Annotated in this window: 60 protein-coding genes and 1 tRNA gene (2 of these 61 running past the window's edge); 10 read left to right on the top strand and 51 right to left on the bottom strand. The window is 62.6% G+C overall.

The window, feature by feature from the left end; translation table 11 throughout:
* Nucleotides 1-212 carry the 5' portion of a glutathione S-transferase gene (locus BM136_RS01340; RefSeq protein ID WP_092969625.1) on the bottom strand. Its footprint begins 442 nt before the window's first position, so only the first 212 of its 654 coding nucleotides appear in the window; it begins with the start codon at nt 210-212; its stop codon lies off the left edge, out of view.
* Nucleotides 213-258: 46 nt separating this feature from the next.
* On the opposite strand from BM136_RS01340, the gene BM136_RS01335 reads away from it, so the two are divergent.
* The 4 genes from BM136_RS01335 to BM136_RS01320 are packed head-to-tail and all read left to right on the top strand — an operon-like array spanning nt 259 to nt 4,510.
* Nucleotides 259-1,830, top strand: coding sequence for a 3-hydroxyacyl-CoA dehydrogenase (locus BM136_RS01335; protein WP_175537052.1), 1,572 nt, complete (start codon nt 259-261; stop codon nt 1,828-1,830).
* Between the two features lie 26 nt (nt 1,831-1,856).
* Nucleotides 1,857-2,636, top strand: a complete 780-nt coding sequence (locus BM136_RS01330; RefSeq protein ID WP_092969621.1) for an oxepin-CoA hydrolase, alternative type — start codon at nt 1,857-1,859, stop codon at nt 2,634-2,636.
* Between the two features lie 12 nt (nt 2,637-2,648).
* Entirely contained in the window at nt 2,649-3,383 is a 735-nt protein-coding gene (locus BM136_RS01325; RefSeq protein ID WP_092969619.1) for a histidine phosphatase family protein, read from the top strand.
* 38 nt (nt 3,384-3,421) lie between these two features.
* A complete protein-coding gene (locus tag BM136_RS01320; RefSeq protein WP_092969617.1) occupies nt 3,422-4,510 on the top strand; it encodes a phosphotransferase in 1,089 nt (362 codons plus the stop codon).
* Nucleotides 4,511-4,520: 10 nt separating this feature from the next.
* Here the strand turns inward: BM136_RS01320 and BM136_RS01315 are convergent, their stop codons facing one another.
* On the bottom strand, nt 4,521-4,925 hold the full coding sequence (locus BM136_RS01315) for a VOC family protein (protein WP_092969615.1): 405 nt from the start codon (nt 4,923-4,925) through the stop codon (nt 4,521-4,523).
* The gene (locus tag BM136_RS01310) at nt 4,922-5,635 is read right to left on the bottom strand and encodes an SDR family oxidoreductase (RefSeq protein WP_092969613.1); all 714 of its coding nucleotides are present in this window, start codon (nt 5,633-5,635) and stop codon (nt 4,922-4,924) included. Before BM136_RS01310 ends, BM136_RS01315 begins: the two co-directional genes overlap by 4 nt.
* Nucleotides 5,636-5,762: 127 nt before the next feature.
* Here BM136_RS01310 and BM136_RS01305 point away from each other — a divergent pair, with 127 nt between their 5' ends.
* Nucleotides 5,763-6,749, top strand: coding sequence for a LysR family transcriptional regulator (locus tag BM136_RS01305; protein ID WP_092969610.1), 987 nt, complete (start codon nt 5,763-5,765; stop codon nt 6,747-6,749).
* A gap of 52 nt (nt 6,750-6,801) precedes the next feature.
* Here the strand turns inward: BM136_RS01305 and BM136_RS01300 are convergent, their stop codons facing one another.
* Complete coding sequence (locus BM136_RS01300; protein WP_092969608.1) at nt 6,802-7,746, bottom strand: LysR family transcriptional regulator; 945 nt, start codon at nt 7,744-7,746, stop codon at nt 6,802-6,804.
* Between the two features lie 93 nt (nt 7,747-7,839).
* Here BM136_RS01300 and BM136_RS01295 point away from each other — a divergent pair, with 93 nt between their 5' ends.
* The 4 genes from BM136_RS01295 to BM136_RS01280 all read left to right on the top strand — a co-directional run bounded on the left by BM136_RS01295 (nt 7,840) and on the right by BM136_RS01280 (nt 11,263).
* On the top strand, nt 7,840-8,277 hold the full coding sequence (locus tag BM136_RS01295; protein ID WP_092969606.1) for a PaaI family thioesterase: 438 nt from the start codon (nt 7,840-7,842) through the stop codon (nt 8,275-8,277).
* A gap of 76 nt (nt 8,278-8,353) precedes the next feature.
* Entirely contained in the window at nt 8,354-9,613 is a 1,260-nt protein-coding gene (locus BM136_RS01290; protein ID WP_092969604.1) for an acyl-CoA dehydrogenase family protein, read from the top strand.
* Nucleotides 9,614-9,782: 169 nt separating this feature from the next.
* A complete protein-coding gene (locus BM136_RS01285) occupies nt 9,783-10,475 on the top strand; it encodes a glutathione S-transferase N-terminal domain-containing protein (RefSeq protein ID WP_092969602.1) in 693 nt (230 codons plus the stop codon).
* Nucleotides 10,476-10,603: 128 nt separating this feature from the next.
* Complete coding sequence (locus BM136_RS01280) at nt 10,604-11,263, top strand: methyltransferase family protein (protein WP_092969600.1); 660 nt, start codon at nt 10,604-10,606, stop codon at nt 11,261-11,263.
* A 109-nt stretch (nt 11,264-11,372) separates the two neighbouring features.
* Here BM136_RS01280 and BM136_RS01275 read toward each other — a convergent pair whose 3' ends face one another.
* The 43 genes from BM136_RS01275 to BM136_RS01055 form a co-directional block, all read right to left on the bottom strand.
* The gene (locus BM136_RS01275; protein WP_045206211.1) at nt 11,373-11,675 is read right to left on the bottom strand and encodes a hypothetical protein; all 303 of its coding nucleotides are present in this window, start codon (nt 11,673-11,675) and stop codon (nt 11,373-11,375) included.
* Nucleotides 11,676-11,740: 65 nt separating this feature from the next.
* Entirely contained in the window at nt 11,741-12,367 is a 627-nt protein-coding gene (gene ureG, locus BM136_RS01270) for an urease accessory protein UreG (protein WP_009241038.1), read from the bottom strand.
* A gap of 11 nt (nt 12,368-12,378) precedes the next feature.
* A complete protein-coding gene (locus tag BM136_RS01265; RefSeq protein WP_092970687.1) occupies nt 12,379-13,068 on the bottom strand; it encodes an urease accessory protein UreF in 690 nt (229 codons plus the stop codon).
* Nucleotides 13,061-13,717, bottom strand: a complete 657-nt coding sequence (ureE, locus tag BM136_RS01260) for an urease accessory protein UreE (RefSeq protein ID WP_092969598.1) — start codon at nt 13,715-13,717, stop codon at nt 13,061-13,063. The genes BM136_RS01265 and ureE overlap by 8 nt, the downstream gene beginning before the upstream one ends.
* 764 nt (nt 13,718-14,481) lie before the next feature.
* Nucleotides 14,482-16,200, bottom strand: coding sequence for an urease subunit alpha (gene ureC / locus BM136_RS01245; protein ID WP_092969596.1), 1,719 nt, complete (start codon nt 16,198-16,200; stop codon nt 14,482-14,484).
* Nucleotides 16,201-16,213: 13 nt separating this feature from the next.
* The gene (locus tag BM136_RS01240) at nt 16,214-16,519 is read right to left on the bottom strand and encodes an urease subunit beta (protein WP_004630755.1); all 306 of its coding nucleotides are present in this window, start codon (nt 16,517-16,519) and stop codon (nt 16,214-16,216) included.
* 11 nt (nt 16,520-16,530) lie between these two features.
* Nucleotides 16,531-17,148 carry a HupE/UreJ family protein gene (locus BM136_RS01235; protein ID WP_092969594.1) on the bottom strand — a complete coding sequence of 206 codons (618 nt, stop codon included), beginning with the start codon at nt 17,146-17,148 and terminating at the stop codon, nt 16,531-16,533.
* 34 nt (nt 17,149-17,182) lie between these two features.
* Complete coding sequence (ureA, locus tag BM136_RS01230) at nt 17,183-17,485, bottom strand: urease subunit gamma (protein WP_045206205.1); 303 nt, start codon at nt 17,483-17,485, stop codon at nt 17,183-17,185.
* Nucleotides 17,486-17,575: 90 nt separating this feature from the next.
* Nucleotides 17,576-18,463 carry an urease accessory protein UreD gene (locus tag BM136_RS01225; protein WP_092969592.1) on the bottom strand — a complete coding sequence of 296 codons (888 nt, stop codon included), beginning with the start codon at nt 18,461-18,463 and terminating at the stop codon, nt 17,576-17,578.
* A gap of 102 nt (nt 18,464-18,565) precedes the next feature.
* The gene (gene urtE, locus BM136_RS01220) at nt 18,566-19,258 is read right to left on the bottom strand and encodes an urea ABC transporter ATP-binding subunit UrtE (protein WP_004630761.1); all 693 of its coding nucleotides are present in this window, start codon (nt 19,256-19,258) and stop codon (nt 18,566-18,568) included.
* 1 nt (nt 19,259) lies between these two features.
* Entirely contained in the window at nt 19,260-20,111 is an 852-nt protein-coding gene (gene urtD, locus BM136_RS01215; RefSeq protein ID WP_009241045.1) for an urea ABC transporter ATP-binding protein UrtD, read from the bottom strand.
* Nucleotides 20,108-21,277, bottom strand: a complete 1,170-nt coding sequence (urtC, locus tag BM136_RS01210) for an urea ABC transporter permease subunit UrtC (RefSeq protein ID WP_062738381.1) — start codon at nt 21,275-21,277, stop codon at nt 20,108-20,110. Before urtC ends, urtD begins: the two co-directional genes overlap by 4 nt.
* A 1-nt stretch (nt 21,278) precedes the next feature.
* The gene (urtB, locus tag BM136_RS01205; protein ID WP_175537051.1) at nt 21,279-22,910 is read right to left on the bottom strand and encodes an urea ABC transporter permease subunit UrtB; all 1,632 of its coding nucleotides are present in this window, start codon (nt 22,908-22,910) and stop codon (nt 21,279-21,281) included.
* 99 nt (nt 22,911-23,009) lie between these two features.
* Complete coding sequence (urtA, locus tag BM136_RS01200; RefSeq protein WP_092969590.1) at nt 23,010-24,266, bottom strand: urea ABC transporter substrate-binding protein; 1,257 nt, start codon at nt 24,264-24,266, stop codon at nt 23,010-23,012.
* 265 nt (nt 24,267-24,531) lie between these two features.
* Nucleotides 24,532-25,011, bottom strand: a complete 480-nt coding sequence (locus BM136_RS01195; RefSeq protein ID WP_092969588.1) for a MaoC family dehydratase — start codon at nt 25,009-25,011, stop codon at nt 24,532-24,534.
* Between the two features lie 37 nt (nt 25,012-25,048).
* Nucleotides 25,049-25,534 (bottom strand): MaoC family dehydratase, encoded by a 486-nt coding sequence (locus BM136_RS01190; RefSeq protein ID WP_027681044.1) that lies wholly within the window; start codon nt 25,532-25,534, stop codon nt 25,049-25,051.
* Nucleotides 25,535-25,590: 56 nt separating this feature from the next.
* The gene (locus BM136_RS01185; protein WP_092969586.1) at nt 25,591-26,721 is read right to left on the bottom strand and encodes an acyl-CoA dehydrogenase family protein; all 1,131 of its coding nucleotides are present in this window, start codon (nt 26,719-26,721) and stop codon (nt 25,591-25,593) included.
* A 35-nt stretch (nt 26,722-26,756) separates the two neighbouring features.
* Nucleotides 26,757-27,953 (bottom strand): acyl-CoA dehydrogenase family protein, encoded by a 1,197-nt coding sequence (locus BM136_RS01180; protein ID WP_092969584.1) that lies wholly within the window; start codon nt 27,951-27,953, stop codon nt 26,757-26,759.
* Between the two features lie 84 nt (nt 27,954-28,037).
* Nucleotides 28,038-28,499 carry a DUF1178 family protein gene (locus BM136_RS01175; protein WP_092969582.1) on the bottom strand — a complete coding sequence of 154 codons (462 nt, stop codon included), beginning with the start codon at nt 28,497-28,499 and terminating at the stop codon, nt 28,038-28,040.
* A gap of 137 nt (nt 28,500-28,636) precedes the next feature.
* Complete coding sequence (locus BM136_RS01170; protein WP_092969580.1) at nt 28,637-29,248, bottom strand: NUDIX domain-containing protein; 612 nt, start codon at nt 29,246-29,248, stop codon at nt 28,637-28,639.
* A gap of 44 nt (nt 29,249-29,292) precedes the next feature.
* Entirely contained in the window at nt 29,293-29,607 is a 315-nt protein-coding gene (locus BM136_RS01165) for a DUF2818 family protein (protein WP_092969578.1), read from the bottom strand.
* A gap of 10 nt (nt 29,608-29,617) precedes the next feature.
* On the bottom strand, nt 29,618-31,093 hold the full coding sequence (nuoN, locus tag BM136_RS01160) for an NADH-quinone oxidoreductase subunit NuoN (protein ID WP_092969576.1): 1,476 nt from the start codon (nt 31,091-31,093) through the stop codon (nt 29,618-29,620).
* Nucleotides 31,094-31,109: 16 nt separating this feature from the next.
* A complete protein-coding gene (locus BM136_RS01155) occupies nt 31,110-32,576 on the bottom strand; it encodes an NADH-quinone oxidoreductase subunit M (RefSeq protein ID WP_092969574.1) in 1,467 nt (488 codons plus the stop codon).
* Between the two features lie 12 nt (nt 32,577-32,588).
* Nucleotides 32,589-34,649, bottom strand: a complete 2,061-nt coding sequence (gene nuoL, locus BM136_RS01150) for an NADH-quinone oxidoreductase subunit L (protein WP_092969572.1) — start codon at nt 34,647-34,649, stop codon at nt 32,589-32,591.
* Nucleotides 34,650-34,678: 29 nt separating this feature from the next.
* Nucleotides 34,679-34,990 (bottom strand): NADH-quinone oxidoreductase subunit NuoK, encoded by a 312-nt coding sequence (gene nuoK / locus BM136_RS01145; RefSeq protein ID WP_004630788.1) that lies wholly within the window; start codon nt 34,988-34,990, stop codon nt 34,679-34,681.
* A gap of 17 nt (nt 34,991-35,007) precedes the next feature.
* Entirely contained in the window at nt 35,008-35,640 is a 633-nt protein-coding gene (locus BM136_RS01140) for an NADH-quinone oxidoreductase subunit J (RefSeq protein WP_092969570.1), read from the bottom strand.
* Nucleotides 35,641-35,786: 146 nt separating this feature from the next.
* Entirely contained in the window at nt 35,787-36,278 is a 492-nt protein-coding gene (gene nuoI, locus BM136_RS01135) for an NADH-quinone oxidoreductase subunit NuoI (protein WP_003261939.1), read from the bottom strand.
* A 20-nt stretch (nt 36,279-36,298) separates the two neighbouring features.
* Nucleotides 36,299-37,363, bottom strand: a complete 1,065-nt coding sequence (gene nuoH / locus BM136_RS01130) for an NADH-quinone oxidoreductase subunit NuoH (protein WP_009241059.1) — start codon at nt 37,361-37,363, stop codon at nt 36,299-36,301.
* Nucleotides 37,364-37,371: 8 nt separating this feature from the next.
* The gene (gene nuoG, locus BM136_RS01125; protein WP_092969568.1) at nt 37,372-39,723 is read right to left on the bottom strand and encodes an NADH-quinone oxidoreductase subunit NuoG; all 2,352 of its coding nucleotides are present in this window, start codon (nt 39,721-39,723) and stop codon (nt 37,372-37,374) included.
* A 12-nt stretch (nt 39,724-39,735) separates the two neighbouring features.
* Entirely contained in the window at nt 39,736-41,031 is a 1,296-nt protein-coding gene (gene nuoF / locus BM136_RS01120) for an NADH-quinone oxidoreductase subunit NuoF (RefSeq protein WP_092969566.1), read from the bottom strand.
* Nucleotides 41,032-41,535, bottom strand: coding sequence for an NADH-quinone oxidoreductase subunit NuoE (nuoE, locus tag BM136_RS01115; RefSeq protein ID WP_004630801.1), 504 nt, complete (start codon nt 41,533-41,535; stop codon nt 41,032-41,034). It lies immediately after the preceding gene.
* Between the two features lie 115 nt (nt 41,536-41,650).
* Nucleotides 41,651-42,904 (bottom strand): NADH-quinone oxidoreductase subunit D, encoded by a 1,254-nt coding sequence (locus BM136_RS01110; protein ID WP_009241062.1) that lies wholly within the window; start codon nt 42,902-42,904, stop codon nt 41,651-41,653.
* Between the two features lie 13 nt (nt 42,905-42,917).
* Nucleotides 42,918-43,520, bottom strand: coding sequence for an NADH-quinone oxidoreductase subunit C (locus BM136_RS01105; RefSeq protein WP_092969564.1), 603 nt, complete (start codon nt 43,518-43,520; stop codon nt 42,918-42,920).
* Between the two features lies 1 nt (nt 43,521).
* Complete coding sequence (locus BM136_RS01100; RefSeq protein WP_004630808.1) at nt 43,522-44,004, bottom strand: NuoB/complex I 20 kDa subunit family protein; 483 nt, start codon at nt 44,002-44,004, stop codon at nt 43,522-43,524.
* A gap of 6 nt (nt 44,005-44,010) precedes the next feature.
* Complete coding sequence (locus BM136_RS01095; RefSeq protein WP_004630810.1) at nt 44,011-44,370, bottom strand: NADH-quinone oxidoreductase subunit A; 360 nt, start codon at nt 44,368-44,370, stop codon at nt 44,011-44,013.
* A gap of 163 nt (nt 44,371-44,533) precedes the next feature.
* Nucleotides 44,534-44,618, bottom strand: a tRNA-Leu gene (locus tag BM136_RS01090).
* A 179-nt stretch (nt 44,619-44,797) separates the two neighbouring features.
* Nucleotides 44,798-45,160, bottom strand: coding sequence for a preprotein translocase subunit SecG (secG, locus tag BM136_RS01085; RefSeq protein ID WP_092969562.1), 363 nt, complete (start codon nt 45,158-45,160; stop codon nt 44,798-44,800).
* 62 nt (nt 45,161-45,222) lie between these two features.
* On the bottom strand, nt 45,223-45,969 hold the full coding sequence (tpiA, locus tag BM136_RS01080) for a triose-phosphate isomerase (RefSeq protein ID WP_092969560.1): 747 nt from the start codon (nt 45,967-45,969) through the stop codon (nt 45,223-45,225).
* Nucleotides 45,970-46,048: 79 nt separating this feature from the next.
* Entirely contained in the window at nt 46,049-47,053 is a 1,005-nt protein-coding gene (locus BM136_RS01075; RefSeq protein WP_092969558.1) for an NAD(P)H-quinone oxidoreductase, read from the bottom strand.
* Between the two features lie 39 nt (nt 47,054-47,092).
* Entirely contained in the window at nt 47,093-48,046 is a 954-nt protein-coding gene (locus BM136_RS01070) for an HAD family hydrolase (RefSeq protein ID WP_092969556.1), read from the bottom strand.
* Between the two features lie 100 nt (nt 48,047-48,146).
* A complete protein-coding gene (pnp, locus tag BM136_RS01065) occupies nt 48,147-50,315 on the bottom strand; it encodes a polyribonucleotide nucleotidyltransferase (RefSeq protein WP_092969555.1) in 2,169 nt (722 codons plus the stop codon).
* A gap of 329 nt (nt 50,316-50,644) precedes the next feature.
* Complete coding sequence (gene rpsO / locus BM136_RS01060) at nt 50,645-50,914, bottom strand: 30S ribosomal protein S15 (RefSeq protein ID WP_012436069.1); 270 nt, start codon at nt 50,912-50,914, stop codon at nt 50,645-50,647.
* Between the two features lie 160 nt (nt 50,915-51,074).
* The gene (locus tag BM136_RS01055) at nt 51,075-52,334 is read right to left on the bottom strand and encodes a branched-chain amino acid ABC transporter substrate-binding protein (RefSeq protein WP_092969553.1); all 1,260 of its coding nucleotides are present in this window, start codon (nt 52,332-52,334) and stop codon (nt 51,075-51,077) included.
* A 160-nt stretch (nt 52,335-52,494) separates the two neighbouring features.
* On the opposite strand from BM136_RS01055, the gene BM136_RS01050 reads away from it, so the two are divergent.
* A complete protein-coding gene (locus tag BM136_RS01050) occupies nt 52,495-52,962 on the top strand; it encodes a hypothetical protein (RefSeq protein WP_254775591.1) in 468 nt (155 codons plus the stop codon).
* Nucleotides 52,963-53,206: 244 nt separating this feature from the next.
* On the opposite strand, the gene BM136_RS01045 is transcribed toward BM136_RS01050, so the two are convergent.
* From BM136_RS01045 to ilvC, 4 genes are all read right to left on the bottom strand, one after another.
* Nucleotides 53,207-54,748, bottom strand: coding sequence for a 2-isopropylmalate synthase (locus BM136_RS01045; protein ID WP_092969551.1), 1,542 nt, complete (start codon nt 54,746-54,748; stop codon nt 53,207-53,209).
* Between the two features lie 317 nt (nt 54,749-55,065).
* A complete protein-coding gene (pssA, locus tag BM136_RS01040; protein ID WP_024975283.1) occupies nt 55,066-55,938 on the bottom strand; it encodes a CDP-diacylglycerol--serine O-phosphatidyltransferase in 873 nt (290 codons plus the stop codon).
* Between the two features lie 13 nt (nt 55,939-55,951).
* A complete protein-coding gene (locus BM136_RS01035) occupies nt 55,952-56,599 on the bottom strand; it encodes a phosphatidylserine decarboxylase (protein ID WP_092969549.1) in 648 nt (215 codons plus the stop codon).
* A 147-nt stretch (nt 56,600-56,746) separates the two neighbouring features.
* Nucleotides 56,747-56,786: the 3' portion of a ketol-acid reductoisomerase gene (gene ilvC, locus BM136_RS01030; protein WP_004630832.1), read on the bottom strand. 977 nt of this gene lie beyond the right edge of the window; only the last 40 of its 1,017 coding nucleotides appear in the window; its start codon lies off the right edge, out of view; its stop codon occupies nt 56,747-56,749.

Here is a 56,786-nt window from a genome sequence, read left to right as displayed (position 1 = left end):
TAGCCCGCTTCCAGATAGTCGACAATGACCTGCGATTCGCACATGCCGCGATCGCCATCTTTCAGATACGGCACCTTGTGCAGCGGCGAGATTTCGCCGTCGGTCTGGTCCGGCCAGCGCAGTGATTCCTCAAAAGGGATTCCCTTTTCCAGCAGGGCGAGCTTGACCTTGTTGTAGTAGTTGCTCGCAGAAAAGCCGTAAAGCGTCAGCATGAACCCGTCTCCTTGGTAATTTGGCCGTCCGTTATGGTCGGTGCGGATGCCAGAAATCGCACGCTCGTGCTATTTTAGCCAGACTTCTTTCGATCGCAGCGGATTTCATATGCAGACTATCGGGATTGTGGGCACCGGCGCCATGGGGCGCGGCATTGCGCAGATCGCGGCCCAGGCAGGTTTGCGCGTCAAGCTGTTCGACGCCAACCCGCAAGCCGTGGAAGCGGCGCGCACTGCACTGGCGGATACGCTCGCCAAGTTGGCTGCCAAGGGCAAGATGACGACGGAGGAAGCCGACGCCGCCGTCGCGCGGCTCGTTCCTGCAGGCGCGCTCACCGATCTGGCGGACTGCGATCTCGTGGTCGAGGCCATCGTCGAGAAGCTGGACGTCAAACGCGACCTCTTCCGTCAGCTCGAAAACATCGTCCGCGCGGATGCGATCCTGGCGTCGAATACATCGTCGCTGTCGATCACCGCAATTGCCGCGACATGCAAGCACCCCGAACGCGTCGCGGGTTTCCACTTCTTCAACCCGGTGCCGCTGATGAAGGTGGTCGAAGTCATCGACGGCCTGCGCAGCGCGCCTGCCACCGGCGACGCACTGGCCGCACTGGCCAAGCGCATGGGCCATACCGCCGTGCGCTGCATCGACATGCCGGGCTTCATCGTCAACCACGCCGGGCGCGGCATGAACACCGAGGGCCTGCGCGTGGCCCAGGAAAGTGTGGCGGCGTATGCGGACATCGACGCCATCATGCGCGAGCAGGCGGGCTTCCGCATGGGGCCGTTCGAGTTGATGGACCTGACAGGGCTGGATGTCTCGCATCCGGTAATGGAATCGGTCTACCGCCAGTTCTACGACGAGCCGCGCTACCGTCCGTCGCAGATCACGGCGGTGCGCTTTGCGGGCGGCATCCTGGGCCGCAAGACGGGCGAAGGTTTCTACCGCTATCCGGAAGGACAGAAGCAGATCCCCGCTGAGGCGCCAGCACCGTCTGCGCGCCCATCTTCGGTGTGGATCAGCCGCGCGCATGACGCCGGCCACGCCGCGGCGCAGCGCCTGTTGCTCGATCTGGGCATCACGCCCGAAGCCGGTTCCAAACCGTCCGCCGATGCACTGATCATCGTCACGCCGCGCGGGCTGGATGCCACGGCGTGCGTGGCCGCCGAGGGGCTCGACGCGCGCCGCACCGTGGCGCTCGACACGCTCTATCCGTTTGCCGCCACCAAGCGCCGCACGCTGATGACCACACCCGCCACCGATGCAGCCTACCGCGATGCCGCACACGGCTTGCTCGCGTCCGACGGCGTACCCGTCACGGTGATCCGGGATTCCGGTGGTTTTGTCGCGCAGCGCATCGTGGCATGCATCGTCAACATCGCGTGCGACATCGCTCAGCAGCGCATTGCCACGCCCACCGACATCGATCTGGCCGTCACGCTGGGGCTCGGTTATCCGCAAGGGCCATTGGCACTCGGCGATACGCTAGGCGCGAACGCCATTCTGGAAGTCCTGCAAAACCTCTACACGCTCTATGGCGACCCGCGCTATCGCCCGAGCCCGTGGCTGCTGCGCCGTGCCCGTCTGGGCATGTCGCTGCTCACGCTTGATGCCTGATCGCCGCTTACCCTGACGAGGCCGCCATGACCGCGCAATTGCTCTCCAAACGCATCGGCTCGACGCTGGTGCTGACGCTGTCCAACCCTGACGCGCGCAACGCGCTGGACCCCGTGATGTACACCGCGTCGATGGAAGCGCTGGACCGCGCCGTCACCGACAACGAGATCCGCGCCGTCATCTTCACGGGTGCCGGCAATGCCTTCTGCGCGGGCGGCAACCTGAACCGCCTGCTGGAAAACCGGAGCAAGCCGCGAAGCGTTCAGGAAGAAGGCATCGACGCGCTCAACCACTGGATCGAGACGATCCGCACGTTTCCCAAGCCGGTGATTGCCGCAGTGGAAGGCCCGGCAGCCGGCGCAGGTTTCTCGCTCTTGCTGGCGTGCGACTTTGCGATTGCCGCGTCGGATGCGAAGTTCGTGATGGCGTACGTGAACGTGGCGCTCACGCCGGACGGCGGCGGCTCCTGGCACATCGCGCGCTTCCTGCCGCGCCCGCTGGCGAGCGAAATCATCATGCTCGGCAAGCCCGTTGGCGCGGAGCGGTTGGCGCACTTCGGCCTCATCAACGAAGTGGTCAAACCCGGCGAGGCGCTGGACCAGGCGTTGGCGCTGGCGGAAAAACTCGCAGCGCAATCACCGCATGCGGTAGGCCGGATCAAGGGTCTGATCACCCACGCTGAAGACGCCTCGCTGCACGATCACCTCAAGGCCGAGCAGCTCAGCTTTGTCGAAGCGCTGCACCACGCCGACGGCAACGAAGGCATCTCCGCCTTCCTGCAAAAGCGCAAGCCCCAATACCGCTAATTTCCGGCTCGCATGGTTCCCTTCCCGACACCCCAGCGTCGCCGCATCTATCTGATGCGTCATGGCGCCGTGACGTACTTCGACGAAACCGGCCGCCCCGTTCCGTCGCCCGAAGCCGTACCGCTGAACGAACTCGGCCGCAGCCAAACCACCGCTGCAGGCAAAATCTTCGCCGCAGAAAACATCGTCTTCGACCGCGTGATCGTCAGCGGCCTACCGCGCACGGTGGAAACCGCGCAGCGTGTGCTGGCCGAGATGCCCGCGATGCAGGAACGCGGCATCGCGCTTGAACACTGGCCCGAGCTGCAGGAAATCCGCGGTGGCAAGCTGGCGGAGATTCCCGAGCATGAACTCGCGCAAGCGTTCATCGGCGCGTTTGAAGGCACGGTCTCGGAAGACCGGCGCTTCCTCAACGGTGAGAGCATCGGCGAATTTCTTGACCGGGTGATTCCGCCAATCGCCCAGTTGCGCGCGCAAACCGACTGGGACACCGTACTGCTGGTGCTGCATGGCGGCACCAACCGCGCGATCCTCTCGCACGCCATCACCGGCGGCGAGCGCGTGTTCTTCGGCAGCCTCGCGCAGACCGCCGGCTGCATCAACGTGCTCGATGTTGGCGAGGCCCCGACCGACTGGGTGCTGCGCATGAGCAATTTTTCGGCGCCTTCGCCAACGCATGTCGGCTCACGACTCACGACGATGGAAGTGCTGCTGCAGCAATACCTTCGCCATCGCCAACCGACCTGAACTTTCCTCGATACACAACAAGATTCGGAGACACACCCATGGCACAAACGGACCAGCAGGATTTCTCGGCGTTCGAGGGCACGCGCCCGGTAGCGGATCAGCAGAAGTTCGACATCGGCGCGCTAGAGGCGTGGATGCGCGAACACGTTGAAGGCTTTGCCGGCCCGCTCACGGTTGAGCAATTCAAGGGCGGCCAGTCGAACCCGACGTTCAAGCTGATCACGCCGTCGCGCACGTACGTGATGCGCGCGAAGCCCGGTCCGAAGGCGAAGCTGCTGCCGTCCGCGCACGCCATCGAACGCGAGTACCGGGTGATGGATGCACTGGCCAAGACCGACGTGCCCGTCGCGAAGATGTATGCACTCTGCGAAGACGAAGCCGTGATCGGTCGCGCCTTCTACATCATGGAATTCGTGCAGGGCCGCGTGTTGTGGGATCAGGCCCTGCCCGGCATGGCGCCGGCCGAGCGCACCGCCATCTATGACGAGATGAACCGCGTCATCTCAGCACTGCACACCGTCGACTACGCCGCCATCGGCCTGGCCGATTACGGCAAACCCGGCAACTATTTCGCGCGTCAGATCGAGCGCTGGAGCAAGCAGTACAAGCTGTCGGAAACCGAATCGATTCCGGCCATGGACAACCTGATCGAATGGTTGCCCAAGCACGTGCCGCAGGAAGCCGAGGAAATCACCAGCATCGTTCACGGCGACTACCGGCTCGACAACCTGATCTTCCATCCGACCGAGCCGCGCGTGCTGGCCATCCTCGACTGGGAGCTGTCAACGCTCGGCCATCCGCTGGCCGATTTCAGCTACCACTGCATGAGCTGGCACATCGAGCCGGGGCAGTTCCGCGGCGTGGCGGGTCTGGACTTCGCGGCACTGGGCATTCCCACCGAAGCCGAGTACATCCGCCAATACGAAGAACGCACCGGCCGCCGCATCACGGGCGACTGGAACTTCTACCTCGCCTACAACATGTTCCGCATTGCCGGCATCCTGCAGGGGATCATGAAGCGCGTGGTGGATGGCACGGCGTCTTCGGCACAGGCGCTGGAGGCAGGCAAACGCGCCCGCCCGATGGCCGAACTGGGCTGGAAGTACGCGCAGCAGGCCGGCGCCTGACGCCGCGGCTTTACTCGTACTCGCGCGCCGCTTCCAGCGGACCGGACATTGGCGCTTCCAGCTCCAGCACCACCCCGCCCGGCAACTGCACGAAGATCTGTGCGGCAGGCCGCGCGGGGTGTTTTCTGACCTGGTGCGGCACGCCACTCTCGCGCACGGCGGCCAGCACATCGGCCGCGTCCTTCCCGGTGCGGAACGCGATGTGCGAGAACACCAGTTCCGGCGTGTCGCCCTCCTGCGTCACGAGGTGTACCAGCGCATCGTCGTTCTGGTACAGCCACGTGCCGGGAAACGGAAACGCCGGGCGCGGCCCCGGTTTCCAGCCGAGCACATCGGCAAAGAATTTCAGGATGGGCGCATCTCCTGCCACGTGAAAGTTCACGTGGTCGAAGGTCCAATCACTGTCAGTCGTCATAGCAAACCACCTCCTTCAATGTCGATGATGGCGCCGGTCATGAAGCCGTTGGTCAAGGCCATCAGATAGCCTTGGGCAAGGTCTTCCGGCGTGCCGACACGGCCGACCGGCAAGCCGCTGCCGATGCGTGCGAGCATGGCCTGCCGATCGGCTGGCGCGCCCCACACTTCCGTATCCACCACGCCCGGGCTGATCACGTTGACGCGGCGCGGTGCGAGTTCCTTCGCCAGGTTCTTGGCGGCGGCTTCCACTGCAGCATTGATCGAGCCACGCAGCAAGCCGGTTGCCGTTGCCTTGCGCGAGAGCAGACCCGAGGTGAGCGTAATCGATGCGCGTTCCGCCAGATACGGCAACGCAGCCTGCACCGCCATCAGTGCGGCAAACAACTTGGTGCCGAAGGCCTGCTCAAGATCGGCACGCTGCAGCGAAGCAAACGGCGGCGGGCTCGTGCGCGAGCCGATGGTGATGACAAAGTGATCGATCTTGCCGCTGGGCGACAACTGGGCTGCCTGCGCCAGCGCGCCCGCCAGCGATGCCGTGTCGTTCGCATCAACGGCAATGCCATGCACACCGCCGGCCGCCTTGGCCGAGCGCCCCAGCACCGTCACGCGCGCCCCTTCGGCTGCCGCCGCGTGTGCCACCGCCTGCCCAATACCGGCCGTACCGCCCAATACCACCACTGACTGGTCCTGCAGAGTGTTCGAAGTCATGCCAATGCTCCTTTGCTTTGAGAAGAGGAAAGAAAAAAAACCGTCAATCGATTGGGGCCATTCTTTCATCAAACAAAAGCAAGATAATCTGGCTATGCTTTGATGATTCTCCAAATCTGCTTTGACAATGATCGCCCTCGACGACCTCCGCCTGCTGGTGCGCATTGCTGACGCCGGCAACCTCTCCGCCGCCGCGCGTCAGCTCGGCTGGCTGCCCGCCACCGCCAGCGCGGCGCTCAAGCGCGTGGAGACCGAACTCGGCGCCCGCCTGTTCGAGCGCACCACACGCAGCATGCGGCCGACTGAAGCCGGTCAGCGCTATCTAGGCTATGCAAGACAGGCGCTGGAGGCGCTGGACGAAGGTGCAGAAAGCCTGGGGCAGGATCGCACCGAGCTGTCTGGCCCCATCCGCATTGCAGCCACATCCGACCTAGGGCGACACATCCTGCGCCCATGGCTCGATGCCTTCTGCGATGAGCACCCCGGTGTGCGCATCACGCTGGTGCTCGGTGACCGGCTGGCCGATCTGATGCGCGAAGACCTCGACTTCGCGCTGCGCTACGGGCATCTGCAGGATTCGGCGCTCGTGCGGCGGCCGTTGGCGTCGCATCCACGCGTGATCGTGGGCGCGCCGTCGTATTTCAAACAGCATGGCCGGCCCGCACACCCGAGCGACCTTGCCGACCACCGCTGCCTGATCCTCCTGCGCAACGGCGAGCCCGTCACGCGCTGGCAACTCACGCACGCCAGCGGCCCCGCCCCGATCGACGTGCGCGGCGATTTCCAATGCGACGACGGCGCCGTGGTGCGCGACTGGGCGATCGCGGGGCGTGGCCTAGCGTTCAAATCATGGTTGGATGTCGCGCAAGACGTGAGCGCCGGCCGGTTGGAGGTGGCATTGCCGGCATGGAGCCATGCACCCACGCCGCTGCAGCTTGTCGCCCTTGCGCGCCGCCATCGACCAGCGCGGCTGACGGCCTGCGCGGACTTTCTTGCCGCACGCTTTGCGGAGTTCAGCGCGCGTTACCCGTTCCCGTCGGCAACGGCGGCACCGACATCGCCCAAGCCGGTCAAGACCGCCAAAGCCAAGTCGGCCGTCACGGTGAATACGTAGGCATTCTTATTGGATGTTGCGGCGGCGCTGATTGCGTCCGCTTCTGCGTTCGTCAACGCCCATCGGCGAATGCGGCCACCGCGTCATCCAGCGCCACCTCCGCCATCGCGGCGAACACGTGATCGCGCAACCAACGGCTGGCGGCGTCCTGGTCGCTGTTGGTGTGCCAGTACAGGTACAGCTCCAGCGGCTGCACGTTGAACGGCAGCGGCAGCATCACGTTGCCATACGGCTCATTGGCGATGCGCGCGTAGCGGATCGGCAATGTGGCGAGCAGATCCGTGCAGCTCACCACGCGGCAGGCGGCCGGGTAATGCTGGCAACGCAGCCGCACGCGCCGCTCATGGCCGAGCCGGCGCAGTTCCACATCTTCCAGCCCTGCCCCGCGACGCCGGGACGACACATGCACGTGTTCGCACGCCAGATAGCGCTCCAGCGTCAACGGCACATTTGCGATGGGGTGGCCCGGGCGCGCCAGCACCACCATCGGGTCGGTCAGCAGCGGCGCATGCCGAATGGCCGGAGATGCCGGCAGCAGAATGTCCGCAGCCGCATCAATGGTGCCCGCCAGCAATTCGGTTTCGAGCTGGCGGCGGTCTCCGCGCACGGTCGTCACGTCAATGCGCGGCGCCTCCTTGGCGATGGCCGCCATGAGCGGCGGCAGCAACGTCGCTTCCAGCGCATCGCGCATCGACAGCGTGAAGCGGCGCTCGCTCGTGGCGGGGTCGAAACGCGTGCCTTCGCGCAAAGTGCGCTCGAAGCCCTGCAGTGCGCTGCGTACTTCGGCGATGAGCGTGCGCGCCAGCGGCGTCGGCACCATGCCCTGCCCACGGCGCTCGAACAGCGGGTCGTCAAACAGCTCGCGCAATCGCCCCAGCGCGTGGCTTACGGCGGGCTGCGTCAGGTTGAGCGTGCGTGCGGCCGCCGTGATGCCGCCCTCCGTGTAGATCGCATCGAAGACGACAAACAGGTTCAGGTCGACCCGGGAAATATGCATGGTATTGATGGACCGTAATCTACTAAATTCATTTCTCTTATTGTAGGCGAAGGCTTATTCTGCGGACACCACTTGGGAGTTGCGCCACGCGCCATGACCACATCCCCCGATCTCGCCGTTCCCCCGGGCTTTGTTCTGCTGAACAAGCCGAGCCCTTTCCTGACGATGCTGGGGCCGGTGTATGCCAAGGGGATGGGCGCGTCGATGGTGATGGGTTTTCACATACAGCATCACCACCTGAACCGGCGCGGCATTCTGCATGGCGGCGTGGTGGCATCGCTGGCCGATGCAGCGCTCGGTTATTGCCTGGCCGAACCCGGCGAAGGCACCGGCGGCGCGCTGGCCATGTCGACCGCCAGCCTGACGGTGGATTTCATCGCCTCTGCCGGAGAAGGCGACTGGATCGAGATCACCCCGGAAGGATTGCGCACGGGCAGCAAGCTGGCCTTTGCGCAGGCGCTCTTCCATCGCGGCGACCGGTTGATTGCGCGCGCGAGTGCCGTATTTGCCGTGCTCGGCGGACGTATTTGACGGATGGCCGAGCCCGTCTGAACTGAGTTGCTGGTTGCCCGTTCGAGGCGCTTGTTCGATGTACTGAGGAGACACCATGAATTTCGATTACACGCCCAAGGTCAAGGAAATGCAGGCACGCCTGCTCGAGTTCTTTGATCAGCACATCTATCCGAACGAGCACCGCTTCCACGAAGAAGTCGAAGCCAACCGCCGTGCCGGCAACGCGTGGATTCCCACCAAGATCATCGAAGAACTCAAGCCGCTGGCACGCAAGGCCGGGCTCTGGAACCTGTTCCTGCCGCGTTCGCCGCGCGCCCCCGAAGGGCTGTCGAACCTCGAATACGCGCCGCTGTGCGAGATCATGGGCCGCGTGCCCTGGGCACCGGAAGTGTTCAACTGCTCCGCGCCCGACACCGGCAACATGGAAACGCTGGAGCGCTACGCCTCGGAAGAACTGAAAGACCGCTGGCTGGAGCCGCTGCTGCGCGGTGAGATCCGCTCGGCCTTCCTGATGACCGAGCCGGCCGTGGCCTCGTCGGACGCCACCAACATCGAATGCCGCATCGAGCGCCAGGGCGACGAATACGTCATCAACGGCCGCAAGTGGTGGTCGTCGGGCGCTGGCGACCCGCGCTGCGCCGTCTACATCGTCATGGGCAAGACCAACCCCGATGCCGGCCGCCACGAGCAGCAATCGATGATCGTGGTGCCGGCCAATGCGCCGGGCATCACCGTCATGCGTCCGCTGTCGGTGTTCGGTTACGACGATGCGCCGCACGGCCACATGGAAGTCGACCTGAAAGACGTACGCGTGCCGGTTGGCAACATCCTGCTGGGCGAAGGCCGCGGTTTCGAGATCGCACAAGGCCGCCTGGGCCCGGGCCGCATCCACCACTGCATGCGTAGCATCGGCGTGGCCGAACGCGCGCTGGAGCTGATGTGCAAGCGCCTGTCGTCGCGCATCGCATTCGGCAAGGCCATCGCACAGCACAGCGTCTGGCACGAACGCATTGCCGAAGCGCGCTGCATGATCGAGCAGGCCCGTCTGCTGACGCTCAAGGCCGCGTACATGATGGACACCGTCGGCAACAAGGTCGCCAAGGCCGAGATCGCGATGATCAAGGTCGTGGCTCCGAACATCGCCTGCCAGATCGTCGACTGGGCGATCCAGGCACACGGCGGCGGCGGCGTGTCGGGTGATTTCCCGCTGGCTTCGGCCTACGCACACCAGCGCACGCTGCGCCTGGCCGACGGCCCGGACGAAGTGCACCGCGCAGCCATCGCCAAGCTCGAACTGGCCAAGCATCTGCACCTGAAAGACGTTGCCGACATGCCGGTCACACGCGGCTCCTGACCTGCGGCACGGCTGTACCGTTCACTCCTTAACCCCGCCTTGAGCGGGGATTTTTTTCGCCTCGGCGCGGCGTCTGCGCACTTTTCGGTTCTGTGCTGGAATGGAACACTTTGCAGGCTGCTGGTGGCCTGCACCTCTCTTCCCGGCCAGAAGCCAAGGAGCCACCTCGATGATCGACGTCTATAGCTGGGCCACACCCAACGGCCACAAAGTGCACATCATGCTGGAAGAATGCGGGCTGCCTTACCGCGTTCACGGCATCAACATCGGCGCCGGCGACCAGTTCAAGCCCGACTTCCTCAAGATCAGCCCCAACAACAAGATCCCGGCGATCGTCGATCAGGACGGCCCGGACGACAAACCGATCTCGCTGTTCGAATCGGGCGCGATCCTGCTGTACCTCGCGGGCAAGACGGGCAAGTTCATGCCCGACGACGTGCGCGGCAAATACGAAGTGCTGCAATGGGTGATGTTCCAGATGGGCGGTGTCGGCCCGATGCTCGGCCAGGCGCACCACTTCCGCATCTATGCGCCCGAGAAGATCGAGTACGCGATCAACCGCTACACGAACGAAGCCAAGCGCCTGTACGGCGTGATCGACAAACGCCTGAGCGAATCGAAATTCCTCGGTGGCGCGGAATACTCCATCGCCGATATGGCGACGTGGCCCTGGCTGCGCAGCTGGAAGAACCAGGGGATCGAGCTGTCGGATTTCCCGAAGCTGCAGCGCTGGTTCGAAGCCATTGAAGAACGCCCCGCCGTGCAGCGCGCGGTGAAGGTGCTGGCCAACGAACGGCCGGCTGTGCAGGACGACAAGGCGAAGGAAATCCTCTTCGGCGCGACGCAGTACGAGCGGCGCTGATTCCGCTTCTTCGCATCGGAAAACAGGCCGTGTGATGCGGCCTTTTTCTTTTGGAAGTCGTCAATGCGGCGCGCTGGCGAGCGGCCTACACTGGCTTCACCTCACTCACGCGTTCGTGCACAAACGCTATGGCAGCCTCACTCAAAATGGGCCTCGCGGCTGCGGTGTCCATCGTGGTTTATCTCGGCCTTGCCGCGCTCGGTTGGGGTGGCGTGGGCGCGTTCCTCGCCCACCCTGCACGCGTCGCGCTGGTGGTCATCACGGTGTTGCTGGCCATCGCCGCCCTCCTTGCAGGCGGCAACCTCAGCCCCGGAGAACGCGAAGATCGATCCAACCGCTGGGTGCTGCCGGTGTTTGGCGTGATCGGCTTCGCCAGTGCATGGCTGCCGGCGTACACGGACCGGCTCAACCTCTGGTGCATCGATGGCGATGCCGTACGTTGGCTGGGCGTAGTGCTCTACGCCGCAGGTGGCGCGTTGCGTGTGTGGCCGGTGTACGTGCTGGGCAATCGATTCAGCGGATTGGTCGCGATCCAGCCCGGCCATACGCTCGTGACCGGCGGCATCTACCAATACGTGCGCAACCCGAGCTACCTGGGGTTGCTGATCGGCACGCTGGGCTGGGGGCTAGCCTTCCGGGCAGTAGCCGGTGTGGTGCTGACGCTCCTGCTGATCCCACCCCTGGTGGCGCGCATGCGTGCCGAAGAAGCCCTGCTGCAATCGCAGTTCGGCGCGGAGTACGACGCGTACCGCGCCCGGACGTGGCGCCTCATTCCCGGACTCTACTGACGCCGTCCACCACCAGGCTCGACATCGTTGCCGCGCGATTGCGTGCGCGCCCGGTTGGCCCGGTGGCGCAGGCGCTCTGACGCTACCTCACGGAAGACGCCTGATCGCATTACCGGGGCAATGCGAAGCACTGCACGTCCGGCGCGGTGTAGACCGTCGGATACGGCGACCGCGGCCCCGTCTGCAACCGCAGCGGCTGCGTCGCCAGCACTTCGGCCTCGTTACGCTCGCGCACTGTCAGCGGCTCCGGCGGCGGGCTCGGCAAGCGCACCGGTTGATTGACCGCACACCGCACGGGTTTCCCGTCCGCCAGCCGCACATCCATCGTGTAATACGGCCCGACGATGGTCGGCGCGCAGGCGGCTGCGCCCAAGACCACCGTCATCAGCACCGCAGCATGCAGCGTCTTCATCACTCACCTCCGCAACGCGCGCGTCAGTGTTTTTGACTCAGTGCAGTCTCTGCAAGTGCCCTGCATCAGGCAGCCGCCGTCAGCATCCCCTGCTTCTCAATAAAGCGGATCACTTCATCCAACCCGCCCTGCGCCCGCAGATTGCACATCACGAACGGCCGATCGCCGCGCATCTTGCGGGTGTCGCTTTCCATCACTTCCAGCGACGCCCCCACATACGGCGCCAGGTCCGTCTTGTTGATGATGAGCAGGTCCGACTTGGTGATGCCCGGGCCGCCCTTGCGCGGGATCTTCTCCCCACCCGCCACATCGATCACGTAGATCGTCAGGTCCGACAGCTCGGGGCTGAAGGTCGCCGCGAGGTTATCGCCGCCCGACTCGATGAAGACCACATCCGCATCTGGAAACTTGGACAGCATGCGATCCACCGCTTCGAGGTTGATCGACGCATCTTCGCGGATGGCCGTGTGCGGGCAGCCGCCCGTTTCGACGCCCATGATCCGTTCGGCCGGCAACGCGCCGGAGATGGTCAGCAGCCGCTGGTCTTCCTTCGTGTAGATGTCGTTGGTGATGGCCACTAGGTCATAGCGCTCTCGCATGGCCTTGCAGAGCATTTCGAGCAGCGTGGTCTTGCCGGAGCCCACCGGGCCGCCCACGCCAACGCGCAGGGCAGGAAGTTTCTTGGTTCGCATGTTGATCAGGTTCAGGATCGAAAGAGTCGTGAGTATTGTGTTTCATGCCGCGCAGACAACACGCCCAGCCCTGGCGAAAACGTAGACAGTTCAGGCGGATGACAGGCCGCATGCCGCGTAGCCTTTTCCACCGCACGCGCTACCGCTGTGTGCAGGCCAAAGAGAATCCGTTGCCCCGCAGCCTGCCCGAGCGGCACGGCCTTCACTGCCGCCGCCATCTGGTTTTCCACCCAGGCAAAGCAATACGCCGTCACGCCGTCGCGCGGGTCGACATTCAGTGCGGCAGCGGCGGCGGCAAAGGCCGTCGGAAACGTCACTGAAGCGCGCGCGGCCAAGGCACCGCGCAGTGCGTCATCGCCCCATTCCATCTGCTGGATGAGCCGATTGAGCGACCAGCCCATCTGCGACGTTTCGAGCCGCAGCTCGCGTGTCTCGCGGGTGGCGAGAAACCACGCATCGCGCTCGGCCACGGCATCGAAGCGGCCTGCCTGCCAATCAGCGAACTGCAACAGCCACAGCGGTGCCTCGCAGGCGGCCAGCACGTCGAGGCCCTCGGCAATCCACGCCGCAGCCGACGCTTCATCCGCCACGTGCCGGACGTCCACCGCCGCTTCCAGCCCCTGCGAATAGCTGAACGCGCCCACCGGCAGCGCGGGGGACGCGAGATGCAGCAAGGCGGTGAGCTGCGCCGCGTTAGTCATGGTGAGGGTGGTGATGGCCGCAACCGGGCCCGTGGACATGGCCGTCGTCGTGACCGTCGTCGTGACCATGCGCGTGGTCGTGGCTATGCGCGTGGGCATGGTCATGATCATGCGAGTGCCCGTGATCGTGCCCGTGATGCTCGTGGTACAGCGCCTGCGCGGCCGCGTAGTCCTCTTCGAACGTCGCATCGTGGCCGTGACGATGGCCGCCGCCATAGGCGCCTGCCTCGGGCTCGAACGGCGCCTCCACATGCGCGACGGTCACACCCAGGCGGACCAGCATGTCTTCGAGCACCGGATCGGCTTCGAGCTGCAGTGCATCTGCGCTGACCTGCACGGGCGTGTGGCGATTGCCGAGGTGATAGGCAGCGCGCATCAAGGCGAGGCGGTTGTCGCCCGTCACGCGCAGGACTTGCTCAGGTGCGGCCTGCACTTCGACCAGCGTGCCGTCTTCAGCAACCAGCACGTCACCGCCACGCATGACAGTGCCGCGCGGCAGTACGACGGCCACGTCACGGCCATCGTCGAGGGTGACGCGCAGGCGGCTGCGGCTGCGCTCCAGGAATGGCAGCACCAGCTTGGGCGCACGCTTGACCAGCACGGAGGCCAGGCCATGTGGCGCGGGGAGGTGTTTGTTGATGGAAAGCATCTTTAGGACCTAATTCGTCATCCAACTATGAAGCTCGGGGTTCTGGACTCCACGCGCTGAGTTCTGAACTGCAAGCACCGGGTTCGGAGCTTCAAGCGTGGAGTTCTGAACTGCAAACGTCGGGTTCTGAACTCCAAACGGCGAGTTCTGATCCCCAAGCGTGGGGTTTTGATCTCGGCGCGGCAGCGCATCGCTTATTTCACCCCCTGCCGGGGGCGACTCACTTTCTTTGTCTTGCCAAAGAAAGTAAGCAAAGAAAGGCGCGCCCGAGATGGCGACCCATCCCTTGAATTTTCGTAACCGGGCGGAGACGGGAAAAACTCGCTTCGCTCAGACAGTTTCCCGTCTTTTTTCCGCCCGCTTACGAAAATTCAAGGCGCCATCTAGGGCAGGGGTAAAGCACACAATCTTCTGCCAGTGCGCTACTCCGTTGTAAGGTCCGAACCCTCGCACGCACTCGCACTCAACGAGCCCCGGCACCCACCTAAGCTCGCCGCCGGTGTGGCCTTTGACTTACCTGCCCTAGATGGCGCCTTGAATTTCTGTAACCGGGCGGATCAAGGAAGGAGGCCTGTCTGAGCGCAGCGAGTTTGCCTCCTTCCCCGCCCGGTTACATAAATTCAAGGGGAAGTCGCCATCTCGGGCGCGCCTTTCTTTTGCCTACTTTTCTTTGGCAAGACAAAGAAAAGTAGGTCGTGCCCGGCAGGGTACGAAACAGGGATGGACCAACAACAAAAGAATAGAGCCCAACCCCACCCCACCAGCTAGAACAAAAAATACCTCTGCGCCATCGGCAACACCTCCGCCGGCTCACAAGTCAACACCGTCCCATCCGCCACCACCTGATACGTCTCCGGATCAACAGTAATGTCAGGCTGCCAGTCGTTATGGATCATGTCCGCCTTGGTCACGGTACGCGTGCCCTTAACGACTGCGGTGGTCTTGGCCAGCCCATACTGCTCCGCCACTCCAGCAGCGGCCGCGGACTGCGACAGGAAGCTCAGCGACGTCCGCCCCAGCGCCCCACCCGCCGACCCAAACATCGGCCGATAGTGCACCGGCTGCGGTGTTGGGATCGACGCATTCGCATCGCCCATCGCCGCAGAGGCAATCATCCCGCCCTTCAGGATCAGGCTCGGCTTCACGCCAAAGAACGCCGGCTTCCACAGCACGAGGTCTGCCCACTTGCCGACTTCAACCGAGCCCACTTCATGTGCGATGCCGTGCGTGAGCGCGGGGTTGATCGTGTACTTGGCCACGTACCGCTTGACGCGGAAGTTGTCATGCCCGCCGCGCGCATCGTTCGGGTCTCCGGCCAGCTTGCCGCGCTGCACCTTCATCTTGTGAGCGGTCTGCCACGTACGCAGTACGACTTCGCCGACGCGGCCCATGGCCTGCGAATCGCTGGAGATCATCGAGAAGGCGCCCAGGTCGTGCAGGATGTCCTCAGCGGCGATGGTCTCGCGGCGGATGCGGCTCTCGGCAAAGGCGATGTCTTCGGCAATGGACGCGTCGAGGTGATGGCACACCATCAGCATGTCCAGATGCTCGTCCAGCGTGTTGACGGTGAACGGCCGCGTCGGGTTGGTGGACGACGGCAGCACGTTGGATTCACCGCACACGCGGATGATGTCGGGCGCGTGCCCGCCGCCCGCGCCTTCGGTGTGATACGTATGGATCGTGCGGCCCTTGAACGCGGCGACGGTGGCCTCGACAAAGCCCGACTCGTTCAACGTATCGGTGTGGATGGCGACCTGCGTGTCGGTGTCGTCGGCCACGCCCAAACAGCAATCGATGGCGGCTGGCGTGGAGCCCCAGTCTTCGTGCAGCTTCAGGCCGATGGCGCCCGCGTCGATCTGCTCGCGCAGCGCGCCCGGGAGGCTGCCGTTGCCCTTGCCCAGAAAGCCGATGTTCATCGGGTAGGCATCGGCGGCCTGCAGCATGCGCTGCATATACCACGGGCCCGGCGTGCAGGTGGTCGCATAGGTGCCGGTGGCGGGGCCGGTGCCACCGCCGATCATCGTGGTCACGCCGCTGTTCAGCGCTTCGTCGATCTGCTGCGGGCAGATGAAGTGGATGTGCGAGTCGACGCCGCCGGCGGTGACGATCATGCCCTCGCCCGCGATGATCTCGGTGCCGGGGCCGATGACGATCGTCACGCCGGGCTGGATGTCCGGATTGCCCGCCTTGCCGATCGCCGAGATGCGGCCGTGCTTCAGGCCGATGTCGGCCTTGACGATGCCCCAGTGGTCGATGATCAGCGCGTTGGTGATGACGGTGTCGGCGCAGTCTTTCGATTCGCGCTGGCTCTGGCCCATGCCATCGCGGATGACCTTGCCGCCGCCGAATTTCACTTCCTCGCCGTAGATGGTGAAGTCGCGTTCGACTTCGACGATGAGGTCGGTGTCGGCCAGGCGAAGGCGGTCACCGGTCGTGGGGCCGAACATTTCCGCATACGCGCGGCGATTGATCTTCAATGTCATGTCCGTGTCTCGCTCAAAGCTTGCCCATCACGCGTCCAGCAAAGCCGTAGACCACGCGGTCGCCGGCCAGCGCCACGAGTTCGACCGTGCGCTCCTGCCCCGGCTCGAAGCGCACGGCGGTTCCGGCGGCGATGTTCAGCCGAAAGCCGCGCGCAGCTTCGCGGTCAAAGCGCAGCGCATCATTGACTTCATAGAAGTGGTAATGCGAGCCGATCTGCACCGGGCGGTCGCCCGTGTTGGCCACCGTGACTGTCACCGTGGGGCGGCCTGCGTTGAGTTCCAGATCGCCGTCTTGCGGCAGGAGTTCACCGGGGATCATGTCGCTCCCCTTCAGACAGCCGCCGCCAGCAGGCCGGCACCGTACAGCGCCACGCCCACACCCGACAGACGCGCCAGCCATGCCAGACGCGGCTTCAGTGCAAAGCCCGCGCCGATACCGGCGGTATGCAGCAGCGCCGTCGCCACGGCAAAGCCGCCAACGAAGTACGGGAACATGGCTTGCGCGCCTGCGGGGAATTCCGTGCCGTGCGCACAGCCGTGGAACAGCGCGAACGCGCCGCACAGCAGTGCACCTTCCCAGGTCGGCAGCTGGGCGCGTGCGGCAATCAGCAGGCCGAACACCAGCAGCGATGCGGCGATCATCGGCTCGGCCATCGGCACCGCCACGCCGCCCGCGCCGAGCAGCGCACCCAGGATCATCAACGCGACAAAGGCGATCGGCGCCCACAATGCGTCGCGCACCGAGCGCGAGGCGAGCGCGCTCCATACACCCACGGCCACCATGGCCAGGAGGTGATCTGCGCCGGTGAGCGGATGCAGGAACCCCGCAAGCAGGCTGCCCTCGGCGGTATGGCCCGGATGCCCCGGGTGAGCGAAGGCAACGGAGGCGCCAAACGTGAGCGCAATGGCCGCAGCGGGCCGGACGAAGCGAGACAGGGTAGGCGTCATGGCAGGACTCGTAGTGGTGAGTGGCGTGCGGACTTCAAACAATCGGATGATGGACGGTGACGAGCTTCGTGCCGTCGGGAAACGTGGCTTCGACCTGGATGTCGGGAATCATCTCGGCCACGCCGTCCATCACGTCATTGCGGGTGAGGAGCGTGGTGCCGTAGTGCATCAGCTCGGCGACGGTCTTGCCGTCGCGTGCGCCTTCCATGATGGCGGCGCTGATGAAGGCGACGGCTTCCGGGTAGTTGAGCTTGAGGCCGCGGCCCTTGCGGCGCTCGGCCAGCAAGGCGGCGGTGAAGATCAGCAGCTTGTCTTTTTCGCGCGGGGTCAGTTCCACGAGGGGCTCTCTTCGGTGAGGGTCAATTCAGTTCAGTTCGGATCGGACGATGCGAGGTCACGTCGCCATCACGTGGCCATCATGTGGCCGTCATGTAGACCAGAGGCGCAGCGGACGGCCCGCCACGCCATGCATCGGTTCGCGCAGCGCCAGCCACGTCTGGGCCAACAAGGCGCGTGCATCTTCGGGCCGGCGTGCAAGGACGCGCAGCAACAAAACGTTTGGCAGGCCGGGCGCATCTTGCGTGAGGCAGGTGACGCCCGCGCGCAGGTCGTCGTTGTACGGCAGGTGCTCGGCCATCGATTCGGCCAGGACATCGGTCGCGCCCTCGCCCACGGCCCAGAGCGTGCCGACAACGTGGAAGCCGGCCATGCCCGTCGTCGCATTCAGCACAGGCGATTGCGCATCGAACGCCGCCGACTCAATCCACAGCGGCTGACCGTTGCAACGCAAGGCGGTGCGCATGACGATGCGGCCTTCGGCCCACGATTCACCGGCGGCGTGGCGGCCGAGCATGGTGGTGTCCCAGCCGATGGCCGTCGCGCCCGGTGCCAGGTCCAGCGCCAGGTCGATGATCGGGCGGGCCTGGTTGAAGACGATGTTCTCTTGCGGCAGCCAGTCGAGCCGCGCCCCCGGCTCCGCCCGGATGGCAACGCGCTGCGTGGCCGTGCGGCCGAGCGACTTGTACCACTTGGTGGCGCCGGGCGTGGTCAGCACAGCATGCGCATCGGCACCGAGTTCGATGTCGATATCGAGTACATCACCGCCGGCAATGCCTGCAGGCGGATGCAGCATGACGGCATGGCACACGCCCTCGCCTTCCGGATACAGCGCCTTCTGCACCCGCAGCGGCCCCCGATGCCGGCACATGGCCAGCACGGTGCGCTCACCGCGCCGTGCAAACGCCAGGTGCAGCGAGGCTTCCCAGGACGCGAACGAATCGGTCTGCGGCGGGACAGGAAAATCGGGATGGCGCATCAGGAAGGCAGCACGGCGGCTAGGAATTTTCTCATCATAGCCAGATGCCGCAGATTTGGCATTCGACTTTTTCCGTCGAATGCCGGGGCATCAGCCGGGGCATCAAACGGCGACCAGATCACGCACGCCATCGGCTTCCATATTGGCGCCGTCGCCCTGCGCGATGACCTCGCCGCGGCTCATGACTACGTAGCGGTCGGCAATGCTGCGCGCAAAGTCGTAGTACTGCTCGACCAGCAGGACCGACATGCCGAACTCATCGACGAGGCGGCGCAGCGTGCGGCCGATCTCCTGGATGATCGACGGCTGGATGCCTTCGGTCGGCTCGTCCAGGATCAGCAGGCGCGGCTCGCTCATCAGCGCACGACCGATGGCAAGTTGCTGCTGCTGGCCGCCGGACAGGTCGCCGCCGCGCCGGCCCTTCATCTCCTTGAGCACGGGAAACAGCTCGTAGATGGAATCGGGCACCTTGGACGGCGCACGCTTGGCGGCGGCACCAATCAGCAGGTTTTCTTCCACCGTCAGCCGCGGGAAGATCTCGCGCCCCTGCGGCACATAGGCGAGCCCCTGCGAGACACGCTCGTACGCGGGCAGCTTCTGGATGGTGCGCCCTTCCCAATCGATCGCACCGCTGGCAGTGGGCACCACCCCCATCAAGCATTTGAGCAGCGTCGTCTTGCCCACGCCGTTACGGCCAAGCAGCGTGGTCAGCTTGCCCGTGGGGACGTCAAAGCTGACGTTGCGCAGGATGTGGCTGCCGCCGTAGTACTGGTTCAGTTGTTGGACCTGCAACATATCAACGCCCCAGATAGGATTCGATCACCCGCTCATCGCGCTTGACGGCATCGAGCGTGCCTTCGGCCAGGACGCTGCCTTCAGCCAGCACGGTCACGCGCCCTTCCGCCCCCGCCAGCGCGGCGACGAACTCCATGTCGTGCTCCACAACCATGATCGAGCACGTGCCACGCAGGCCGTTGAGCAATGTTGCGAGCTGCATCGTCTCTTCATCCGTCATGCCGGCGACCGGTTCGTCGAGCAGCAGCAATTGCGGCTGCTGCATCAGCAGCATGCCGATCTCCAGCCGCTGCTTCTGGCCGTGCGAGAGCAGCCCGGCGGGCCGATAGGCCTCTGCTTCCAGGTGGATGCGGCCGAGCGTTTCTTCGATGCGCTGGCGGCCGTCGTTCAGCAGGCGCGCGCGCAGCGAGACCCACCAGCGCTTGTCGGCCTTCATGGCCAGTTCCAGGTTTTCCCACACGGTGTGCTGCTCGAACACGGTCGGTTTCTGGAACTTGCGGCCGATGCCGATCTGCGCGATGCGCGGCTCGGTCAGGCGCAGCAGGTCGATGGTCTGGCCCAGGAAGACGCGGCCGGTGACGTCTGCATTGCGCGGCCCGGTCTTGCCGGTAATCACGTCCATCATCGTGGTCTTGCCCGCGCCGTTGGGGCCGATGATGCAGCGCAGCTCACCGTGGTCGATCGACAGCGTGAGCGCGTTCAGTGCACGAAAGCCGCCGAAGCGCACAGTCACGTCTTCGAGATACAGGATGGCGCCGTGCGAGACGTCGATCGTGTCCGGCTCGACCAGGTGGCCCATGCCGGTGGCAGTGCCGGTCTCCGCGCGGTCGGGGAGTTCGGTGAACGTGCTCATGCGTGGTCTCCGGTGACGGTCGCGGCTTCATGCGCCTCGGCTGGCGTGGGCGCGCGCTTTTTCATGCGCAGCTTGCCCAGCAGCCCCAGCACGCCGTTCGGCAGATACAGCGTCACCAGCACGAAGATCGCACCGAGCACAAACAGCCAGTACTCCGGCACCCATGCGGTGAGCAACGTCTTGGCGCCGTTGACGAGGAACGCGCCGATGATCGGGCCGATCAACGTGCCGCGCCCGCCCACGGCCACCCACACGGCCATCTCGATGGAGTTGCCCGGCGACATCTCGCCTGGGTTGATGATGCCGACCTGCGGCACGTAGAGCGCGCCCGCGATGCCGCAGAGCACGGCCGAAAACGTCCACACGAACAGCTTGTAGCCGAGCGGGTTGTAGCCGGAGAACATCACGCGCGCTTCGGCATCGCGAATGGCGGTGACCACGCGGCCGAACTTGGACGTGACGATGGCGCGGCAGGCGATGAACGCCAGCACGAGCGCCACGAACGTCGCCACGAACAGCACGGTGCGCGTTGGCAATGCGGAGATCGGGAAGCCGAGGATGCGTTTGAAATCCGTAAAGCCGTTGTTGCCGCCAAAGCCCGTCTCGTTACGGAAGAACAGCAGCATGGCCGCATACGTCATCGCCTGCGTGATGATCGACAGGTAGACGCCCTTGACGCGCGAGCGGAAGGCAAAGAAGCCGAACAGCCACGCCAGCACGCCGGGCACCAGAACCACCAGCAGCATCGCCCAGGCGAAATGCTCGGTGCCGTGCCAGAACCATGGCAGCTCCTTCCAGTCGAGAAAGACCATGAAGTCCGGCAGATCGCTCTTGTACACGCCTTCGCGGCCGATGGAGCGCATCAGGTACATGCCCATCCCGTAGCCACCCAATGCGAAGAACAGGCCGTGACCGAGGCTCAGGATGCCGCAATAGCCCCACACCAGATCGAGCGCCAGCGCCGCCAGCGCGTAGCACATGATCTTGCCGATGAGCGTGAGCGCATACGCCGACAGATGCAGCGGGCTGCCCTCCGGCACGAGCAGCGCGCACACCGGCGCACCAATGCACACGATGAGCGACACGAGCACCAGCGCAGACCACCCGCGCCGCGACAGCAGCGGCATGCGCGCCGGAATATCGAGAGAGAACTTGGTCGTCGTCATATCAGGCCTCGGCGCTGCGGCCCTTGAGGGCGAACAGGCCCTGCGGACGCTTCTGGATGAACAGCACGATCAGCACCAGCACGATGATCTTTGCCAGCACCGCGCCGTAGAACGGCTCGATGAACTTGTTGATGAGGCCCAGCCCGAACGCGCCGATGATCGTGCCCGCCAGTTGCCCCACCCCGCCCAGCACCACGGCCATGAACGAATCGATGATGTAGCTCTGGCCGAGGTCCGGCCCGACGTTGCCGATCTGTGAGAGTGCGCAGCCGCCCAGGCCGGCAATGCCGGCGCCGAATGCAAACGCGTAGCTGTCGACCTTCCACGTGCGCACGCCAACGCAGGCCGCCATCGTGCGGTTCTGCGTGGTGGCCCGCACGAACAGGCCCAGGCGCGTGCGGTTGAGCACCGCCCACGCAATCGCCACCACGGCCAGCGCAAACAGCAGGATGACGAGCCGGTTGTAAGGCAGTACGAGGCCCGGATACAGCGCAATGCCGCCGCTCATCCAGCTCGGGTTCGCCACCTCCACGTTCTGCGCACCGAAGATCGAACGCACGGCCTGCATCAGCAGCAGGCTGATCCCGAACGTGGCGAGCAGCGTTTCGAGCGGACGGCCATACAGGTGACGCAGCACCAGCCGCTCCAGCGCAAAGCCGACGATGGCCGCCGCAAGGAACGCAGCAGGCAGCGCCGCGGGCAGATACCAGTCGAACGCGTTCGGAAAGTAGTTGCGGAAAATCGTCTGCACCACGTAGGTGGCGTACGCGCCGATCATCAGGAACTCGCCGTGCGCCATGTTGATGACGCCGATGAGCCCGTAGGTGATAGCCAGCCCAAGCGCCGCCAGCAGCAGCACCGAGCCGAGGCTCAGCCCCGCAAACAGGTTACCGACCAGCTCGGCCTTGCGTTGCTGCGCGGCGAGGCCGTCGAGCGCCTGTTGGGCCGCGGCGCGCAGTTCATCGTCGGCACCACTGTCCTTGGCAAGCAACGGGGCGATGCGCTGCCGCGTCTGCGGATTGGTGTCGCCTGCGAGCAGCTTGAGCGCTTCGAGCTTCTCGGCATGCGTGCCGTCGTCGAGCGCGAGATTGGCCCAGAGCACATGCAGCTTGCTGCGCAACTCCGGATCGGTTTCATGCTTGCGCGCCGCGTCGACAATGGGGCGCGACGCCGTCTCGGGATGCGCAAGCAGCGTATCGACGGCCTGCGCGCGCACGGCCCGATCGGGCGATTGCAGCACGAAGCCGCTCGCCGCACTGTCCACTTGCGCACGCAGGGCATTGTTCAGTGTGAGGGACTGCAGATCGTCGGCCTTGACGGTGACGGGCTGGCCAGTGACGGCGTCCAGGTACTTCTCGCCGTCCTGACGCACCATGCCGGCGGCAGGCGCAAAGAACAGCGCGTCATTCTGCAAGGCTTGCAGGATCGGCCGGGCTTGTTCGGCGGGCGCTGCGGTCAGCGCATTCAGCGCCTTGACCTTGGCATCGAAGTCGTCTTCGGCCAGCGGCTTGAGATCGGCCTGGGTCAGGGGTTGTCCGGCGGCCCACGCAGAGCCTTGGGGCGTCGCAGCCAGACAAAAAGCGCACAGCAGTGCGGCAAGAGAATGAAACAACCAGCGGGACAAGCGCATCATGGCAATCCGATGCGTGGCGGCCGATGTTGGGCCGTCCGCCACGTCGTGCAGCGTCGTTCAAAGGACCGGCCGCGCTGTATGCGCCGCCGGTCCGCCTGATTACTTCACTTCGTCAGGCTTGCCCTCGTTGCCGGGGATGTAGGGGCTCCACGGCTTGGCGCGGATCACCGTCGGCGTCTTCCACACGACGTTGAACTGGCCGTCGCCGCGCACCTCACCAATCATCACGGGCTTGCTCAAGTGATGGTTGTTGTTCATCACCAGCGTGAAGCCCGACGGTGCCTTGAACTGCTGGCCGTACATCGCCTTGCGGACCTTGTCCACGTCGGTGGAGCCCGCCTTCTCGACGGCCTGCTTCCACATCATGATGCCGACGTAGGTGGCCTCCATCGGGTCGTTGGTGACGCGCTTGTCGCCGCCCGGCAGGTTGTTGGCCTTGACCCATGCAGCCCACTTCTTCTTGAAGTCGTCGTTGACCGGGTTCTTGACCGACATGAAGTAGTTCCATGCGGCCAGATGGCCCACCAACGGCTTGGTGTCGATGCCGCGCAGTTCTTCTTCACCCACCGAGAAGGCCACCACCGGCACGTCCTTGGCCTTCAGGCCGGCGTTGCCGAGTTCCTTGTAGAACGGCACGTTCGAGTCGCCGTTGATGGTCGACACCACGGCCGTCTTGCCGCCCTGCGAGAACTTCTTGATGTTGGCAACGATGGTCTGATAGTCGGAATGACCAAACGGGGTGTAGACCTCTTCGATGTCGCTGTCCTTCACGCCCTTGCTGTGCAGGAACGCGCGCAGGATCTTGTTGGTCGTGCGCGGATAGACGTAATCGGTACCGAGCAGGAAGAAGCGCTTGGCACCGCCGCCTTCCTTGCTCATCAGGTATTCCACCGCCGGAATGGCCTGCTGGTTGGGCGCAGCACCGGTGTAGAAGACGTTCTTCGACATCTCTTCGCCTTCGTACTGCACCGGGTAGAACAGCAGGCCGTTCAGTTCTTCATAGACCGGCAGCACCGACTTGCGCGACACCGACGTCCAGCAGCCGAACGTCACAGCCACCTTGTCCTGCGTCAGCAGCCCGCGCGCCTTCTCGGCAAACAGCGGCCAGTTCGATGCCGGGTCCACCACCACCGGTTCCAGCTTGCGGCCCAGCACGCCGCCGCTCTTGTTGATCTCGTCGATCGTCATCAGCGCCACGTCTTTCAGCGACGTTTCGGAGATGGCCATGGTGCCCGACAGCGAATGCAGGATACCGACCTTGATCGGGTCCTTTGCCTGAGCAAACGCGAGGCTCGACACGGACAACAGCGTTGCGGCGGCGACGGCAGACAGCTTCAACAGCTCACGACGTTTCATTGCGGCTCCTTGGGTTTATTGGTGGCGAGAACGACTCCCCGGGGCCCAAAAGTGCAACTACCGTGCCATCGCATTTGGCTCATTCGAAGGGAAATCCGCGCCAAAACGGTGCCAAAGCGGCGCCAAGTCAGCGCATTTGTTCGTTGGAATGCGCCTGCTTGGGGCGCAAGAAGACAAGCACAAAACAAGCGGGGCGCAAGGGCAAACCGATGCAAAAAGAAAGGCCGGCATTGCGCCGGCCTCGGAGCCTTGCGAAAAACGGGACTCAGGAATAGCGGCGCGAAATCGATTCGGCCACGCACACGGGGCGCTCCTGCCCCTCTCGCTCGATGGTCACGGCCCAGGTCATCTGCGCGCCGGTCAACGCGGGGGCATTGGGCAGCGGCGGCAGCGCTTCCATTTCGACCAGCTTCACGCGAGCGCGCACACGACTGCCCACGGGGACTGGAGCGGTGAAACGGACCTTGTTCAGCCCGTAGTTCACGCCCATCTTCACGTCGGACATCTCGATCGCGTTGGCCATCAGCATCGGCAGCAGCGACAGCGTCAGAAAGCCGTGCGCCACCGGTGCGCCAAACGGCGACTCACGCTTGGCGCGCTCCACATCCACGTGAATCCACTGGTGATCGCCCGTGGCCTCGGCAAAGAGGTTCACCTGCTGCTGCGTGATCTCGGTCCAGTCACTCACGGCAACTTCCTGGCCGATCAAACCTTTCAGCTCGTCGAGCGATTCGATGATGCGCATCTGCGTTGTCTCCTTGTTGTGATGCGATGAGGTGTCATCAAGCCTTCGGGCGCCGGCCAAACAAGCCCATGCCCGTGACCGTGCAGACGAGTTCGCCGCGCTGGTTGCGCGCCTCCCAGCGGTTGACCGCCACACCGCGGTCCGGCTTCGACTGCGAGGGACGCACTTCCATGCACGTGCTCGACACCGACAGCGTGTCGCCCGGATACACCGGCTTCATCCAGCGGATTTCATCCACGCCCGGCGAGCCCATGCTGGCTGCCTTGCCCAGGAAGCCGGTCACCATCAGCCGCATCATGATCGAACAGGTCATCCAGCCGCTCGAAATAATGCCGCCGTAGATGCTGTGCTTGGCGGCCTCTGCATCGATGTGGAATGGCTGCGGATCGTACTGCCGCGCGAAGGTCAGGATCTCTTCTTCGGTGACGGTGTAGGTACCCATCTGCAGCGTGCGGCCGACCTCGAAATCGTCGAAGTAGAACTCGTACGATCGTGTCGCCGCTGCGTTTTCGTTTTCCACCATGTCGTCTCCTCCAAATGACAACGCCCCGCACGAATGCGGGGCGTTCAGGTTTGCCGTTAAGCCGCCTGCTGGAAGCCGGGCAGCGATGCGAAGCGTGCCAGGTGATGATCCACGTCACCCAACGTCGTGTTGATCATCGTCAGCCGCTTGAACCTGTGTGCGGCCGGCAGTTCGTTCGTCACGCCCATGCCGCCGTGCAACTGCACCGCTTCCTGGCCAACATCACGCGCAGCCTGGCCGACACGCGCCTTGGCCGCCGACACATAGCGGCGGCGCGCCTCGACATCGCCATCTTCAAAGTGCGCAGCCGCCAGATACGTGATCGAACGCGCCTGCTCGCCATGGATGAACATGTCGACCATGCGGTGCTGCAGCGCCTGGAAGCGCGCGATGGGCACGCCAAATTGCTGGCGGGTCTTGGTGTACTCCAGCGTGGCGGCGTTCAGCGCATCGATCAGACCGATCGCTTCAGCGCACAACAGCACGCAGCCGAGATCGGCGACGGCGTCGATGGTCTCCCACGCTTCGCCGGCCTTGCCGAGCAGCGTTGCCGGCGCGTTGTCGAAGCGGATGTCCGCGGCGTGCAGGTTGTCGATCGTGCGGTAGTCCTTGACCGTCACGCCAGCCGCATCGCGGTCGACCACGAAGAGCGACAGGCCCGACGTATCACGCGCTTCACCACCGGTGCGCGCCGAGACGATCAGCTTGTCTGCCTGCGCACCATGCACCACAACCGCCTTCTCGCCGGTAAGCGTCCAACCGCCGCCCTGCTGCGTAGCGCGCGTGGTGACGTTGAACAGCTCGTAACGCGATTGGCGCTCGCCGAATGCAATGGCCAGCTTCACGGCGCCGCCAGCAACTTCTTCCAGCAATGCCTCTTGGCCGCCTGCGAGCTTCAGTGCCTGCGCGCCCAGCACGGTGGCCTGATACGGCTCCACCACCAGGCCGCGGCCCAGCTCCTGCATCACCACCAGCAGGTCCATCGCGCGGCCGTCGAAACCGCCTTGTGCTTCGGGCACAGGCAGCGCGGTCAGGCCCAGTTCGGCCAGTGCATCCCAGTGGCCCTGCGACACACCTTCCGGCGAATACACGACCTTGTTGCGCGCCTCAAAGCTGTAGTCCTTCTCGATGAAGCGGCGCACCGCATCGGCCAGTTGCTTCTGTTCGTCGGTGAACGAGAAATCCATGTTTGTCTCCGCTATGTGTGCTGTCGCCGTTCTGCTCAGACGCCAAGGATCATCTGCGAGATGATGTTGCGCTGGATTTCGTTCGATCCGCCGTAGATCGAGGTCTTGCGATAGTTGAAGTAGTACGGCGCAAGCGGCGCGGCATCGTTGTCGCCCGTCGCGGCTTGCGAGGTGTCGCCTTCAAGGTAGCTCGGGTCGAACGGCTGGGCGTATGGCCCCACGGCCTCCACCATCAGCTCGGTCAGCATCTGCTGGATCTGCGTGCCCTTGATCTTGAGCAGCGACGCCTCGGGCCCCGGGCCCTTGCCTGCGTTCTCGCTCGACACCACGCGCAGCACCGTCATCTCCAGCGCCAGCAGTTCGATTTCCAGCGACGCCACCTTGGTACCGAATACCGGGTCCTGCAGCAGCGGCTTGCCGTTCTTCTGGTGTTGCTTGGCAACGCGCTTGAGGAACGCCAATTCGCGCTTGGAATTGCCCACACGTGCAATGCCCGTACGCTCGTGGCCGAGCAGGTATTTGGCGTACGTCCATCCGCGGTTCTCATCACCGATCAGGTTCTGGACGGGCACCTTGACGTTGTCGAAGAAGACTTCGTTCACCTCGTGCTCTTCGTCCAGCATGATGATCGGGCGCACGGTAATGCCCGGCGTCTTCATGTCGATCAGCAGGAACGAGATGCCTTCTTGCTTCTTCGCGTCGGGGTCGGTGCGAACCAGGCAGAAGATCATGTCGGCGTGCTGGCCGAGCGTCGTCCAGGTCTTCTGGCCGTTGACGATGTAGTGATCGCCTTCGCGCACGGCGCGTGTCTTCACGGAGGCCAGATCGGACCCGGAACCCGGTTCCGAATAGCCCTGGCACCACCAGTCGGTGCAATCAACAATGCGCGGCAGGAAGTAACGCTTCTGCGCTTCATTGCCGTACTTCATGATCACGGGCGCGACCATGCTGACGCCGAACGGCAGCACGCCAGGCGCGCCGACCTGCGCGCACTCTTCGTCCCAGATGTGTTTTTGGATAGGGGACCAGCCGGTGCCGCCCCACTCGACCGGCCAGTGCGGTACAGACCAGCCCTTCGCTGCGAGCGCCTTATGCCAGCGAACGAAATCGTCGCGGCTCAGGCGGCGGTGGTTCAACACCTTGTCCTGGATGTCCTTGGGCAGATTGGCTTCCAGCCAGCCGCGGACTTCCTGGCGGAACGCATCGTCGGCCGCCGAGTAGTTCAGATCCATGCCTGTCTCCTGTGGTTAGCTCCCCACCGTGGCAAATCGGTGGAGAACGTTCTGTCGGACCGGCGCGGACCTGAATCGAGGCTGCTAGTGCACGGGTTGCTTGAGCGCGTCGGGCACCAACAGCGGCATCACGTCGATGCCTTCCTCGGCCAGTTCCTGCGCTTCCTCCCGAGACGTCGTCCCGCGAATGCCCCGCTCCGGCGCCTCGTTGTAGTGCATGCGGCGCGCCTCCTCTGCAAACCGCTCGCCGACGTCCTCGGTATTCGCAAGGACATGGCGCACGGCTTTCAGGTAGAGCTGTTGCAGGGTTGTGGATACACCGCCCTCACCTTCGGCTGTCTTGGCGGCAGCGCCCTTTTGGGCAGCCTCCGTTCGTGACGACGACAGATTCAGGCGCGGCGCACTCGGCAAGCGCTCAACCTCGTTGTGACCGCAGACAGGACACGTCAACAGCCCGCGTTCTTGCTGCGATTGCAGGTCGGCATCGGAGCCGAACCAGCCTTCGAAGCGGTGGTCATTGGCACAGCGGAGGTCCAGCACTTTCATGATCGGTCCAGCGCATGGGGATGAGTGTATCCCCGATTCGAAAATTTGTGAACGGTCGTGCTAATTTTTTCGCACGACCGTTCGCTATGGTAACAACGGCAGGAAAAGGGTGTGTTTAAGCGACGGCTATAAGCACATCAGACGGCACCCGGCGCCCAGGCACCTGACAAAATCTTCTCAAGCCAGAACGTGCCGATAATGGTCTTCACGTCGGAAATCTTGCCTTCGCGCACCCAATCGATCAATTGGCCGGCCGGCGTGACGAAGGTCTCGAGAAATTCGCCCTCATCCAACATTGCCACACCCTGCTTGAGATCGCGGGCAAGATAGATGTCGATGAACTCGGTGGAATACGAAATGACCGGGTGAATGCGCGTGAGGTAGTCCCAGCGTTCGGCCGTGTAGCCGGTTTCCTCGCGCAGTTCGCGCTTGCCGCATGTGAGCGCGCCTTCCTGCGGATCGAGCTTGCCGGCCGGGAATTCAATCATCACCTTACCGACCGGGTAACGGAACTGACGTTCCATCAGCACCGTCCCGTCATCGAACAGCGGAATCATCATGACCGCGCCCGGATGGATGAGGTATTCGCGGCTGGCATTGCGGCCGTCCGGCAGGCGAACGATGTCTTGCTTGAGCGTGAGAAATTTGCCCTGGTGCATCAACGCAGAGGCGACCTGCGTCTCGCGCAGACCGGCATCCTGGTCCTGCGTCGCATCAGAGGTGGCGTTCAGCGGGGTGTGATCGGACATGGCGCTCTCTCATGCCGAGACAGCGAGGACCTGCCCGGCGGGATTTAACGGGAATCGCGGGGATGGCGAACCAGGTATTGCCAAGTGAAGCCGGGAAACGCGAACACCAGCATCAGGCAAGCGGTGATCGCATAAAACTGCCAGCCTTGCGGGAACGCATTGCCCTGGCTCGATTCGATACCAAAGCCGATCAGCCCCACCACAACATACATGGCAATCAGCTCGGTGCCGCGCAGCCAGAACGGCTTGCGCGGCCAGCGTGCCGGCACCAGCGCCAGCACGCGTTGGTTGACGAACGGCAGGTTGGCACAGATCAGTGCCAACACGATGACAAACAGACCGCCCGTCGAAGTGCTCACGGTGCTCAGCTTATGAAGCCAGCGTCAGGCGGATTGCCTGATAGCACACGGCCATCAGACCGGCCGGGAAGATACCCAGCAACAACACCAACAGGCCATTGACCGACAGCAGCGAGCGCAGGCCAAAGGTGGCCTCCACGGGGCCATCGTCTGCCGGCGCATCAAAGTACATAACCTTGATGACGCGCAGGTAGTAAAACGCACCGACCAGCGAGAACAGCACGGCCACGACGGCCAGCCAAGGCATACCGGCATCGACCACCGCACCCAGGACCGACAGCTTGGCGTAGAAGCCAACCGTCGGCGGCAAGCCGGCCAGCGACATCATGATGAACAGCATCAGCAGCGCAAACCACGGACTCTTTTTCGACAAGCCTTTGAGGTCGGCAATCTCTTCTGCCTCATAGCCCTTGCGTGCAAGCAGCAGGATCATGCCGAAGCCACCCAATGCGGTCAGCACGTAGGTGATCGCATAGAACATCGACGCGCTGTAAGCCTGGGCCGTCAGGTCCGGTTTGGCGGAGCTGACGCCCGCCACCAAGCCGAGCAGCAGAAAGCCCATGTGTGAGACGGTGGAGTAGCCCAGCAGACGCTTGAAATTGGTCTGAACAACGCCCGTGATATTGCCGATAGCCAGCGACACGACGGCCAGCACGATCAGCATGTTCTGCCAGTCAAATGCCAGCGGCAGCAAGCCTTCCACCAGAATGCGAAACGTCATTGCAAACGCGGCGACCTTCGGTGCGCCGGCAATCAGCAGCGTCACAGCCGTCGGCGAGCCTTGGTACACGTCGGGCACCCACATGTGGAACGGCGCCACACCCAGCTTGAAGCCCAGGCCAGCAACGATGAACACCACGCCGAACACGAGGATCGTCTTGTTGATCTCGCCGTTCTTGATCGCGTCAAACACCTTGCCCAGCTCCAGCGAGCCGGTCGCGCCGTACAGCATCGACATGCCGTACAGCAACAGGCCCGATGCGAGTGCGCCCAGAATGAAATACTTCATGGCCGATTCGGACGACACGTTCGAACGGCGACGCAACGCTACCAGCGTGTACGACGCCAGCGACAGCAGTTCCAGGCCCAGATAGAGCACGAGGAAATTGTTGCCGGTGATCATCACCACCTGACCACCCAGCGTAAACAAGGCGAACATGTAGAACTCGCCTGCATACATGTCACGGTCGGCGAGATAGCGGCGGGTGTACACCAGTGTGGCAAACAGCGTCAGCGCACAGAACGACGCCAGCACGTTGGCCATCGGATCGATCACGGCCATGTTGCCGAAGACGTAGTGCGTCTCACCGTTCGCGGCGTTCAACGCGAACCAAACGGCCAGAACCAGCGTAATCACCAACGAAACCGGATACGCCACGCTGCTTCGTTTCTGGCCGCGTGCCAAGTCAATCCAGTTGACGGCACCGATGCCCAGCGCGAGAAAAACGATTGGGGCAAAAGCCGCAATAGAGGAGGACGATTGCATAGTTTCTTCTCGCTGCTTACAGCTTCGACTGAGCCACGTGGGTCAGCAGGTTGACCACGGACGCATGCATGACATCGGTGAAGGGCTTCGGATACAGGCCCATGTACAGGGTGGCGATCGCGAGCACGCCCAACATGAAGAACTCGCGGCAATTCAGGTCCTTCAGCTCGGCCACATGCTCGTGGGTCACATCACCGAAGATCACGCGCTTGACCATCCACAGCGAATACGCTGCGCCAAAGATCAGCGCCGTGGCGGCCAACAGGCCAATCCAGAAGTTGAACTTGACCGAACCCAGGATCACCATGAATTCGCCGACGAAGCCCGAGGTTGCCGGCAGGCCGCAGTTGGCCATCGCAAAGAAGACCGACAGCGCCGCGAACTTCGGCATGGTGTTCACCACACCGCCGTAATCGGCAATCTGACGCGAGTGCACGCGGTCATACAACACGCCAATGCACAGGAACATTGCGCCTGAGATGAAGCCGTGCGAGATCATCTGAACGATACCGCCCTCGACACCGATCTCGTTGAAGATGAAGAAGCCCAGCGTGACGAAGCCCATGTGCGCGATCGACGAATATGCGACCAGCTTCTTCATGTCGGCCTGCACCAGCGCGACCAAGCCGATGTAGATCACGGCGACCAGCGAAATCGCAATGATGAATGCAGACAGGCTATGGCTGGCATCCGGGGCGATCGGCAACGAGAACCGCAGGAAACCGTAGGCGCCCAGCTTCAGCATGATGGCGGCCAGCACCACGGAACCACCGGTCGGCGCCTCCACGTGAGCGTCCGGCAGCCACGTGTGCACCGGCCACATCGGCACCTTCACGGCGAAGGCCATGAAGAACGCGAGGAAGATCAGGATCTGCTCGTTCATCGACAGCTTGACCTGATGCCATTGCAGGATCTCGAACGTGCCACTGTGGAAGTACAGATAAAGCAGCGCAACCAGCGTCAACAACGAGCCAAGCAGCGTGTACAGGAAGAACTTGAATGCCGCATAGACGCGGTTCGGACCGCCCCACACGCCGATGATGATGTACATCGGGATCAGCGTGGCTTCGAAGAACACGTAGAACAGCAGACCGTCGAGCGACGCAAACACGCCGATCATCAGGCCCGACAGGATGAGGAACGCGGCCATGTACTGCGCCACGCGCTCGGTGATCACTTCCCACGCGGCAATCACCACGATGACGGTGATGAATGCGGTCAGCACCACGAACCACATCGAGATGCCGTCGACACCTAGGTAGTAGCTGATGTGGAAGCGCTCGATCCACGACGATTTCTCGACGAACTGCATTGCAGCCGTCGTCTTATCGAAACGCGTGATCAGCGGCAGCGTCATCACAAAGCTGATCAGCGAGCCGATCAGCGACATCCAGCGGACATAACCGGGATTGCGGTCTGAGCCCGAGGCCAGCACCAGCACGCCGAAGAAGATCGGCAGCCAGATCGCAAAAGACAGAACCATTTTTGTAATCCCTTATTTGCCTGCCAGGAACACGAAATACGTCAGCAGCCCAACCGTGCCGATGATCATCGCGAACGCATAGTCATAGATGAAGCCGGACTGGAGCAGGCGCACGACAGTCGCGAACCAGCCCACCAGACGTGCGCTGCCATTGACGACAACACCGTCGATCACGCCCTGATCGCCGCCCTTCCACAGGCCACGGCCAAACTTGACCGCACCGTTGGCGAAGACGATCTCGTTGATCTTGTCCATGTAGTACTTGTTGTCCAGCAGCTTGTAGACACCGGAGAAGCGCTGGGCAATTGCTGCCGGAATATCCGGACGCTTGAGGTAGAAGAACCACGACAACACGACACCGGCCAGCAGCAGGATGAACGGGGCCGACGTGAAGCCGTGCAGCGCCATCTCGACCCAGCCGTGGAAGTCGTCGGCCAACACCTTCATTGCTTCGTGGTTGTCAGCATTGAAGATGACTTCCGAAAACACCACACCGTGCTTGAAGAACTCGCCGAACAGCATCGGCTGGATTGCCATTGCACCGATGATGACCGACGGAATCGCCAGCAGGACCAGCGGCACCGTCACCACCCACGGCGACTCGTGCGGCTTCTGCCCCGGGGCCAAACCGTGGTGATGGTCGGCGGTCTCTTCTTCATCCACGTGATTGCCTTCGTGATGCGAGTCTTCCTTGCCGAACCGCTCTTCACCGTGAAACACCAGGAAGTACATGCGGAACGAGTAGAACGCGGTCACGAACACACCGGCCAGTACCGCCCAGTAAGCGAAACCAGCGCCCGGCAGGTGCGATTCACGCACCGCTTCGATGATCGAGTCCTTCGAATAGAAACCTGCAAAGAACGGCGTGCCGATCAACGCCAGCGACCCCACCAGCGACGTCAGCCATGTGATCGGCATGTACTTGCGCAGGCCGCCCATGTTGCGCATGTCCTGATCGTGATGCATGCCGATAATGACCGAGCCCGCGCCGAGGAACAGCAGCGCCTTGAAAAACGCGTGCGTCATCAGGTGGAACACGGCCACTTGATAAGCCGATGCGCCCAGCGCGACGGTCATGTAGCCCAGCTGGGACAGCGTGGAGTACGCCACCACCCGCTTGATGTCGGTCTGGATGATGCCCAGGAAACCCATGAACAGCGCAGTGATGGCGCCGATGATCAGCACGAATGACAGCGCGGTGTCCGACAACTCGAACAGCGGCGACATGCGCGCGACCATGAAAATACCGGCAGTCACCATAGTGGCCGCGTGAATCAGTGCGGAAATCGGGGTCGGACCTTCCATCGAGTCCGGCAGCCATACGTGCAGCGGGAACTGCGCCGATTTACCCATCGCACCAATGAACAGGCAGATACAGGCGACCGTCAGCATGTGCCAATCGGTGCCGGGGAAGCCGACCGTGGCCAGGTTGTCGCGGGCGGCAAACACGTCGGCGTAGCTCAGGCTGCCGCTGTAGGCAAGCAGCAAGCCGATGCCGAGCACGAAGCCGAAGTCACCCACGCGGTTGACCAGGAACGCCTTCATGTTGGCGTAGATGGCCGTCGGGCGCTTGAACCAGAAGCCGATCAGCAGGTACGACACCAGACCCACCGCTTCCCAACCAAAGAACAGCTGCAGGAAGTTGTTGCTCATCACGAGCATCAACATCGAGAAGGTGAACAGAGAGATGTACGCGAAGAAACGGTTGTAGCCGTCGTCTTCCGCCATGTAGCCGATGGTGTAGATGTGCACCATCAGCGAGACGAAGGTCACCACGCACATCATCATCGCCGTAAGCGAATCGATGAGGAAGCCGACTTCCATCTTCAGCGAGCCCACCGTCATCCATTCATAGACGGTGCCGTTGTAACCGGCGCCATTGATAACGTCGGACAGCGTCAGCGCCGACAGAATGAAGGCGATCGCAACACCAAGGATGGTGACGCTGTGGGATGCCGTGCGGCCGATCTTCTCGCCAAAGAACTTGGTGCCGAACAGCCCGGCGATCGCCGCGCCGGCCAGCGGCGCGAGCGGGATCGCCAGCAGCAGGTTGGGGTTGAGCGTGGTAGCCATGGAACGCTTCTTATAGGTGGATGCGGAGGTCAGCCCTTCAGGCTGTCCAGATCGTCGACGTTGATGGTATCCAGATTACGGAACAGCACCACCAGAATGGCGAGACCAATCGCGGATTCCGCCGCGGCCACCGTCAGGATGAAAAATACGAACACCTGCCCCGCCAGATCGCCCAAGTAATGGGAGAACGCGACGAAGTTCAGGTTAACCGCCAGCAACATCAGTTCGATCGCCATCAACAGCACGATGACGTTCTTGCGGTTCAGGAAAATGCCGACGATGCTGATGGCAAACAGCACCGCGCCGAGCACGAGGTAATGGGCAAGGGATAGCGAAGACATATGAGTTCTCCCGGGGCTCAGCTCTTGGATTCAGCCGAAGCTGCGCCAGCCGACTTCTCAGACGGCATCGAGACCAGACGGACGCGGTCCTTGCGCTTCACGCGGATTTGATCGGACACGTTCTGGGCCTTGGTGTCCTTGCGGCGGCGGGCAGTCAGAGCCACTGCCGCAACAATGGCCAGCAGCAGCACTGCGCCAGCCACTTCAAAGGCATAGATGTAATCGGTATAGATAAGCTTCCCGAGCGCCTGCGTATTCGGACCGTTAAAGCCCTTCGGCAGCTCCTGCACGGGCTGTACGCGACCCATGAAGGTCTTGGTCAGCACGACGGCCATTTCCAGGATGATGACCACGCCCACGAAGGCTGCCATCGGCACGTAGGTCCAGAAATCGCGCCGCAGGTGCTCGATGTCGATATCGATCATCATCACCACGAACAGGAACAGCACCATCACTGCCCCCACGTAGACCAGCACCAGCGTGATGGCGAGGAACTCCGCCTTGAGCAGCATCCAGATCGCCGCCGCGGTAAAGAACGAGAGCACGAGGAACAGCGCCGCGTGCACCGGGTTCTTCGCGGTGATGACCTTCAGCGCTGCGAGCACCAGCACGAGCGCGAAACAGTAGAAGATGATCGTCGTGATTTCCATGATCCTGGCACGGGCCGTTTTGCGGCACGCGCTTGTCCAAAGCCGCGATGGCGTGATGCCATCGCAACTGGTTGGCTCTCGAAGAGCCGTTGTCCAACCGGGATGTCAACTGCACCGCCCGCCAACCGCACGGCGGACGTTCTGAATCAGCGGTACTTTGCGTCGGCCGCCTTGTTGGCCGCAATTTCCGGCTCGAAGCGATCACCCACGGCCAGCAGCATGTCTTTGGTGAAATACAGATCGCCGCGCTTTTCACCGTGGTATTCCAGGATGTGCGTCTCGACGATGGCGTCCACCGGGCAAGCCTCTTCACAGAAGCCGCAGAAAATACATTTGGTCAGGTCGATGTCGTAGCGCGTGGTGCGGCGAGTGCCATCGTCGCGCTGGTCCGACTCGATCGTGATGGCCAGAGCCGGGCAAACGGCTTCGCACAGCTTGCAAGCGATGCATCGTTCTTCGCCGTTCGGATAGCGACGCAGTGCATGCAGACCGCGGAAACGCGGCGACAGCGGCGTCTTCTCTTCCGGAAAGAGAACAGTGATCTTGCGCGCAAACAGGTAGCGCCCGGTCAGCGCCAGCCCCTTGAAGAGTTCCTTCAGGAGCAGGCTGTTAAAAAATTCCTTGATGGCAAGCAACATGGTGCCTTCCTATTGTCCCGTTACTTCCAGATATTCCACGGCGACACCAACCAGATGGCGACGACGACAAGCCAGCCCACAGTGAGCGGAATGAAGATCTTCCAGCCCAGACGCATGATCTGGTCATAGCGATAACGCGGGAACGATGCACGCAGCCAGATAAAGACCGACAGCAGCAGGAAAACCTTGATCAGCAGCCAGAAGAAGCCCGGAATCCAGTTCAGGACCGGTGCATCGATGGGCGAAGCCCAGCCGCCCAGAAACAGCGTCGCCGTCAGCGCCGAGATCACGATCATGTTGATGTACTCGGCCAGGAAGAACAGCGCGAACGCCATGCCCGAGTACTCGATCATGTGGCCGGCCACGATTTCGGATTCACCCTCCACCACATCGAACGGGTGGCGGTTCGTTTCAGCCACACCCGAGATGAAATAGACGCCGAACATCGGCAGCAGCGGCAGCCAGTTCCACGAAAGGATGTTGATACCGTGACCCGCAAAGAAACCGCGGTTCTGGGAGTTAACGATGTCCGACAGATTCAAGCTGCCCGTTACCATCAGCACCGTCACGAGCGCGAAGCCCATGGCGATTTCATATGAAATCATCTGCGCCGAGGCGCGCATCGCACCCAGGAACGCGTACTTGGAGTTCGAAGCCCAGCCGGCCAGAATCACGCCATACACACCCACCGAGCTGATCGCCATCACGTACAGCAGGCCGGCATTGATGTTCGACACCATGGCTTCAGCCTGGAACGGAATCACCGCCCAGATCGCCACAGCGGGCATCAGCACCATCAGCGGCGCAATGATGTACATCCCACGGCTGACCGCGCTCGGCACCATGACTTCCTTGAGCAGCAGCTTGAGCACGTCGGCAATCGGCTGCAACAGGCCCATTGGGCCCACGCGGTTCGGGCCCAGACGCACGTGCATCCAGCCGATCAGCTTGCGCTCCCACAGGATCAGGTAAGCCACGCACAGCAGCAACGGCAGAATGATGCAGACCGCGCGGACCAGCGTCCAGATCAGCGGCCACCACCCACCGAAGGTGGCGGTACCGAAAGAAGTAATCGACTCGATCATGTTGACCCTTACACCGTAGCCGCCAGCGCGGACGATTCAACCTTCTCAACGCTTACCGCGCCGAACATGGCACCCAGCTGAGCCGAAGCTTCGGTGGCAGCGGGCACCCGGATCACGCCGGAAGCCAGCGACTTGTCCAGCACGGCCGGCAGCACCACACTGCTCTGCCCTTGCGTCACGCGCACGGCGTCACCATTGGTCAGGCCCAGTTGCGCGTAAAGATCAGCCGGCAAGCCAGCGCGCACGGCAGCGCGTGCTGCAGCCGTCAGTTGCAGCGAACCAGCGCGGCGGACGATCGGATCGGCGTGGTAGATCGGCACATCAGCCAGACGCTCGACGCCGGCAATGGTGGCAGCGGGGGCAACGGTCTGCGCGATCGTCGTATTCGACAAGCGGTCGGCGACCGGCTTGGCAAGAACTTCATCGCGCACCACTTCCGAGCTGTCGTATTCAAAGCCCGACACGTTCAGGAGGTTGCCCAACACCCGCAGGACCTTCCAGGCAGGACGCGAATCGCCCAGGCTACGCACAACACCGTTGAAGCTTTGAGGCAGACCTTCGCAGTTGACGAACGTGCCCGAAGTTTCCGTGAACGGTGCAGTCGGCAGGAGCACGTCGGCGTACTCGAGTGCGGCGCGGGAGGCAAACGGCGCCAGCACGATCACAGTGTCAGCCTGGTCCAGTGCCGCACGAGCCTGCACGGGATTCGCAGTATCGAATTCGGGTTCAGCGCCCAGCAGCACGTATGCGCGACGCGGCTGCGCCAGCATGGCGGCAGCGTCGAGGCCGTTGCCTTGCGGCAACGCACCGGCAATGTAGCCGCCAACGGTGTTGGCCGCTTCCGTCAAGAAGCCGAGCGTCGCGCCGGTCTGCTGCGCAACCCACTGAGCCAGCGCGTGCAGTTGCGAGAAATGCGGATGCGCCACAGCAGCGTTGCCGAGGAACACAGCCTTGCGCTCGCCCGAAGCAAGGCTTGCGGCGATGCGCTTGGCCACGTCACCGGCTTCGATACCATCGGTGCCGCCCGGACGAGCAACGTTGTTGGCAGCAGCCACGGCCACCGCCACTTGCGACAGCAGCGACAGCCATTGCGACGGTGCACCCAACAGTTGCGTGGCGGGCATCAGCAGATCTTCGCCGCCGGCACCGATCACGTTCAGTTGCGCACCCTTCTTGCCAGCCTGCCGCAAACGCGCAGCCAGCAGCGGATGATCCTTGCGCAGGAAGGCGCCCACCACCAGCGTGCGCTGCAGCAGCGACACATCGGCGATTGGCAGGCCCAGCCACGGAGCGCCCGTCGGCTTGACGGAGAAATCGGATTGGCGCAGACGGAAATCGACGTTGTCGCTGCCAATGCCACGCACCAGCTTTTGCAGCAAGAACAGCTCTTCCAGCGTGCTGTGCGGGCTGGCCAATGCACCGATCTGCTCAGCGCCGTGGTCGCGCTTGATTTCGTTCAGGCCGTTAGCAACGTATTCCAGCGCGGTGGTCCAGTCGACAGCCTTCCATTGACCGCCTTGCTTGAGCATCGGCTGCGTCAGACGATCGTCGCTGTTCACGCCTTCATAGGCAAAGCGGTCCTTGTCGGAAAGCCAGCATTCGTTGATGGCTTCGTTGTCCAGCGGCAGAACGCGCATGACGCGCTGGTTCTTCGTCTGGACGATCACGTTCGCGCCCAGGCCGTCGTGGGGCGACACCGACTTGCGGCGTGCCAGTTCCCACGTACGGGCCGAATAGCGGAACGGCTTGCTGGTCAGCGCGCCGACCGGGCACAGGTCGATCATGTTGCCCGACAACTCGGAGTCAACGGTCTGCCCAACGAACGTCGTGATCTCGGAATGCTCGCCGCGGTTGAGCATGCCCAACTCCATCACGCCGGCAATTTCCTGACCAAAGCGGACGCAACGCGTGCAATGAATGCACCGCGTCATCTCTTCCATGGAGATCAGCGGGCCCACGTTCTTGTGGAACACCACACGCTTCTCTTCCTGGTAGCGCGATTCAGACTTGCCATAGCCCACGGCCAGATCCTGCAGTTGGCACTCGCCACCCTGGTCACAGATCGGGCAATCCAGAGGGTGGTTAATCAGCAGGAATTCCATCACGGACTTCTGCGCCTTCACCGCCTTCTCGGAGTTTGTGAAGACCTTCATGCCCGCGGTGACAGGCGTGGCACAGGCGGGCAGCGCCTTGGGCGCCTTCTCGACTTCGACCAAGCACATCCGGCAGTTGGCCGCGACCGACAGTTTGCGGTGATAGCAAAAGTGAGGAATGTAGGTGCCCGTCTGGCGAGCCGCCTCCATCACCAGGCTGCCTTCGGCAACCTCGACTTTCTTGCCATCGATTTCGATTTCAACCATGTTCTGCCACGCTTAAATGTAGGTGGGCACCATGCACTGCTTGTGTTCGACGTGATACGCGAACTCATCCCAGTAGTGCTTGAGCATGCCGCGGACCGGCATCGCAGCGGCATCGCCGAGCGCACAGATAGTCCGGCCCATGATGTTTTCGGCCACGTTGTTCAGCAAGTCCAGGTCTTCCTGACGGCCCTTGCCGTGCTCGATGCGGTCGACCACGCGATACAGCCAGCCGGTGCCTTCGCGGCACGGCGTGCACTGGCCGCACGACTCTTCGAAATAGAAGTACGACAGGCGCAGCAGCGACTTCACCATGCAGCGCGTTTCGTCCATCACGATCACAGCGCCCGAGCCCAGCATCGAGCCAGCCTTGGCGATCGAGTCGTAGTCCATGTCGGAGGCCATCATCAGGTCGGCCGGCACTACCGGCGCCGACGAACCACCCGGGATGACCGCCTTGAGTTTCTTGCCGCCGCGCATGCCACCGGCCAGTTCCAGCAGCTTGGAGAACGGTGTGCCGAGCGGAATCTCGTAGTTGCCCGGACGCTCCACGTCGCCGGACACAGAGAAGATCTTCGAGCCGCCGTTGTTCGGCTTGCCCATCTTCAAGTAGTTGTCCGGACCGATGGCCAGCAGGAACGGCACTGCGGCAAAGGTTTCGGTGTTGTTGATGGTGGTCGGCTTGCCGTACAGACCAAAGCTTGCCGGGAACGGCGGTTTGAAACGCGGCTGGCCCTTCTTGCCTTCCAGCGACTCAAGCAACGCGGTCTCTTCGCCGCAGATGTACGCGCCATAGCCATGGTGCGCATGCAGCTGGAAGTTGAAACCAGAACCCAGGATGTTGTCGCCCAGGAAGCCCGCAGCACGCGCTTCTTCAAGCGCCTGCTCGAAGATCTTGTATTCGTTCCAGATTTCGCCGTGGATGTAGTTGTAACCCACGGTGATGCCCATCGCGTAACCGCCGATGGCCATGCCTTCGATCAACGCGTGCGGGTTGTAACGGATGATGTCGCGATCCTTGAACGTACCCGGCTCGCCTTCGTCCGTGTTGCAGACAAGATACTTCTGGCCCGGGAACTGGCGCGGCATGAAGCTCCACTTCAGCCCAGTCGGGAAGCCTGCACCGCCACGACCGCGCAGGCCCGACGCTTTCACGTCAGCAATGACCTGTTCGGGAGTGACCTTCTCGGTAAGGATGCGCTTGAGCTGTTGATAGCCGCCACGCTTGACGTAATCTTCGAGGTGCCAGTTGTCGCCGTTCAGGCCAGCGAGAATCAACGGCTGGATATGTCGATCGTGCAGGGAGGTCATTTACTTGCCTGCTCCGTTGGTCGGCGCCTTCGACTGGAGGTCGGCGATCAGCGCGTCGAGCTTCTCGTTGCTCATGAAGCTGCACATGTGGGTGTTGTTGACGATCATGACCGGCGCATCACCGCACGCGCCCATGCACTCGCCTTCCTTCAGCGTGAAGTTGCCGTCGGCCGTGGTTTCGTTGAAACCGATGCCGAGCTTCTTCTTCAGGTAATCGGCCGCGCGCTCCCCGCCCGACAGCGCGCACGGCAAGTTCGTGCACACCGACAGCTTGAAGCGGCCCACCGGCTTGGTGTCGTACATGTTGTAGAACGTCGCCACTTCCTCGACCCACACCGGCGGCATTTCGAGGTACTCGGCCACGAACTGCATGACTTCGGGCGAGACCCAGCCTTTCTCGCTCTGCGCGACCGCCAGCGCCGCCATCACGGCGGACTGCTTCTGGTCGGCGGGATATTTCGCGACCGCCCGGTCGATTTCCTTGAGAGCTTCTGCTGATAGCATGTTCGTTGCGATTGGTGCGGGACGCGGGGCGTGTTACCTAGCAGCTTTGCCCCGGCGTGCGTCCTCGTTTCACAGCCGCGCTTGCCTGCGCGTCAAACCGTTGTTTCCTGGGCGTTCAGCGGTCAATCTCGCCAAACACGATGTCCTGCGTACCGATGATCGTCACCGCATCGGCAATCATGTGACCCTTCGCCATTTCGTCGAGCGCGGCCAGATGAACGAAGCCCGGTGCGCGAATCTTCAGACGGTACGGCTTGTTGGCGCCATCGGAGATTGCATAGATGCCGAACTCACCTTTCGGGTGCTCAACGGCGGCATATGCTTCGCCTTCGGGCACGTGCATACCTTCGGTGAAGAGCTTGAAGTGGTGAATCAGCTCTTCCATGTTGGTCTTCATGTCCACGCGCGACGGCGGCGCCACCTTGTGGTTATCGGTGATCACCGGACCCGGATTCTTGCGCAGCCACTCGATGCACTGACGGATGATGCGATTGCTCTGGCGCATTTCTTCCACGCGTACCAGATAACGGTCGTAGCAATCGCCGTTCACGCCGACTGGGATATCGAAATCGATGCGGTCGTACACCTCGTACGGCTGCTTCTTGCGCACATCCCATTCGATGCCCGAACCACGCAGCATCGCACCGGAGAAACCCTTGTTCAGAGCGCGCTCCGGGCTTACCACGCCGATACCCACCAGACGTTGCTTCCAAATCCGGTTATCGGTCAGCAGCGTTTCGTACTCATCAACGTACTTCGGGAAGCGGTTGGTGAAGTCTTCAATGAAGTCCAGTAGCGAACCCGAACGCGTTTCGTTCAGGGCGGCCAGGGCCTTCTCGTTGCGCACCTTGGATGCCTTGTATTGCGGCATCGTGTCAGGCAGGTCGCGGTAGACCCCGCCCGGGCGGTAGTAGGCTGCGTGCATGCGCGCGCCCGAAACCGCCTCGTACATATCGAACAGGTCTTCGCGTTCGCGGAAGGCGTACAGGAACACCGCCATGGCACCCACGTCCAGCGCGTGCGAACCGATCCACATCAGGTGGTTCATGATCCGCGTGATTTCGTCGAACATGACGCGGATGTACTGCGCACGCAGCGGCACTTCGAGACCCAGCAGGCGCTCGATTGCCATCACATAGGCGTGCTCGTTGACCATCATCGACACGTAGTCGAGGCGGTCCATGTACGGCACGCTCTGAATCCAGGTCTTTTGCTCGGCGAGCTTTTCAGTCGCGCGGTGCAGCAGGCCGATGTGCGGGTCGGCACGTTGAATGACTTCGCCGTCCAGCTCAAGCACAAGGCGCAGCACGCCGTGCGCGGCCGGATGTTGCGGACCGAAGTTCAGGGTGTAGTTCTTGATATCTGCCATGATCGGGCGCCCTTCAGTGCTTCAGACCACCGTATTGATCCTCGCGGATCACACGCGGCGTAATCTCGCGCGGCTCGATGGTTACCGGCTGATAGACCACGCGGCGCTGCACCGGGTCGTAACGCATTTCAACGTAACCCGACACGGGGAAGTCCTTGCGGAACGGGTGGCCGATGAAGCCATAGTCGGTCAGGATGCGACGCAGATCCGGATGGCCTTCGAAGACCAGACCATAGAGGTCGAACGCCTCACGCTCGAACCAGTCAGCGGAACTCCAGATCGTGGTCACAGACGACACCACCGGCAGGTCGTCGTCCGGCGCAAACACGCGAACGCGAACGCGCCAGTTGTGCGTGATCGACAGCAAATGGGACACAGCGGCAAAACGCGGGCCGTTCCAGGCACCGTCACCGTAGTCTGCGTAATCGACGCCACACAAGTCCATGAGCTGTTCGAACTTGAGCGAAGCGTCATCGCGCAAGGTGCGCATGACCTCGTGGTAATCGGCAGCCTTCACCACGAGGGTGAGTTCTCCGACCGATTCGGTCAGGCTTTGAACGCGACTGCCCAGCGCCTTTTCCAGCGCGGCCTTCAGGGTGGCAAGCTTGTCGGTCATGTCAGGCCTTGCGCGCGATGGTATTGGTGCGGCGGATCTTAGCCTGCAGCTGGATGATGCCGTAGATCAGTGCTTCAGCCGTGGGCGGGCAGCCCGGCACGTACACGTCGACCGGCACGATGCGATCGCAGCCACGCACAACGGAATACGAGTAGTGGTAATAACCGCCGCCGTTCGCGCAGGAACCCATCGAGATGACCCACCGAGGTTCGGCCATCTGGTCGTACACCTTGCGCAGCGCAGGCGCCATCTTGTTGCACAGCGTGCCGGCCACGATCATGACGTCAGACTGACGCGGCGACGGGCGAAACACCACGCCGAAACGGTCCAGGTCATAACGCGATGCGCCGGCGTGCATCATTTCCACAGCACAGCAGGCCAAGCCGAACGTCATCGGCCAGAGTGACCCGGTACGGGTCCAGTTGATCAGCTTGTCAGCGGTGGTCGTGACAAAGCCTTCGTTGAGTACGCCTTCGATCGCCATTTCACATCACTCCCAATCGAGCGCGCCTTTTTTCCAGATGTAGACGAAGCCCACGAGAAACTCGAGAAGAAACACGCCCATCGCAAAGAACCCCGGCCAACCAATCTCACGCAGCGCCACGCCCCAAGGAAAGAGGAACGCAGTCTCCAGATCGAACAGGATGAACAGGATGGCGATGAGGTAATAGCGCACGTCGAACTTCATGCGCGCATCTTCGAATGCTTCGAAGCCGCACTCGTACGGCGAGAGCTTGTCAGGATCGGGATTGTTCGGACCGAGGACTCGGCCGATGGTCATCAGAGCAAGGCCGAGGCCAACGCCGACAACGATGAACAACAGTACGGGGAAATAGGCTTCGAGGTTCAAGGGACGCCCGCCTTTTTGAATGGTTGCAACAGCACAGCCCGCAGGCGGCGCCTTGTCGCCCCATCGAAGGCGCCGGGTCCGCAGCCTTACGACGCTTCAACTGCGCGTCGTCTTGCGGAGGGGCCTGCGCGGAACATCCCGTTGAACAGACCCCGAATTTGATTGGTGCCGACGGCGAGACTCGAACTCGCACAGCTTTCGCCACTACCCCCTCAAGATAGCGTGTCTACCAATTTCACCACGTCGGCTGGGGGAAGAAACTCTATCAGGAACCCGGTTGAGCCTTAACGCCCTTGCCGTTTCCCGTGTTGTTTCAAGCCTTGCATTCTACCGCAAAGCAACGCTTTTGTTCAATGCACAAACAAAAATCTTATGCCTCGCGACGCACCGGAAAACGTCAACGGCACGCCGCGATCGTTACATCAAATTACTTGGGCACAGCCGGCGCCGAAGCCGCGCCCGGAGCGGCAGCAGGAGCCGAAGCCGCAGGAGCGGAGGCCGTAGACGTGACAGGCGCGACTGAACCCATCACACCCGCTGACACGCTGCCCTTGCTGGTGCCGATCAACGTCAACGCCAGCGTGGCAATGAAGAATACAGTGGCCAGCACAGCAGTCGTGCGCGACAGGAAGTTTGCTGAACCGGTGGCGCCAAACAGGCTACCCGACGCGCCGGAGCCGAACGCCGCCCCCACGTCCGCGCCCTTGCCGTGCTGCAAGAGCACCAGGCCGATCACGCCGAGCGCGCTCAGAATTTGCGCCACCAGCAGCAGAGTCTTCAGAATTGCCATTTCGTTTCTCTCAATAATATGTTGCAGTCGCACATGGGGGACATGGCAACTCGATCCGTCGCTTATGCGCGACCGATCGCCAAGAAATCTTCGGCCTTCAGCGATGCGCCGCCAATCAAGCCGCCATCGATGTCCGCCATTGCAAACAACTCGCCGGCATTGTCCGGCTTGACGCTGCCGCCGTACAGAATCGCCAGGCGCTGCGCCACGCCAGCGTCGCGGGCAGCAACACGTGCGCGCAGGAATGCGTGCACAGCCTGCGCCTGCTCGCTGCTGGCAGTCTTGCCCGTGCCGATCGCCCAAACCGGTTCATACGCCACGACGATACGACCCAGTTGCTCGACCGACAGCGCTTCCAGCACCGCATCCAGTTGGCGGCCGACCACCTGCTCGGTCTCACCAGCCTCGCGCTGTGCGAGCGTTTCGCCCACACAGACGATCGGCGTGATGCCATGTTCCAATGCGCGCAGCGCCTTGGTCGCCACTTGCGCGTCAGTTTCGCCGTGGTACGAGCGACGCTCGGAGTGACCGACAATCACGTAGCCGCAGCCGAATTCCGACAGCATCGACGCCGCGACTTCGCCGGTGAAAGCGCCTCGCGTTTCAGCCGACACATCCTGCGCCCCCCAGCCCACCACAGAACCCATGAGCAAGGACTGGCACTGCGCCAAGTATGGGAATGGCGCACATACGGCCAGCGTGGCGTTGGTTTTACCTGCCGCCTTGATCTGCTCAAGCAGCGCGGCGTTCGCGCTCAGGCTGCCATGTAGTTTCCAGTTGCCCACCACCAGCTTCGGTCTTGCGTTCACGTTTTGCCCGGTCGACTGTCAAATAAACCCGGCATTCTACCGCGGTGGCAAAAACAGGGTCAATTTCGACGTCTTGGAATCAATCCCAAACCAACATGATCTTGCCGATATGGGCGCTTGATTCCATCAACGCATGCGCCTGCGCCGCTTGCGCGGCTGGCATGACCTCGTGGACGACGGGCTTAATGCGCCCGGACGCCAACAAAGGCCAGACCGTTTTATACAGATTGGCCGCGATGGCCGCCTTGAACGCGACCGGGCGCGGGCGCAGCGTCGAACCGGTGAGCGTAATGCGACGGCGAAGGATGTCGCCAAGGGGGACCTCGGCTTTGGCACCCCCCAGCAACGCAATCAATACGATGCGGCCGTCATCAGCAGTGCAGGCAATTTCGCGCGCGACATAGCTGCCGCCGACCATGTCGAGCACCACGTCGGCGCCACGCCCTGTCTCAGCCTTGACGATCTCGACGAAATCTTCGGTCTTGTAGTTGATGGCGCGCGTGGCCCCGAGGTCGACACAGGCCTTGCACTTGTCGGCACTGCCCGCGGTGGCGAACACGCGGTGACCCAATGCAGACGCGATCTGAATCGCAGTCGTGCCGATGCCGCTGGAGCCACCCTGCACGAGTAGCGTTTCGTCGGCGCCGTGCGCGCCCTGCCCCAGCAAGCCGCGGTCGAACACGTTTGACCATACGGTGAAATAGTTCTCGGGCAATGCTGCGGCCTCGACATCGGACAAGCCGGCCGGCACGGGCAGCACTTGGCCCAGCGGCGCTGTGCAGAACTCCGCATAGCCGCCGCCTTGCACCAGCGCACAAACGCGATCGCCCACCTTCAAGCCGAAGCGATTGTCGGCGTGCGCCAGATCGCCACTGACAATCTCACCAGCAACTTCAAGCCCCGGAATATCCGAGGCACCTGGCGGTACCGGATAGTTGCCCGTGCGCTGGAACACATCGGGCCGGTTCACGCCCGCTGCACGCACGCGGATCAGTACCTCGCCGGCCTTGGCCTCCGGCATCGGGCGCTCGCCCAGCTTCAAGACTTCGGGGCCACCGTATTGGGTGATTTCAATCGCTTTCATGGGAATCGGATCGATGGGGGTTACGACGCTGCGCGTGAGTTACGAGACGCTGCGCTTCGGTTCGACAAAGTGCTGCGGAATGCCGCGCGTGGTTTCGCGCATGATTTCTTGTTTGCCGTGAACGATGCCGTCGGCGATCTTGCCGATATGCAACTTGAGCCACATCTCCGTCGGCGAGCCGGCGCGATAATCGGCCGGGCCGAGCATGTCGACGCGGTCATCGGCACGCAAGTTGTCGGCCTGCTCGAACGAGCGAGGACTCTCCGGGTTGTAGACCGCATAGGTGCGCCCCCCGCCCTTGCGGGCGACCGAAAACGCCGGAATATCGCTCGGCCCGTCAGCCACGTAGATCATGTTGGCGAACGGCACGCGGCGTTCGTCCTCGGCAATCGACGAATTCACGCTCACTGCTTCCGGGTGTTTGTTGACGCCCTTGTTGATCTCAAACAGTGCGCGCGTCTTGGTGGTGTTGTCGATGGCGTAGATGATTTCCGAGACGACCGCCCGGCCATCCGCGTTGGCGTCGGGCGCCTCCAGGAATTCGCAGCCCCACACGCCATCGATGTATGGGGCGATGGGCGAGCCCTTGATCATCTCCGTCAGACCTGTGCTGACGATGTAGTGCTCAAGCTTGATGTCGAACGCTTGGTAGGTTGCGTTGTCGCGCACCCACGCCTTGCTGCGCTCGAAGAAATCGGTCACGCCGGGGAAGAACTCGAGTTCGGCGCCCAGTTCGCGCAGCGTGGCGTTGTCGAGCCCCCCTATGCGGCCGTCGCGCACATGGCGCAGCAGCACATTGAGGTAGAACGTTTCGTGGTTGACCTTCTGGCCGCGCGATTCAATTTCGCGCGAGCCTGCAGCCACTTCGTCCCAGAAAGCCTGCTCGGAGATGTTGAAGCGATCGAACAGCGGCACTTGCATGTAGCGCGGAATCAGCGTCTTGTCGAAATCCCAGACGATGGCGATGCGGTTTTGCTCGAACAGGCGGCTCATGATGGGGCGCGAAGAGGCAGTGGGAGGAACTCGCGACGCAGTGTAAACAAAAAAACGGCTGGACATCGTCCAGCCGTTTTTCATAGCGAAAACCCCTCGCTTACTGCTGTTGCTGCTGCTGTTGCTGCGAGGCAGCGTCGCCAGCACCCGGTGCTTGCGGTGCAGCGGCCGGCACGTCACCCTCTTCAGCCTTGGCAGCCTTGATCGACAGACGCATGCGGCCCTTCTCGTCGGTGCTCAGCAGCTTCACGCGCACAGCCTGGCCTTCCTTCACATAGTCGGAAACCTGGTTCACGCGCTCGTTGGCGATTTCCGAGATGTGCAGCAGACCGTCCTTGCCCGGCAGAATGTTCACAATTGCGCCGAAATCCAGCAGTTTGAGCACGGTGCCGTTGTAGATCTTGCCCACTTCGGCTTCTGCCGTGATGCCCTCGATGCGGCGCTTGGCTTCTGCCATGCCTTCCGACGACGTCGACGCGATGGTGATCGTGCCGTCTTCCTGGATGTCGATCGTGCAGCCGGTTTCCTTGGTCAGCGCCTGGATGGTCGAACCACCCTTGCCGATTACGTCGCGGATCTTCTCCGGGTTGATCTTGACCGTGATCATGCGCGGAGCGTGTTCCGACAGTTCGGTACGTGCGCCGCCCATGGCAGCCTGCATCTTGCCCAGGATGTGCAGACGGCCTTCCTTGGCTTGTGCCAGTGCCACCTGCATGATTTCCTTGGTGATGCCTTGCACCTTGATGTCCATCTGCAGCGCGGTGATACCAGCGTCGGTACCAGCAACCTTGAAGTCCATGTCACCCAGGTGATCTTCATCACCCAGGATGTCGGTCAGCACAGCGAACTTGTTGCCTTCCAGGATCAGGCCCATGGCCACGCCAGCCACGTGCGCCTTGATGGGCACGCCAGCATCCATCAGCGACAGCGAGCCACCGCACACCGAAGCCATCGAGGACGAACCGTTCGACTCGGTGATTTCGGACACCAGACGGATCGTGTAAGCGAATTCGTCATCCTTCGGCAGCACCGGGATCAGCGCGCGCTTGGCCAGACGACCGTGGCCGACTTCGCGGCGCTTCGGGCTGCCCACGCGACCCGTTTCGCCCGTGGCGAACGGCGGCATGTTGTAGTGAAGCATGAAGCGGTCACGGTACTCGCCTTGCAGCGCATCGATGATCTGCTCGTCGCTCTTGGTGCCCAGAGTGGCCACCACCAGCGCTTGCGTTTCACCACGCGTGAACAGGGCCGAACCGTGCGCACGCGGCAGCACCGACGAACGGATCTCGATCGGGCGCACCGTGCGGGTGTCGCGGCCGTCGATACGCGGTTCGCCGTTCAGGATCTGGCCGCGCACGATCTTCGATTCGAGCTCGAACAGAATGTTGTCGACTTCCACGCCGTCGGCTTCCACGCCAGCTTCGGCCAGCTTGGCGGCGACCGACTTGTAGACTTCCTTCAGCTTCTGGCTGCGGGCCGACTTCTGGCGCAGTTGGTAAGCGGCTTGCAGATCGGCCAGGCCCAGCTCCGACACCTTGGCGGTCAGCGTTTCGTTCTTCGGAGCAGCTTGCCAATCCCACTCAGGCTTGCCGCCATCGCGCACCAGCTCGTGGATCGCGTTGATGGCGATCTGCATCTGCTCGTGGCCGTACACCACGGCGCCCAGCATGACTTCTTCCGACAGTTGCTGAGCTTCGGATTCGACCATCAGCACGGCACGCTCGGTACCGGCCACAACCAGATCCAGATCCGAGTGCGCCAGTTGCGCACGGTTCGGGTTCAGCAGGTATTGGCCATCCTTGTAACCCACGCGGGCAGCACCCACCGGGCCGTTGAACGGCAGACCCGACACAGCCAGCGCAGCCGAAGCAGCGACCAGCGCCGGGATATCGGCCGGCACTTCCGGGTTGATCGACAGCACGTGGATGACGACCTGGACTTCGTTGTAGAAGCCTTCCGGGAACAGCGGACGCAGCGGGCGATCGATCAGGCGCGAGGTCAGCGTTTCGTTTTCTGACGGACGGCCTTCACGCTTGAAGAAGCCACCCGGAATCTTGCCGGCAGCGTAGGTCTTCTCGAGGTAATCGACGGTCAGCGGGAAGAAGTCTTGACCCGGCTTCGGGTTCTTGGCGCCCACCACGGTAGCGAGCACGACGGTGTCGTCCATGTCGAGCAGCACAGCGCCGCTCGCCTGGCGGGCGATCTCACCCGTTTCCATGCGGACCTTATGGCCGCCCCACTGGAATTCTTTGACGATCTTGTTGAACATGTTTTCTCCTGTTCGGTATTCGCAGCACCGACGATTCAAAGTCGATTTCATTACGCCGCGACAAACACGTTCCGGAAGACGGTGCGGTTGCAGAGGTGTGTTTTATGCCATTCCAGCGCAGCGCTGGCACCAACGCCGCGCTGGAATGACACAAGGCCCCGCTCCCTGCCGCCTCCGGTCCATGGCAGCCGCTTCATCTTGAAGTGGCCGGCTGCCATCACTCACCGGTTGCCCGGTGCGGCCACAAACACGGCCGCCAAAAACAAAATGCCTGCATCAGCACGCTGACGCAGGCACTTTTCATCACGCGCAGTGCGTGATACCCACCATTACTTACGCAGACCCAGCTTCGCAACCAGCGCGGTGTAACGGTCAGCGTCCTTGCTCTTGAGGTAGTCCAGCAGACGGCGACGACGGCTCACCATGCGGAGCAGGCCGCGACGGCTGTGGTGATCCTTCATGTGCGCCTTGAAGTGCGGCTGCAGTTCGTTGATGCGGGCGGTCAGCAGTGCAACCTGCACTTCCGGGCTACCCGTGTCGTTGGCGCTGCGGCCGTTATCTTTGACGATGTCTTGCTTCTTGATGTCAGCGACGGACATTTTGATTCCTTTGACTTGCGGACACTGCAGCGCCTGAACAGCCGCCGTTGGTGCCGTGTTGAACAATGATCTTGCAGCCCCATCCCAAAGCGGTCTGGACAGCAAGACCGCGATTATAGCCCAGAACCCCGCCGTGACGACAGTTCTGTGTCACCGCTGCTCAGTGGCGCTCCATTTTGCACGTGGTCGGCAAAGCGGTTTGCGAAGCTGGAATCACTTTAAGCGTGCGAAAGCCGTAGCCTGAGCCCTCAATATCAAAGGGCACACCGGGCGTGCCCGCCCGCTCCATCTGCGTGACGATAAGCGGCTGGATGGCCTGGTGATCCTCGGCGCGCAGCGTGATGCGGTGGAAGCCGTTGTCGAGTGATGCGCCTTCCAGCGCACGTGCCACGGCCGCAGCTTCCGTAGAGCCGGCCCGCTCGATGGCCGCGGCCAGCATGGTCACCATCATCTGGTCGCGCAGTAGCGGGTAATCGTCGGCGGGCGCCGGGTAACGAGCGCGGAAGGCCGTGTAGAACGCATCGGACTTCACTCCACCCAGGTTCGGATGCCACTCCGCCACAGCCACCACACGACCGACGCCGGCTTCGCCCATCGCGCCTGGTGCGCCGAGCGAGTTGCCGTAGAACGTAAAGAAGCGCGCTTTTAGCCCGGCATCCCGTGCGGCCTTGACGAGCAGCGTCAGATCGTTACCCCAGTTGCCGGTGACGACCGTATCCGCACTCGATGCGGCGATGCGCGCCACATACGGCGCAAAATCTTTCACTTTACCGATCGGGTGCAGCACCTCACCAACGATCGCTATGTCCGGCCGCTTCTCGTTCAACTGCTGACGCGCCGATTGCGCCACTTGGCGACCGAACGTGTAGTCTTGCCCAATCAGGTAGACCTTTTTGATGGTCTTGTCCGCACGGATCACTTCGGTCAGCGCGTGCATGCGCATGTCGGCTGACGCATCGAAGCGGAAATGCCAGAAGCTGCACGCCTCGTTGGTCAGCGCCGGATCGACGGCAGCGTAATTCAGAAACAGCACCCGCGCGTCCGGATGACGATCGTTGTAGCGCGAAATCGACGTCGACAACGCCGCCGCGGCCGCTGAACTGTTGCCCTGCAGAACGAAACGGATACCCGCATCCGTTGCGGCCTGCAATTGCAGCAACGATTCGTCGACGGTGTTCTTGCTATCGAAGCGCACGAGCGCAAGCGGATGACGGCCATCGGGCAGCTTCACACCGCCGCGCGCATTGACGTTCTCAATGGCCATGCGCAGATTGCGATCCACAGCCTCGCCCGCATTGGCAAACGGGCCTGACAGCCCTTCAATCAGCGCCAGCCGGATTGGCGCGGCTTCAGGTTGGGCAGTTGCCCCGCCACACAATCCTACAGCCGCCAGCGCGGCCAAAAACCAACGAAACACCATGGCAAATCTCCGTGAACCGCGGATGGTAAAGCGCCGTTGCATGTCGGCACAAGCCAGCACCACTCGCATGGGCTCCTACACTGAAAGCCCCGGGAGAATCATTGTGAGCATTCGATCGATGTGGCGGAGCGCGACGCTCCTCGCTGTAGCGCTCATATCCATGTGCGCGTGTACCGTGCTGGCGCCCGTGCAAACGGGTGAAGCGCTGCTCGGCCAACCCGCTTCGGCCGTGGAAGCCCGCTTTGGCAAACCACCCGAACGGTATCCGCGTGCGGATGGCGGCACGCGCTGGCTATATCCGACGCAGCCCTATGGACAATTTACGTATGCCGCTGACTTCGATGCGAGCGGCAAGCTCATCTCGTTCCGGCAGATTCTGACCACGATGGATTTTGCGCAGATCCGCGTCGGCAAAGCGACGCAGAATGATGTGTTGCAGACGTTCGGCAAGCCGGAGGAGACCGCCTATTTCCGGCTGATGCATCGGCAGGTGTGGTCGTATCGCTTTAGGCACGAGGGCGTGTGGCCATCGCTAATGAACTTCTATTTCGATCGCGACGGCACTGTGCGCCTCACGCAGATCAGCCCAGACCCAATGTACGACCACGATCACGATGCCAGCCGGTAAGCCAGCGCTCAACGCCAGAACGGCAACATCCACGCGAGGCGCATCGCCTGGCGTGGACATTCGGGTCGGCTATGCCGTGGATCGCACAGACATCGCTCTCAAAGACGGCTGGCATGGCGCACGCTCCTGACGTGTCCGGTGCCGCCGCACCCGCTTCGCGTTCCGGTGGATAACCGGGTGCGCGCTCAGTGGTGATCGTGCTGGGGTCTGGGCTGACTCCTGCGTGTGTTGGTAGAACCCGCGATCAGATCTGCGGGTTGAGTTTTTCGCTGCTCTTGTCCTGTAGCTTGTTCAGCGCGGCAAGGTAAGCCTTGGCCGAAGCCGCGACGATGTCCGGATCGGTACCTACGCCGTTGACGATACGGCCCGACTTGGACAGCCGCACCGTCACTTCGCCCTGCGCCTGCGTGCCCGTCGTGATGGCGTTGACCGAATACAGCAACTGCTCGGCGCCGCTGGCGACCTGGCTCTCAATCGCATTGAGCGTGGCGTCAACCGGGCCATTGCCCTCCGCTTCGCCCGTCACTTCCTTGCCGTCTGCAACGAAGACGATGCGCGCGTGCGGACGCTCACCAGTTTCCGAACGTTGCGCCAGCGACACGAACCGGAAATGCTCGCCCTCGCTGTGCTGTGCTTCGTTCGAAACGATGGCGACGATGTCCTCGTCAAAGATCTCAGCCTTCTGATCAGCCAGTTCCTTGAAACGGGTGAAGGCCGCATTCAGCTCGGCTTCTGAATCGAGCTCAATGCCCAGCTCCTGCAGACGCTGCTTGAACGCATTGCGACCCGAGAGTTTGCCCAGGACGATCTTGTTGGCTGTCCAGCCCACGTCTTCGGCACGCATGATTTCGTATGTGTCGCGTGCCTTGAGCACGCCATCCTGGTGGATGCCCGAAGCGTGCGCAAACGCGTTGGCGCCCACGACCGCCTTGTTCGGCTGCACGACGAAACCGGTGATCTGCGAAACCAGCTTGGACGCCGGCACGATCTGCGTGGTATCAACACCGACGTCGAGATTGAAGTAGTCGCGACGCGTCTTCACTGCCATCACCACCTCTTCGAGGCTGGTGTTGCCGGCACGCTCACCCAGGCCGTTGATCGTGCATTCGATCTGGCGTGCCCCGCCCAGTTTGACAGCGGCCAGGGAGTTGGCGACCGCCATGCCCAGGTCGTTATGGCAGTGCACCGACCAGACCGCCTTGTCGGAATTCGGGATGCGCTCGCGCACCGAGCGGATCAGCGCGGCATAACCTTCCGGCACCGCGTAGCCCACCGTATCTGGCAGGTTGATGGTCGTGGCACCCTCGGCGATCACGCCTTCCAAGACGCGGCACAGGAAATCCATGTCGGAGCGGCTACCATCTTCCGGCGAGAATTCGATGTCGTCGGTGAATTGGCGCGCGAAGCGCACCGCTAGGCGCGCCTGCTCGTACACCTGATCCGGCGACATGCGCAGCTTCTTCTCCATGTGCAACGCCGACGTGGCGATGAACGTATGGATACGGAACTGGCCGGCCGGCTTGAGCGCCTCCGCAGCGCGGGAGATATCGCGATCGTTCGCACGGGCCAGCGAGCAAATGCGCGAATCCTTGACCGACTGCGCAATCGCGCGGATCGCCTCGAAGTCACCATTGGAGCTGGCCGCGAAGCCGGCTTCGATCACGTCCACCTTGAGCCGCTCAAGCTGCTTGGCAATGCGGATCTTCTCTTCCTTGGTCATCGACGCCCCAGGGGACTGTTCGCCGTCGCGCAAGGTGGTATCGAAAATGATGAGTTTGTCGCTCATGGCGGCTCCTTGGTGGGGGTGACGTTTTTGGCGTCGGTCTTAGTGGGTGTCTCGAATGTTTTTTTGCGGCGCAGAATGCAAAACGCCCCGGCGTGCATGGTTGCAGGCCGGGGCGCTGGGGATTCTGGTTCGCGAAAACTTGGCGGTTTCTGCTTGCCTTGTCTTGCGATTTCCTATGCGCGTGTCCCGACCTGACGACCTAGTAGGCCATCAATCGAGACTAGCGTAATCAGAATGGAAATCGGGCGCGAAAGCATGCGAATGACTATAGACGAATTCAAAAATCGGCGCAAGCGCACATTGGTGCAGCGCATCGGTCACTCATGTGCGTCGCCGGACGCCTGTTTCGGCAAGCGCGGGCTCCCTTGTTGCCCATGCAGAGCACGCCAGCCCCAGAGCAGATAGCCCGATACCGCGTAACCAACAAACAGGCCGAAAAGCGCGACTGGCGGATCGCTCGATATCACAACGAACAGCACCAGGACGAGCACCATCACGCCAAATGGCACGCGGTGACGAACGTCGAGCGCCTTGCCGCTGTAGAACGGCGCGTTCGACACCATCGAGAGCCCCGCATATAGCGTCAGCCCGAAGGCCACCCACGGCATCCACAGTTCTTTGACCGGCAGCTTGTTGTCGATCGCCAGCCAGACAAAACCCGCGATGAGCGCTGCGGCTGCCGGGCTCGGCATGCCTTGGAAGAAGCGCTTGTCGACCGACCCGATGTTCGTATTGAAGCGCGCGAGGCGCAGCGCAGCGCCAGCGCAATACACGAACGCCGCAAGCCAACCCCACTTGCCCAGGTCGCGCAGAATCCATTCGTACATGACCAATGCCGGCGCAACGCCAAATGACACCATGTCCGACAGCGAATCGTATTGCTCGCCGAACGCGCTTTGCGTATTGGTGATGCGAGCGACACGGCCGTCCATGCCGTCGAGCACCATCGCCGCGAAGATGGCGATGGCAGCCGTCTCAAAGTTCAGGTTCATCGCCTGCACGATGGCGAAGAAGCCGGCGAAGAGCGCCGCGGTCGTGAACGCGTTGGGCAACAGATAGATGCCGCGACGGCGCGGACGCACGATCTCAAGATCGTCGTCATCCGAACGCGGCTGATTGTGCCGCAGCGGACGCAAGTGCGTCACGTTGCCGGCGGTAAAACGCTTCTTGCGTCGGTTGAACGCGGGCATGGCGGCCTCCGGATCAGTCCAGCTCTGCAAGCACCGTAAGCGTGGCGGATACTTTCTCGCCGATGGTCACGCGCGGGCGCGCCGTCAGCGGCAGGTACACGTCAACGCGCGAGCCAAAGCGGATGAAGCCATAACGCTGGCCACGCGTGAGCGCTTCGCCTGCCTTGGTATAGCAAAGGATGCGCCGCGCGATCAATCCGGCCACCTGCACCGAAGTGACGAGCTGGCCATCAGCGCGGCGTAGCACAATGGCGTTGCGCTCGTTTTCGAGCGACGCCTTGTCCAGGTCCGCATTGACGAACTTGCCCGGGAAGTACTGCACCTGCTGCACAGTGCCGTCGACCGGCGCACGGTTCGAGTGCACGTTGAACACATTCATGAACACGCTGATCTTCAGCGAGTCGCGATCGGCATACGGGTCACGCACCTGCTCGACGGCGACGATGCGACCATCAGCCGGCGACAGAATCGCATTGGCCTGCGTTGGCACGACGCGGGCCGGATCTCGAAAAAACTGCAGCACAAACAGCGTCAGCACCCAGAACGGCCAAGCCCAGCCGAAGCCGGCGGCGGCCTGCACGATGAGCGTGACGATGAAAATCCCGCCCAGGTACGGCCAACCCTCGCGGGCAATGATGGGATGCGGATACGTGTTGTTCAAATCAGACCTCGACAGCGTCTTGAAGGAAATGCGGCATTCTAGCCGACACGGAGCCGCGCCAGCACTTGAAACAATGTTTGGCGCCCTGGAATCAGCATAAAAAAAAGCCAGCCCGAAGGCCGGCTTTCTTGCACAGGATGCAACCGATCAGTTCTTCGTCTGGTCAACCAGCTTGTTCTTGGCAATC

Source organism: Ralstonia sp. NFACC01, from assembly GCF_900115545.1.
GTDB classification, from domain to species: domain Bacteria; phylum Pseudomonadota; class Gammaproteobacteria; order Burkholderiales; family Burkholderiaceae; genus Ralstonia; species Ralstonia mojiangensis.
This window is presented reverse-complemented; position numbering and strand designations above follow the sequence as displayed.

Coding starts and splice junctions, on each gene's coding strand:
- BM136_RS01335 (WP_175537052.1), top strand. CDS start 259: ATGCCAGAAATCGCACGCTCGTGCTATTTTAGCCAGACTTCTTTCGAT.
- BM136_RS01330 (WP_092969621.1), top strand. CDS start 1,857: ATGACCGCGCAATTGCTCTCCAAACGCATCGGCTCGACGCTGGTGCTG.
- BM136_RS01325 (WP_092969619.1), top strand. CDS start 2,649: ATGGTTCCCTTCCCGACACCCCAGCGTCGCCGCATCTATCTGATGCGT.
- BM136_RS01320 (WP_092969617.1), top strand. CDS start 3,422: ATGGCACAAACGGACCAGCAGGATTTCTCGGCGTTCGAGGGCACGCGC.
- BM136_RS01315 (WP_092969615.1), bottom strand. CDS start 4,925: ATGACGACTGACAGTGATTGGACCTTCGACCACGTGAACTTTCACGTG.
- BM136_RS01310 (WP_092969613.1), bottom strand. CDS start 5,635: ATGACTTCGAACACTCTGCAGGACCAGTCAGTGGTGGTATTGGGCGGT.
- BM136_RS01305 (WP_092969610.1), top strand. CDS start 5,763: ATGATCGCCCTCGACGACCTCCGCCTGCTGGTGCGCATTGCTGACGCC.
- BM136_RS01300 (WP_092969608.1), bottom strand. CDS start 7,746: ATGCATATTTCCCGGGTCGACCTGAACCTGTTTGTCGTCTTCGATGCG.
- BM136_RS01295 (WP_092969606.1), top strand. CDS start 7,840: ATGACCACATCCCCCGATCTCGCCGTTCCCCCGGGCTTTGTTCTGCTG.
- BM136_RS01290 (WP_092969604.1), top strand. CDS start 8,354: ATGAATTTCGATTACACGCCCAAGGTCAAGGAAATGCAGGCACGCCTG.
- BM136_RS01285 (WP_092969602.1), top strand. CDS start 9,783: ATGATCGACGTCTATAGCTGGGCCACACCCAACGGCCACAAAGTGCAC.
- BM136_RS01280 (WP_092969600.1), top strand. CDS start 10,604: ATGGCAGCCTCACTCAAAATGGGCCTCGCGGCTGCGGTGTCCATCGTG.
- BM136_RS01275 (WP_045206211.1), bottom strand. CDS start 11,675: ATGAAGACGCTGCATGCTGCGGTGCTGATGACGGTGGTCTTGGGCGCA.
- ureG (WP_009241038.1), bottom strand. CDS start 12,367: ATGCGAACCAAGAAACTTCCTGCCCTGCGCGTTGGCGTGGGCGGCCCG.
- BM136_RS01265 (WP_092970687.1), bottom strand. CDS start 13,068: ATGACTAACGCGGCGCAGCTCACCGCCTTGCTGCATCTCGCGTCCCCC.
- ureE (WP_092969598.1), bottom strand. CDS start 13,717: ATGCTTTCCATCAACAAACACCTCCCCGCGCCACATGGCCTGGCCTCC.
- ureC (WP_092969596.1), bottom strand. CDS start 16,200: ATGACATTGAAGATCAATCGCCGCGCGTATGCGGAAATGTTCGGCCCC.
- BM136_RS01240 (WP_004630755.1), bottom strand. CDS start 16,519: ATGATCCCCGGTGAACTCCTGCCGCAAGACGGCGATCTGGAACTCAAC.
- BM136_RS01235 (WP_092969594.1), bottom strand. CDS start 17,148: ATGACGCCTACCCTGTCTCGCTTCGTCCGGCCCGCTGCGGCCATTGCG.
- BM136_RS01225 (WP_092969592.1), bottom strand. CDS start 18,463: ATGCGCCATCCCGATTTTCCTGTCCCGCCGCAGACCGATTCGTTCGCG.
- urtE (WP_004630761.1), bottom strand. CDS start 19,258: ATGTTGCAGGTCCAACAACTGAACCAGTACTACGGCGGCAGCCACATC.
- urtD (WP_009241045.1), bottom strand. CDS start 20,111: ATGAGCACGTTCACCGAACTCCCCGACCGCGCGGAGACCGGCACTGCC.
- urtC (WP_062738381.1), bottom strand. CDS start 21,277: ATGACGACGACCAAGTTCTCTCTCGATATTCCGGCGCGCATGCCGCTG.
- urtB (WP_175537051.1), bottom strand. CDS start 22,910: ATGATGCGCTTGTCCCGCTGGTTGTTTCATTCTCTTGCCGCACTGCTG.
- urtA (WP_092969590.1), bottom strand. CDS start 24,266: ATGAAACGTCGTGAGCTGTTGAAGCTGTCTGCCGTCGCCGCCGCAACG.
- BM136_RS01195 (WP_092969588.1), bottom strand. CDS start 25,011: ATGCGCATCATCGAATCGCTCGACGAGCTGAAAGGTTTGATCGGCCAG.
- BM136_RS01190 (WP_027681044.1), bottom strand. CDS start 25,534: ATGGTGGAAAACGAAAACGCAGCGGCGACACGATCGTACGAGTTCTAC.
- BM136_RS01185 (WP_092969586.1), bottom strand. CDS start 26,721: ATGGATTTCTCGTTCACCGACGAACAGAAGCAACTGGCCGATGCGGTG.
- BM136_RS01180 (WP_092969584.1), bottom strand. CDS start 27,953: ATGGATCTGAACTACTCGGCGGCCGACGATGCGTTCCGCCAGGAAGTC.
- BM136_RS01175 (WP_092969582.1), bottom strand. CDS start 28,499: ATGAAAGTGCTGGACCTCCGCTGTGCCAATGACCACCGCTTCGAAGGC.
- BM136_RS01170 (WP_092969580.1), bottom strand. CDS start 29,248: ATGTCCGATCACACCCCGCTGAACGCCACCTCTGATGCGACGCAGGAC.
- nuoN (WP_092969576.1), bottom strand. CDS start 31,093: ATGCAATCGTCCTCCTCTATTGCGGCTTTTGCCCCAATCGTTTTTCTC.
- BM136_RS01155 (WP_092969574.1), bottom strand. CDS start 32,576: ATGGTTCTGTCTTTTGCGATCTGGCTGCCGATCTTCTTCGGCGTGCTG.
- nuoL (WP_092969572.1), bottom strand. CDS start 34,649: ATGGCTACCACGCTCAACCCCAACCTGCTGCTGGCGATCCCGCTCGCG.
- nuoK (WP_004630788.1), bottom strand. CDS start 34,990: ATGTCTTCGCTATCCCTTGCCCATTACCTCGTGCTCGGCGCGGTGCTG.
- BM136_RS01140 (WP_092969570.1), bottom strand. CDS start 35,640: ATGGAAATCACGACGATCATCTTCTACTGTTTCGCGCTCGTGCTGGTG.
- nuoI (WP_003261939.1), bottom strand. CDS start 36,278: ATGTTGCTTGCCATCAAGGAATTTTTTAACAGCCTGCTCCTGAAGGAA.
- nuoH (WP_009241059.1), bottom strand. CDS start 37,363: ATGATCGAGTCGATTACTTCTTTCGGTACCGCCACCTTCGGTGGGTGG.
- nuoG (WP_092969568.1), bottom strand. CDS start 39,723: ATGGTTGAAATCGAAATCGATGGCAAGAAAGTCGAGGTTGCCGAAGGC.
- nuoF (WP_092969566.1), bottom strand. CDS start 41,031: ATGACCTCCCTGCACGATCGACATATCCAGCCGTTGATTCTCGCTGGC.
- nuoE (WP_004630801.1), bottom strand. CDS start 41,535: ATGCTATCAGCAGAAGCTCTCAAGGAAATCGACCGGGCGGTCGCGAAA.
- BM136_RS01110 (WP_009241062.1), bottom strand. CDS start 42,904: ATGGCAGATATCAAGAACTACACCCTGAACTTCGGTCCGCAACATCCG.
- BM136_RS01105 (WP_092969564.1), bottom strand. CDS start 43,520: ATGACCGACAAGCTTGCCACCCTGAAGGCCGCGCTGGAAAAGGCGCTG.
- BM136_RS01100 (WP_004630808.1), bottom strand. CDS start 44,004: ATGGCGATCGAAGGCGTACTCAACGAAGGCTTTGTCACGACCACCGCT.
- secG (WP_092969562.1), bottom strand. CDS start 45,160: ATGGCAATTCTGAAGACTCTGCTGCTGGTGGCGCAAATTCTGAGCGCG.
- BM136_RS01075 (WP_092969558.1), bottom strand. CDS start 47,053: ATGAAAGCGATTGAAATCACCCAATACGGTGGCCCCGAAGTCTTGAAG.
- BM136_RS01070 (WP_092969556.1), bottom strand. CDS start 48,046: ATGAGCCGCCTGTTCGAGCAAAACCGCATCGCCATCGTCTGGGATTTC.
- pnp (WP_092969555.1), bottom strand. CDS start 50,315: ATGTTCAACAAGATCGTCAAAGAATTCCAGTGGGGCGGCCATAAGGTC.
- rpsO (WP_012436069.1), bottom strand. CDS start 50,914: ATGTCCGTCGCTGACATCAAGAAGCAAGACATCGTCAAAGATAACGGC.
- BM136_RS01055 (WP_092969553.1), bottom strand. CDS start 52,334: ATGGTGTTTCGTTGGTTTTTGGCCGCGCTGGCGGCTGTAGGATTGTGT.
- BM136_RS01050 (WP_254775591.1), top strand. CDS start 52,495: ATGTGCGCGTGTACCGTGCTGGCGCCCGTGCAAACGGGTGAAGCGCTG.
- BM136_RS01045 (WP_092969551.1), bottom strand. CDS start 54,748: ATGAGCGACAAACTCATCATTTTCGATACCACCTTGCGCGACGGCGAA.
- pssA (WP_024975283.1), bottom strand. CDS start 55,938: ATGCCCGCGTTCAACCGACGCAAGAAGCGTTTTACCGCCGGCAACGTG.